The 57,671-nt window shown below is 33.2% G+C and carries 42 protein-coding genes (2 of these 42 cut by a window edge); 17 read left to right on the plus strand and 25 right to left on the minus strand.

All coding sequences use genetic code 11. The features are described from left to right. The 8 genes from EDB96_RS12025 to gcvT form a co-directional block, all read right to left on the minus strand. Nucleotides 1–193, minus strand: partial view of a hypothetical protein gene (locus EDB96_RS12025; RefSeq protein ID WP_134141007.1) — the start only. Its footprint begins 1,058 nt before the window's first position; the window shows 193 of its 1,251 coding nt (coding positions 1–193); its start codon is at nucleotides 191–193; the stop codon falls past the left edge of the window. 1 nt (nucleotide 194) lies between these two features. Further along, entirely contained in the window at nucleotides 195–1,358 is a 1,164-nt protein-coding gene (locus EDB96_RS12030) for a hypothetical protein (protein ID WP_134141009.1), read from the minus strand. An 83-nt stretch (nucleotides 1,359–1,441) separates the two neighbouring features. Further along, nucleotides 1,442–2,632, minus strand: coding sequence for a SprB repeat-containing protein (locus tag EDB96_RS12035; RefSeq protein WP_166669297.1), 1,191 nt, complete (start codon nucleotides 2,630–2,632; stop codon nucleotides 1,442–1,444). A gap of 161 nt (nucleotides 2,633–2,793) precedes the next feature. Then, on the minus strand, nucleotides 2,794–4,869 hold the full coding sequence (locus EDB96_RS12040) for a hypothetical protein (RefSeq protein WP_134141014.1): 2,076 nt from the start codon (nucleotides 4,867–4,869) through the stop codon (nucleotides 2,794–2,796). A gap of 2 nt (nucleotides 4,870–4,871) precedes the next feature. After that, complete coding sequence (locus EDB96_RS12045) at nucleotides 4,872–9,596, minus strand: hypothetical protein (protein WP_134141016.1); 4,725 nt, start codon at nucleotides 9,594–9,596, stop codon at nucleotides 4,872–4,874. Between the two features lie 291 nt (nucleotides 9,597–9,887). Beyond that, a complete protein-coding gene (locus EDB96_RS12050) occupies nucleotides 9,888–10,601 on the minus strand; it encodes a YebC/PmpR family DNA-binding transcriptional regulator (RefSeq protein WP_012024626.1) in 714 nt (237 codons plus the stop codon). Between the two features lie 797 nt (nucleotides 10,602–11,398). Further along, complete coding sequence (locus tag EDB96_RS12055) at nucleotides 11,399–13,435, minus strand: S41 family peptidase (protein ID WP_134141018.1); 2,037 nt, start codon at nucleotides 13,433–13,435, stop codon at nucleotides 11,399–11,401. 204 nt (nucleotides 13,436–13,639) lie between these two features. Next, a complete protein-coding gene (gcvT, locus tag EDB96_RS12060; protein WP_134141020.1) occupies nucleotides 13,640–14,722 on the minus strand; it encodes a glycine cleavage system aminomethyltransferase GcvT in 1,083 nt (360 codons plus the stop codon). 234 nt (nucleotides 14,723–14,956) lie between these two features. Here gcvT and EDB96_RS12065 point away from each other — a divergent pair, with 234 nt between their 5' ends. From EDB96_RS12065 to EDB96_RS12075, 3 genes are all read left to right on the plus strand, one after another. Further along, the gene (locus EDB96_RS12065) at nucleotides 14,957–15,814 is read left to right on the plus strand and encodes an NAD(P)H-hydrate dehydratase (protein WP_134141022.1); all 858 of its coding nucleotides are present in this window, start codon (nucleotides 14,957–14,959) and stop codon (nucleotides 15,812–15,814) included. Nucleotides 15,815–16,116: 302 nt separating this feature from the next. Then, nucleotides 16,117–16,899 (plus strand): HipA family kinase, encoded by a 783-nt coding sequence (locus EDB96_RS12070; protein ID WP_134141024.1) that lies wholly within the window; start codon nucleotides 16,117–16,119, stop codon nucleotides 16,897–16,899. Next, the gene (locus EDB96_RS12075; protein WP_134141026.1) at nucleotides 16,889–17,272 is read left to right on the plus strand and encodes a DUF3037 domain-containing protein; all 384 of its coding nucleotides are present in this window, start codon (nucleotides 16,889–16,891) and stop codon (nucleotides 17,270–17,272) included. The genes EDB96_RS12070 and EDB96_RS12075 overlap by 11 nt, the downstream gene beginning before the upstream one ends. A gap of 396 nt (nucleotides 17,273–17,668) precedes the next feature. On the opposite strand, the gene EDB96_RS12080 is transcribed toward EDB96_RS12075, so the two are convergent. Beyond that, nucleotides 17,669–18,778, minus strand: a complete 1,110-nt coding sequence (locus tag EDB96_RS12080; RefSeq protein WP_134141028.1) for a polysaccharide lyase family 1 protein — start codon at nucleotides 18,776–18,778, stop codon at nucleotides 17,669–17,671. A 240-nt stretch (nucleotides 18,779–19,018) separates the two neighbouring features. On the opposite strand from EDB96_RS12080, the gene EDB96_RS12085 reads away from it, so the two are divergent. Further along, entirely contained in the window at nucleotides 19,019–19,591 is a 573-nt protein-coding gene (locus EDB96_RS12085) for a Crp/Fnr family transcriptional regulator (protein WP_057118596.1), read from the plus strand. Nucleotides 19,592–19,793: 202 nt separating this feature from the next. Here EDB96_RS12085 and EDB96_RS12090 read toward each other — a convergent pair whose 3' ends face one another. The 3 genes from EDB96_RS12090 to EDB96_RS12100 form a co-directional block, all read right to left on the minus strand. After that, nucleotides 19,794–20,300: a GNAT family N-acetyltransferase gene (locus EDB96_RS12090; protein ID WP_134141030.1), complete on the minus strand. Its 507-nt coding sequence runs from the start codon at nucleotides 20,298–20,300 to the stop codon at nucleotides 19,794–19,796. Between the two features lie 224 nt (nucleotides 20,301–20,524). Then, nucleotides 20,525–21,112 carry a hypothetical protein gene (locus EDB96_RS12095; protein ID WP_134141032.1) on the minus strand — a complete coding sequence of 196 codons (588 nt, stop codon included), beginning with the start codon at nucleotides 21,110–21,112 and terminating at the stop codon, nucleotides 20,525–20,527. Between the two features lie 56 nt (nucleotides 21,113–21,168). Next, complete coding sequence (locus EDB96_RS12100) at nucleotides 21,169–21,636, minus strand: hypothetical protein (RefSeq protein WP_134141034.1); 468 nt, start codon at nucleotides 21,634–21,636, stop codon at nucleotides 21,169–21,171. 206 nt (nucleotides 21,637–21,842) lie between these two features. Between EDB96_RS12100 and EDB96_RS12105 the strand changes: the two genes are divergently transcribed. From EDB96_RS12105 to EDB96_RS12115, 3 genes are all read left to right on the plus strand, one after another. Beyond that, nucleotides 21,843–22,235: a helix-turn-helix domain-containing protein gene (locus EDB96_RS12105; RefSeq protein ID WP_134141036.1), complete on the plus strand. Its 393-nt coding sequence runs from the start codon at nucleotides 21,843–21,845 to the stop codon at nucleotides 22,233–22,235. Nucleotides 22,236–22,414: 179 nt separating this feature from the next. Next, entirely contained in the window at nucleotides 22,415–23,044 is a 630-nt protein-coding gene (locus EDB96_RS12110) for a DUF4433 domain-containing protein (RefSeq protein WP_134141038.1), read from the plus strand. Between the two features lie 28 nt (nucleotides 23,045–23,072). Beyond that, complete coding sequence (locus tag EDB96_RS12115) at nucleotides 23,073–24,077, plus strand: macro domain-containing protein (RefSeq protein WP_243839339.1); 1,005 nt, start codon at nucleotides 23,073–23,075, stop codon at nucleotides 24,075–24,077. A 47-nt stretch (nucleotides 24,078–24,124) separates the two neighbouring features. Here the strand turns inward: EDB96_RS12115 and thrC are convergent, their stop codons facing one another. From thrC to thrA, 3 genes are all read right to left on the minus strand, one after another. Then, a complete protein-coding gene (thrC, locus tag EDB96_RS12120; RefSeq protein WP_134141042.1) occupies nucleotides 24,125–25,414 on the minus strand; it encodes a threonine synthase in 1,290 nt (429 codons plus the stop codon). A 374-nt stretch (nucleotides 25,415–25,788) separates the two neighbouring features. After that, nucleotides 25,789–26,712, minus strand: a complete 924-nt coding sequence (locus tag EDB96_RS12125; RefSeq protein WP_134141044.1) for a homoserine kinase — start codon at nucleotides 26,710–26,712, stop codon at nucleotides 25,789–25,791. A 160-nt stretch (nucleotides 26,713–26,872) separates the two neighbouring features. After that, entirely contained in the window at nucleotides 26,873–29,320 is a 2,448-nt protein-coding gene (gene thrA, locus EDB96_RS12130) for a bifunctional aspartate kinase/homoserine dehydrogenase I (protein WP_134141046.1), read from the minus strand. A gap of 641 nt (nucleotides 29,321–29,961) precedes the next feature. On the opposite strand from thrA, the gene hutH reads away from it, so the two are divergent. The 8 genes from hutH (at nucleotide 29,962) to EDB96_RS12170 (ending at nucleotide 39,423) form a co-directional block, all read left to right on the plus strand. Continuing rightward, nucleotides 29,962–31,476, plus strand: coding sequence for a histidine ammonia-lyase (gene hutH, locus EDB96_RS12135; RefSeq protein ID WP_134141048.1), 1,515 nt, complete (start codon nucleotides 29,962–29,964; stop codon nucleotides 31,474–31,476). A gap of 48 nt (nucleotides 31,477–31,524) precedes the next feature. Continuing rightward, nucleotides 31,525–32,169, plus strand: a complete 645-nt coding sequence (locus EDB96_RS12140) for a DUF47 domain-containing protein (RefSeq protein WP_057118584.1) — start codon at nucleotides 31,525–31,527, stop codon at nucleotides 32,167–32,169. A 30-nt stretch (nucleotides 32,170–32,199) separates the two neighbouring features. Then, nucleotides 32,200–33,531, plus strand: a complete 1,332-nt coding sequence (locus tag EDB96_RS12145) for an inorganic phosphate transporter (protein WP_134141050.1) — start codon at nucleotides 32,200–32,202, stop codon at nucleotides 33,529–33,531. Between the two features lie 273 nt (nucleotides 33,532–33,804). Further along, complete coding sequence (locus tag EDB96_RS12150; RefSeq protein ID WP_134141052.1) at nucleotides 33,805–34,005, plus strand: hypothetical protein; 201 nt, start codon at nucleotides 33,805–33,807, stop codon at nucleotides 34,003–34,005. 190 nt (nucleotides 34,006–34,195) lie between these two features. Next, the gene (locus EDB96_RS12155) at nucleotides 34,196–34,828 is read left to right on the plus strand and encodes a hypothetical protein (RefSeq protein ID WP_134141055.1); all 633 of its coding nucleotides are present in this window, start codon (nucleotides 34,196–34,198) and stop codon (nucleotides 34,826–34,828) included. A gap of 88 nt (nucleotides 34,829–34,916) precedes the next feature. Continuing rightward, on the plus strand, nucleotides 34,917–36,050 hold the full coding sequence (locus tag EDB96_RS12160; protein ID WP_134141057.1) for a WG repeat-containing protein: 1,134 nt from the start codon (nucleotides 34,917–34,919) through the stop codon (nucleotides 36,048–36,050). Beyond that, nucleotides 36,047–37,831: a WG repeat-containing protein gene (locus EDB96_RS12165; protein ID WP_134141059.1), complete on the plus strand. Its 1,785-nt coding sequence runs from the start codon at nucleotides 36,047–36,049 to the stop codon at nucleotides 37,829–37,831. The genes EDB96_RS12160 and EDB96_RS12165 overlap by 4 nt, the downstream gene beginning before the upstream one ends. Nucleotides 37,832–37,833: 2 nt before the next feature. Beyond that, nucleotides 37,834–39,423 (plus strand): WG repeat-containing protein, encoded by a 1,590-nt coding sequence (locus EDB96_RS12170; protein ID WP_057118579.1) that lies wholly within the window; start codon nucleotides 37,834–37,836, stop codon nucleotides 39,421–39,423. A gap of 10 nt (nucleotides 39,424–39,433) precedes the next feature. On the opposite strand, the gene EDB96_RS12175 is transcribed toward EDB96_RS12170, so the two are convergent. The 3 genes from EDB96_RS12175 to EDB96_RS12185 all read right to left on the minus strand — a co-directional run bounded on the left by EDB96_RS12175 (nucleotide 39,434) and on the right by EDB96_RS12185 (nucleotide 44,099). Then, nucleotides 39,434–39,949: a DUF421 domain-containing protein gene (locus tag EDB96_RS12175; RefSeq protein WP_134141061.1), complete on the minus strand. Its 516-nt coding sequence runs from the start codon at nucleotides 39,947–39,949 to the stop codon at nucleotides 39,434–39,436. Nucleotides 39,950–40,044: 95 nt separating this feature from the next. Then, nucleotides 40,045–41,412, minus strand: a complete 1,368-nt coding sequence (gene rimK, locus EDB96_RS12180; RefSeq protein ID WP_057118577.1) for a 30S ribosomal protein S6--L-glutamate ligase — start codon at nucleotides 41,410–41,412, stop codon at nucleotides 40,045–40,047. 140 nt (nucleotides 41,413–41,552) lie between these two features. Continuing rightward, nucleotides 41,553–44,099 carry an ATP-dependent Clp protease ATP-binding subunit gene (locus EDB96_RS12185; protein WP_057118576.1) on the minus strand — a complete coding sequence of 849 codons (2,547 nt, stop codon included), beginning with the start codon at nucleotides 44,097–44,099 and terminating at the stop codon, nucleotides 41,553–41,555. Between the two features lie 257 nt (nucleotides 44,100–44,356). Here EDB96_RS12185 and gyrA point away from each other — a divergent pair, with 257 nt between their 5' ends. Then, entirely contained in the window at nucleotides 44,357–46,999 is a 2,643-nt protein-coding gene (gyrA, locus tag EDB96_RS12190) for a DNA gyrase subunit A (protein ID WP_057118575.1), read from the plus strand. 45 nt (nucleotides 47,000–47,044) lie between these two features. Further along, entirely contained in the window at nucleotides 47,045–48,313 is a 1,269-nt protein-coding gene (locus EDB96_RS12195; RefSeq protein ID WP_057118574.1) for a tetratricopeptide repeat protein, read from the plus strand. 72 nt (nucleotides 48,314–48,385) lie between these two features. On the opposite strand, the gene EDB96_RS12200 is transcribed toward EDB96_RS12195, so the two are convergent. The 7 genes from EDB96_RS12200 to EDB96_RS12230 form a co-directional block, all read right to left on the minus strand. Beyond that, on the minus strand, nucleotides 48,386–48,805 hold the full coding sequence (locus EDB96_RS12200) for an OsmC family protein (protein ID WP_134141064.1): 420 nt from the start codon (nucleotides 48,803–48,805) through the stop codon (nucleotides 48,386–48,388). Nucleotides 48,806–49,423: 618 nt separating this feature from the next. Beyond that, on the minus strand, nucleotides 49,424–51,403 hold the full coding sequence (locus tag EDB96_RS12205) for a DUF349 domain-containing protein (RefSeq protein ID WP_057118572.1): 1,980 nt from the start codon (nucleotides 51,401–51,403) through the stop codon (nucleotides 49,424–49,426). A gap of 247 nt (nucleotides 51,404–51,650) precedes the next feature. Beyond that, nucleotides 51,651–52,397, minus strand: coding sequence for a hypothetical protein (locus EDB96_RS12210; protein ID WP_057118571.1), 747 nt, complete (start codon nucleotides 52,395–52,397; stop codon nucleotides 51,651–51,653). A gap of 67 nt (nucleotides 52,398–52,464) precedes the next feature. Then, a complete protein-coding gene (locus tag EDB96_RS12215; RefSeq protein WP_057118570.1) occupies nucleotides 52,465–53,217 on the minus strand; it encodes a shikimate dehydrogenase family protein in 753 nt (250 codons plus the stop codon). A 2-nt stretch (nucleotides 53,218–53,219) separates the two neighbouring features. Then, entirely contained in the window at nucleotides 53,220–54,614 is a 1,395-nt protein-coding gene (locus EDB96_RS12220) for a tetratricopeptide repeat protein (RefSeq protein ID WP_057118569.1), read from the minus strand. A 261-nt stretch (nucleotides 54,615–54,875) separates the two neighbouring features. Further along, nucleotides 54,876–56,069 (minus strand): aspartate aminotransferase family protein, encoded by a 1,194-nt coding sequence (locus EDB96_RS12225; protein WP_134141066.1) that lies wholly within the window; start codon nucleotides 56,067–56,069, stop codon nucleotides 54,876–54,878. A gap of 311 nt (nucleotides 56,070–56,380) precedes the next feature. After that, nucleotides 56,381–57,671, minus strand: partial view of an OstA-like protein gene (locus EDB96_RS12230; RefSeq protein ID WP_082586835.1) — the 3' portion only. Its footprint extends 374 nt past the window's final position; only the last 1,291 of its 1,665 coding nucleotides appear in the window; its start codon lies off the right edge, out of view; its stop codon occupies nucleotides 56,381–56,383.

Here is a 57,671-nt window from a genome sequence, read left to right on the forward strand (position 1 = left end):
CTTCTTTTATAGGTATGAGTAAATTTCCATCAGCTCTTTTAATCCAATATTGATAAAAATATTGTCCGTTTGGAAAATATGATGTTCTATAGCTACCAGCACCTCCAGTATTGGTATTCATTATATAAGTCTGCGAACAGACTTTACCTACTGCAAACAAAATAATAAAAAATGTAAAGTAAAGTTTCTCCATATTATTGATCTGCTGTTAAATCTATGCAAGAATTTGTATCTCTTACTTTAATAGAATGTTCACCGTAAGTAACATCTATTTCATTAGTTGGAGATGTAAACTGAACCTCAGCATTTGAATCTATTTTATAATAATATGGAGCTATTCCTCCTGAGGCGGTTAATTTTATTTTTCCTTGTTGATTATTACACTGAGGTTGTAATTCAGTAATTTGAAAATAAAAAGGAGTCGCAGCAGGTATAGTAAATGCTGGATCAGGTGTTGGGTTTGTACTCGTTGGCTGAGCTCCTATAAAGGTTTGATATTTTATAGAATAGTCTCCTGCGGCCAAACCAGAAAAATTTAATTTTCTATTTACACTATCAATAGTTAAAGCTGGAGTTGCAATAAGTATATTATCAGGTTTTTTATAAAAGCTAAATTCAAAACGTTCATTACTTACTAAATCTCTGTCATAAGTAAAAACTACTTTCCCATCATTATTGTTTACACAAGTTGTGCTGCTAACTAAAGGAGCACCTACTAAACCTGGAGGGCAAGGAATAATATCGTAAATAATATAATCTGTAAAAGTTGTATCGTATCCAGCTCTTACATAAAATTTAGTTTTTCCGTCAGAACCTCCCAAGGCAGCCATAGTAAAAGAAATTGCACGCTTTGCCTGATATGAACTAGCAAAATTAGTCCAATTAACAGCATCGTAGCTATATTGCCAATTCCAGCCTCGCGTTAACGAGATTACATCATTTTTACAAACATTTGTGTTTACCGGCTGCGGCAGATAAATTCCCATCATTTCTGCATCTCCAATACATCCTCCAAAGTAACCAGAATCAAAAGTATCTTTATTGTAAGGGATGTTTCTGTCTAAATTACAATCACTCCCGTCTTTATTCCCAGCGGTACTGCTTGAACAAACAATTTGAGTTGGATTATCTGTTATATACAAGAATTTGTATGCTACTACAACATCATCAGTGGTATTACTACCTTTACTAATGGATTGTGAACCTATTGAAATTCGTAAATTTCCAGCATGACTCCCATTCCAGCCTTGAAATGGATCTAATGTTGTTTTTACCAGCATACCATATTTGGTTTGTGCATTTGTAAAGTGTATTAATCCAAAAAAGAGAAATAATACAGAGAGTAATTTTGTTTTCATCTTTTTATTCGTTTAGTTTCGTTTGTGTCTAAGAGTAATTTGTTTAATAAATTATTTTTCGATTTTTATAAACGAAGTATCATTTATAAACTGTCATCAGCATTTAAATCAATACAATTATTGGTATCTCTAACTTTAATATTATATGTGCCTCCTGAAATATTTATATTGTTTGTTGCAGATGTGAATTGTACTTCAGATCCTGAATTTATTGTGTAATAATACGGAGCTGTTCCTCCAGTTGCTTCAATTCTAATTATTCCATTTTGATTATTACATTGCGCATCAGTTTTTACAACTTGAAAGCTAAGTGGTAACTTGTCTGTTATGACTATATTATTTTTTTCAACTATGCTGGATGGAGTAGGATTACCGGTTTTAAAAGTTTGATATTTCAATTTATAAGTACCAGCCCTTAAATTTTCCCAAACGATCGTACGATTTATAAATTCACTTTTTACTACAGTTGTATTGTACGGAGACAATTCTACATTATTAACTAGGGGAGTCAGAGTTAGTAAAAAATATTCTGTGTTTGCTAAATCATTATCAAAGTACATGATAATTTTTCCATTATCACTATTATAGCATAAAGGAGATTCTGGAATTGGTTCACCAATCATAGCTGGAGGACAAGGAATAAATTTGTAGGTTAGAATATCTGAATAATCATTTGCAAATGCGCCTGTTCTAGAATATCGAACTCTCAGTTGGAAGTTCTGATCTAATTGTAAGTTTGGAATCTGTGACAATAAAATTGGTATTACATCTGCATTTCTTCTTTCATAAGGCAATAATTCTTTCCAACTCCCACTGGTGCTATGAAAATATTCCACAGCAAATGTCATGTTTCCACCTTCACCAACAGTTCCAGCCTTAAAAGGAAAAGGTTTACAAGCTTGTAATTCTGTTTGTGAGGCATTATAATTATTTAACTGTACTAATGGGTATAAATAGTAAAACTCAAAAGGAGTATTATTAGTTACCATATTACTGCCTAATGGAGAACCAAAGGTATTTTGCCAATATCCAGATTCAGGGCCAGTAACATAAATACCACTTCTTTGAGTAAAACTGCCTGAAGGTTCTTTAAGAGCTTGGGTCAGACGCAGAGGAGTGTTAGAAACGACAACACCATCTAATGTTGTTACACTATTATTACTTAGAATATATGAAAAAGTTCCCCAAGAAGTAGTAGCTGCATTTGCATAATTTCCATTGTAAGGATATGAATCACCAGTATTTAAATAGAAAAATAATTCGCTTGTACCCATTAATCTCTTGAAATCCCATTTTACCTTATACTTATAATTCTGACCGTAACTTTTTGAGAAAAAAATTAGGAGTAGTAATAGTGGTATCTTATATTTATTTAAAATGTTCATTGCAGGTATTAATCTTTTTTGGGTTTGAGGGCTTTCTATTTTTTTCTTAATTAAAATTTAACGGTGTAAAAATCCATTTTAGACATTCTTCCATCTTTAAAAAGGGCTCGTATTCCGTATTTATAAGTGGTATTAATCGTAAGCGTTGGATCAGATAACTTTCTAGTTTCAGGCTTTACCATTTGAATCAACTGCATTGGTTCTGCATTGGTTGCTTTATAAATTTCAAAGCTTTCTATACCGGTTTCATCATAGTTCCAAGATAAGTCGATACTTTTTGTATTAGTATTGGCTTGTGCGTAGAAACCTTTTACAGCTGGTTTTACAGTATATTTTGGAACAAAGAATGCAACTTCTGGTGAAGGAATCGAAACTAATCCGCTTTCATCTTTAGCAAAAATGGCATATCTGTAAGTTGCACCTTCAATCGTTTTTTTATCTTGATAAGACTCAGATTTATCAATACCGCTCCATATTAATTCCCATTTTTCCTGATCATTTTCTTTTCTATAAAGCTGATGAGATTTTACATCCTCACTTTGGCTGTTTGCCCATTCTAAAAACACGGCGCCGTCTTTAATTTCATATTTGGTAAAAACAGGCGAAGCAGGAGGTATAATATCTGGCTTTTTCACAATTAATGTTTCAGAGAAAGGAGACATATTATAGCGGTAATCGACAGCGATAATTCTATAATATACTTTGCTATTTAAACTTTTAAGAATTACTTTATCTTCAAAGGTATTTTTCTCATGCGGACTCACTGTCAGCTGACTAAATTCTTCTTCAGCAGTATTTCCTTTATAAATACGATATCCTAAAAGATCTTTTTCTTTGTTTGGAGTCCAAGATATTTTTACAACTCCTAAGGAATCAATAGTTGCTTTTAAACCAATTGGTTTTGCTGGCGGAATTGAATCGACAGGCTGAACCAGCATAGGAAAGGAGGTACGGCTGTTTCCATTTTTTCCAACAGCTGTTATCGTAAAATAATTTGTAGCAAGCAGTTTATTATAAGTTACAGTACGATCCTTAGCAGGAATGTTTTTGACTACCTTGGTGTATTTGTCATCGTCATAATCGGAACGATTAAGCTCAAATCCAGAGATTTCATTATTGCCTTCTTCTGGAAATTCCCAAGTTAAAGTGACTGTCGAATCGTCTTTAAAGTCTTTTACCGTCAAATGTGGGACATATTTCAATAAAGCTTTTCCTTTACCAGAAACTACATCAGAATAAGGGCCTAATTCCCCAAACGGAGAAATACCTTGAATACGATAATGGTAAGACGTATTATTAGCAATAGAATCAACATAAAAGATTCTGTTATTATTTGCGTTTTCTTGACTTAAACTGGTGTACGGTTTATCTGTAAGTCGCTTATAATTGATTTTATCAGTTGAACGTTCTATGTAATAACTACCATAAACATGGGCTAAGATTTTAAAATTCCAGCTTAACATAGTGCTGTTGTCTGTAAAGTGAGCACTAAGATCCATTGGTTTTGGCAATGGCTCATATTCTTTTAAACTGACAAATACACCACCATAAACGATGCTCAATTCTTGTTCAGGAACATTCGAAGAGATTCGGTAAGCATATTTTTCGTTTTGTTTTACATCTTTATCTTCAAAACCTAAACCTGCTTTTTTAGCAACTTCAAAATCTTTATCAGCTGTATACAAAGCAAAAGTAAAACGTTGTTCTGCTTCTTCAGACAGATTTACTATCGATTCTAAATTGTCTGTCCCAGTTACACTGAAACTTTCTCCATAAATAGCTTGTGCTAAAATTGCAGCATTATCATTTTCATCAATTAATTTTTCCCAGGTTTCTACAGGTTGAGGTTTATAAGCTTGTGCTAAAACAACACGTTCTGGTTTTGCCAGCGTTTTATTATCTCTTGTAACTGTAAATCGTTCTATTAAATAACCGTATGTGTTTAATTTTTTCCAAGCAATCGGAGTATTTACAGCCCAGCGTAATAAAATGCGGTCTTTTTGAACTCTAGCTATTACTTGGATTTCGTTCTTTTTTTCTATGTCGTTGTTTTCCTTAGAATTGTTTTGAGCAATTCCAGAAAAAGTGAAAATTAAAAAAAGGATAAAGAAAAATTTGAACTTCATTATTAAATTGATTTATTGAATGTGAATATAGAACTGCTTCCTAATTGTCCTCCTGGAAGAGTGTAATTCAGTTTTATGTTATATTGACCCTGTTTGATGTACGGGAACTTACCATTTATGATATAATCATACTTCGAAATCATTTGCTGGTTTAAACTGTTTAAGTACTTATTTACTACTTTATATCTTAAATTGACAAAATCTGTTTTATAGTAAAATGGCAGATTATATCGATAAGGCAGATACTCTTTTAGCATATAACTTGTCGGATTATTAATGATATAATCTTGATACCATGCCAATGTTTCTACACCTTTTGTAGGCGGAACTCCAAGAGCTGTCGTACTTCTATCAAATTGTAAATCTGTCTCTAATGGATATCCTTGATATACTAATGGGAAAATCTCATTTTTGTAATAACTGTCATCTAATATTGCTTCAACATTTATCAAAGGAACATTCATCGTTTTAGCATTACCAATAATTTCGATTTCATCAAAAGGCTCAGTAGAGCTGTTTAATGATTGTAAAGCATGAACATCAGAATAAATAATTTCTGTCAACGTTTGTTTAGGTTTTTTAGCAGCCATTTTTTCTGAGAAACTGTTGTACTGACTTGTATTGAAATTATATTGTAATAATTCTACACCTTGTCCGCCGGTAACAACTTCTCCCAGTTTGTTGTCTTTTACAGTAAGACTGGCGTCTTCACCTAAATCCTGTGTCGTATAACTTTCTTTTAAATTACTGTTTGCATCAGTTTTTGTTTCAAGTGTCATTAATGAAATATTATACGGCTTAGATGTCTGTAAAACAGGTAAATCTATACTCACTTTCTTAAGCGCTGTATTGTATGTAATTGCTCCAGTATTTGAGTTTGTTCCCGTTTTATAAAATGCTTTTTGCGATTGTCCATCTTTTAATTCAAACAAATAAGTCTGACCTTGTTTTAAAACAACATAAGCCTGTTTCGATTCGTTTTGATAAACATATTTCTGATCCATTACCGGATAACAATAAGCAATATTCGTCAACGGAATATAGTTTGGAGCAAGTCCTGTAGTGAAATTTCTAACTTCAGTTTCAGTAGCTATTTGTCCATCATCATAAACCGTTTTCCAAGTTCCATTTACATATTCTTGAAAACTTATTTTTACTGTAGAGGTAAGGTTTGAATTTTGAGGCAATACTTCAGAAGGCGTAAAACTTAACAAATCTTTTGTTGGATTCCATGTTATGTCTCCAACAATGGCAACACCATCTTTTTTAATACTGTATTCTTCTAATTTCAGTTTATATGTTTTTACACCAGAATCTTCTTCCAATGTGAAACTTTTTTCAATAGGCATATTAAATCCAACCTGTGGCACAGCAAATACGCTGACATCTTTTGCACCTTCGGCAGGAGTGATATCTGCAATTGTTTTTAGACCGCCTAATGGAGCATCATTAACAAATTCACATTGTTTTCCAAACTCTAGTTTAAATCTGAAACTTCCTTTAACGGCTCCTCCTAATAAACTAAAATTTCCTGCTAAATAACCTCGAATCCAGACGGGGTTAGGTAATTTGGCCTGCAATAGAACGGCTCCACCTCCTTTTATAATGGATATTTTCTTTTTAATCATGAATAATTTAATCTTGATTCCGAGCTCACCCTGCAGATAAGCATAAGACTGCCCATTAGCATACCAGCCATTTAAACCAATTTGTCCAGAACCCTTACATTGTGCTTCGCCATAATCTTTTACCATGATATCAAATCCAAAACCACATTGGAAGTTTGCATAAAAGATTAAGAAAGTGATGTCTCCAGTTTTTAAACTAAAATCAGAACCAAAAGCAAAACCTTTACCAGAAGCTACACTGTTTTCATCTCGCATATAATCAAGAGAATCTGCGCTGACTCCAAGAATTTGAGCAACAATAGCGGGTGGAGGAGGACTGCCAGGAATATCATCACCAATCATGAAATATCCTCCAGCTTCAACCTCAAGAGAAGCTATGGCTAATTTTATCCCCAATCGGTCTGTTGGTGTACCCATTCTGATATACCATTTATCTGGCGCAAAATGCAGTACAGCCCAGCCGGCTCGGTTTCCAGAAGCACGACCTTTAATAAAGCCTCCAGGAGTATCTATGTATAAATCAAATGTTCCGTGTAATGTTTTGGATCTAAAATCATATTCGATTGCAGCAAAGGCATTAATTCCCATTCGCTGTTTAACATCAGTAGGGTATAAATCTTCTGCTGCTTTTGATAGATTTGAAGTTTTTAGAGCTTCCAATGCAACTTTAGACATTAATGACTCGTTTTCAGTTACTGCTTTTAAAGCATCTTTAAGTTCGTCAACTCCAGGTATTTCAAAAGTCTGCATTACGTGGCCTTCTCCATAAATACTGATTCGGTTAATACCACCGTGAGTGTTGAAAGCGATTTCAAATCCAGCACCACCCCAAAAAGCATCGGCAGTTGCGGTTCCGGCAAACTTAAGCATGGCTTTAACACCAAGGCCAGAATCTTCATCAGGAACATAATTAGATCCAGAAGCAACAAAACTGCTGCTGAATCCGTCCTTTTTCATTTTGTAGTAAGCACCTCCGCCAAAACCTTTAAAGGTAATGGCGCCAGCAGGAATATTTAGGTTGTCGACCATTGCATCAACATACCAATATCTAAAGCTTTTAGAACCAAAAATAGCATTTGCTTCAACAGAAATACCGCCTGTAAAATCAGCTCCCAGCATTCCTTTAAAGCCGTCCCCATAAATAGGATCATTGTCTAATATGGTAATACTTCCTTTAAATTTAACACCTCCAAGATCGGCGGCGACTTTTATTTCTTCAAATTTAAGACGGTCGAATTTCCACTTTTGAATTCCTTCTTCTGGAGCAAATTTTCCAATTACATAGAATTTGGTTTCTCCATTAAATTGGTCCTTCATTAAATTAATGGCTAAATCGACTTTTAAACTGGCAGATTGCGTATCTGCGGTTAAGGCAATTTCATTAATTGTTACAGGGAAATTACTAACTGATGCGTCTTTTTCCGGATTATTTTTATATCCAAAATAGTCGGCTGTTATGTAAGGAACCACTGTTTGTAAAGTTAAATTTTGAAAAATAATACCTTTAAAAGCAACTGTCTCTTTCTTTGTTGGAACAATAACATTCCCTTTGTCGTCATAAACAGTTACATATTTTTCACCATCTATTGCATCAACGGCTGTAGCAGGTTTGTTACTGGCGTTAAGTGATAAAGTTCCGTATAAAACAGCCTTTGGTAAAAATTTGCCTTCTTTGACTTTTAGCTCAACATAAGAGTTTTTTTCTAAAGAGGCATTTCCTTTAAATACTTGAAAACAGATATCATTTTTGATCTCAGCTTTTAAAAGATATTCATTATCAATAGTATTAAAAACTGCAGTATAGCCAAGTTCACCTCTTCCTTCTGCTGTGCATTGTCCAGAAGAAACTGGTAAAACAATTCCTCCGCTAAACCCTGCAGCAACAAGAGAATTGGCTCTAAAACCTAATTCAATACGATCTACAGAAAACTGCCATCCAGAAGCATTTCCTTCTCCAATATTTAAGATATTTTCTCCAGAAAAAGTTCCAGAAACTCCCATTCTGTCAATTAACAAATTGGTTGCCTTGAAAGTAATTCGTTCGTTAGTACCTTTCTTTTTAAATTGAGAAGGCAGAACTAACTTAAGAGATTGGACAAAAAATCCTCTCCATAATTTTTCATTGCCAGGAACTAAATAATCCTTTTCATAGTCTTTTGGCCATATGACATTAGATGAGTTTCGTAAGTCACTCATGTCAATAACAGCATTGTTTAATTCAAAACAATAACCAGGATGTTTAGTGAGTTGAAAAGTAGGTATATTGATATCTATTAAAATATCATTCCAGTTACCAACAACAGCTTTAAAACTGGACTTGACTTGACTGGTGCCGGGAATGACGTTGTAAGTAGCATCAACAGGCTCAAGCATTGTTCTGGAGAAAATGACATCTGCCTCAACACCTAATTCTTTAAAACCATTACAATCAATGGTTACATAGGTTTTGTTTTTAACCTCTCCAGTGGCCATTTCCATGCCGCCTTTTAGTACTAATAGCGTTTTGTCTCCAAACATTTTAATAGGCACATCACCTAGTAAAACAAGATTGGTGTCGCCAACTAGACCTCCTTTGTGAGAAAGTTTAATGTTATTTGCCCCAAAAAAAAGTTCCTTTCTGTTTCCTAAAGAATCAGTCTGCGGAAGTATAATTTTTACAAATGCAGTTAATTCGGTATATTGAGGAGTAAATTTTGCATTACTGATACCTAAAGAATATTGAATTCCTCCAATAGTTTTTTTAATACCCAGCGGAAGCTGCGCTAAGTTTTTAGGCTCTAAAAAATCGGTAACGTTTTCGGTTTTATCAATTTCCTTAAAAACTTCCTTAGCCTTATCTAAAAATCCGTTTGTAGGATCGCCAATTGGATAGTTTTTTTGAATATATGAATTGGTGAATTCACTTTCAGTATTCAACTCATATTTGGAAGAACTACTTGATTGTTTGGCAGCATTATTTAAAATAATGCTTTTTGCAGGTACAGGTTTTCTTTTATTACTTATTGTATCAAGATAAGTATGAGAAAAACTATTAAAACTTACGAGAAATAAAACTATACTTAATACAAAAGAGGAAAACTTTGAAGTAATTTTTTTCAATTTTTAGTAGGTTTGGTTGTGGTATTATTTTTGGATATATGTAAATCTTTTTAACAAATAAGAATTGCATTTACAGGCAATTGGGACTCTAATTTGTTTAAAATGAATCAGTTTGGTTTTTTAATTTTTTAATCCATACAATTTATAGAATTGGTTTAAAACGTAATAGACTGTTAAATTTTTGCCAAATGTAAACATTTTGTAATACAAATCTTTACGGTTTTCCACATTCTGGTAAAAAAAAAGCTCCAGATAATTCTGGAGCCTTTTAATATCAAGTATTGTAGAAGATTATTCTTCTTTCATTGTATGATAAACGTTCATAACGTCATCATCTTCTTCGATTTTCTCAATTAATTTTTCAACATCAGCGATTTGAGCTTCAGTTAATTCTTTAGTTATTTGAGGAATACGTTCAAAACCAGAAGATAGAATTTCAAGACCTCTATTTTCTAATTCTTTTTGTAACGCTCCAAAACTACCAAAAGGCGCATAGATTAAGATTCCGTCTTCATCTTCAAAAACTTCTTCGGCACCAAAATCAATCAATTCTAATTCTAATTCCTCAGCGTCGATACCATCTTTTGCAATTCTAAAGTTGCAAGTGTGGTCAAACATAAACTCAACAGAACCTTGAGTTCCCATAGTTCCGTTACATTTATTAAAATAACTTCTAATGTTTGCTACAGTTCTATTATTGTTGTCAGATGCAGTTTCAATTAAAATTGCAATTCCGTGAGGAGCATATCCTTCAAACAAAATTTCTTTATAGTTGGCAGTATCTTTATTACTTGCATTTTTAATCGCGCGCTCCACATTGTCTTTAGGCATGTTGGCAGCTTTCGCGTTTTGTATAACAGCTCTTAATCTAGAATTGGCGTCTGGATTCGGACCGCCTTCTTTAACAGCCATTACGATATCTTTACCAATTCTGGTAAATGTTTTGGCCATTGCAGACCAACGTTTCATTTTTCTTCCTTTTCTAAATTCGAATGCTCTTCCCATTTCTAATTTTTAGTTTTGAGATGCAAAAATACGGTTATTCCTTATTTTTCCAAAAACAAAACAACTCTTTTTTATTGAATGTTTTGGTTGATGTTTCAAGTTTCAGGTTTCAGGTTCCAAGTCCTATGTTTTGTGTTGAATTTAACCGCAAAGTTCGCAAAGTTTTTTTTCTCAAAAGTTATGTTTATAAAAATAAAGTTCGCAAAGCTTTATAGCCATAGCTTTGCGAACTTTTTTTATTTTATAAAATTAACTTAAAAATTTCTTTGTGTACTTTGCGTAAATCTTTGCGGACTCTGCGGTTAAAAAAATATTCCGTAGCGGTTAAAACTGAATTTTGTGATGTAAAATCAAAAAACAGAATTGCGTTGCGTTGAATTTAACCGCAAAGTTCGCAAAGTTTTTTTCTTTAAAGTTATGTTTATAAACACAAAGTTCGCAAAGCTTTATACATATAGCATTGCGAACTTTTTTTATTTTATAAAATTAACTTAAAAATTTCTTTGTGTACTTTGCGTAAATCTTTGCGAACTTTGCGGTTAAAAAAAATATTCCGTAGCGGTTAAAACTGAATTGTGTTGAATTTAACCACAAAGTTCGCAAAGATTTTTTCTTTAAAGTTATGTTTATAAACACAAAGTTCGCAAAGCTTTGTCCCCATAGCTTTGCGAACTCTTTTATTTTATAAATTAACTTAAAAAATTCTTTGTGGACTTTGCGTAAATCTTTGTGGACTCTGCGGTTAAAAAAAAGATTCTTTAGCGGTTAAACCTAAAACCTGAAACCTGAAACAAAAACTACTTACTCCCGCCATTAAATTCATTAATAATATTTACCGCTTCGTTCAGATAAGGATTAGTCTTAAGATTGTCCATCTGATCTTGATTTATGGTTTTATCCGTTGGATAAGCACCTAGTAAAAGCTGATTAATACTGGAATTATAAACATCCAGCGGATTATTTTCATCATTAAAAGTATTGATCTCATTCCAAAGAGCATCAAAAGTCTTTTTTTGTTTAAAAACCGCATCCAAAGTCATCGGGATTTCTGCTTTTGGAGTATTTACAAGTTTGTCAATTTTAAGGTTAATCTTCTTTATGTTGTTAAAGAAATAGTTATCAGCAAGCCTAGCAGAACTATTTTTAGCGATTTTATCAATTAAGTTTCGTTTTACATAGGTTTTGTATTTCAAAAAAGGCTCAATGCTGTCATTTTTGATCGCAGTCGGAAAATCACTTTCTTTCTGATAAATATCTTCGTAAAATTCCGGCAGTACAACATCTGGTTTTACACCAATATATTGATGACTTCTTCCGGTAATTCTGTAAAATTTATTAATAGTAATTTTTAAGAAATCAGTATTTTTTTCCTCGTCAAGCGAAAGAATCGTCTGCATTGTCGCTTTTCCTAATGTACTGCTTCCTAATAATAATGCACGATTGTAATCTTGCATAATAGAAGAGAAAAATTCACTTGCAGAAGCCGTGTTGCTGTTTACCAAAACCACAATTGGTCCTCTGTAGATAACACCTTTGAAAGGATCTGTAATTACCGTTTTTTCTTTTTTATTATCAATTACAACCGAAAGCGGACCGTAATCCACGAACATACCAGCCAATTTTATAGCCTCTTCCATCGAGCCGCCGCCGTTGTCAATTAGATCAATAACAAGTCCTTTTATCCCATCTCTTTCGAGTTTTACAACTTCTCTTGCCACATCATCAGCGCAGCCTTTTCGGCTGTTCCCATCCAAATCAGCATAAAAACTCGGAATTTTAATATAACCAATTTTACTGTCTTTACCGATTATAAAACTAAAGACAGAGTTTTCCTCGTCTTTCATGACTTGTTTCTCAATATAAACATCAAAACTTTTGCCCGAATTGCGTTTTAAAGTAAGTGTAATATGTCTATTATTTTCAGACAAAATCATGGTTGAAATAGATTCTAACGAGGCACACGAAACCTGCAGAGTTTCTTTTTGATTTGAAATAGAAATAATCTGATCCCCTTTTTTAACCTGTCCCGTTTGATAGGCTGGCCCATTTGGATCTACCTCATCAATAATAATTTCATTTTTTTCATTCAAATTAACAGTCATTCCGAGAGATAAATGTTCCTTAGATAAAGAAGCTACAAAACTCGTTTTCGAATCATCACTAAAGTAAGCCGTATGCGGATCAAAATAAGTGCAGAAGAAATTATATAATTTCTCTTCCTGCTTTGTATTAGTGTCTAGTAGAGTGTTAAAACGGCAGATTTCATTGGTAAGGATCTTATTTTTTGACACCAATTCAATTGACTTAAAATTGGCTTTTATAGAATCTAGATTATTGCTGGTTTCGGCAATATCATCTAATATTTGATAGCGTAGTTTTTTGTTCCAGACCTTTTCTATATCTTCTTTCTTTAAATAAAAAGCAAAAGACTTTTTGTAAAAACGAATCGTATCTTTTTTAGCGTAATCTATTGGTGTAGTCTGAATCTTTTCTAATACTTTTTTAGTTCGAACAAGGCCATTTACATATTTAGCTTTTATATCAGTAAGAAAACTGCAGTCATTTTTTAGAATTAGATCATCTAAATTGTATCTGTATTTGGCAGCCATTTCGTCGTATTCACTTTTAAAAAAGATATTACGAGAAGGATCCAGCTCGTTAATGAGGTTGTCAAAAACGAACACAGATAAACTATCATCAACAGGCTTAGGTCTAAGATGTTCAGCTTGAATAAGCGCATTTATTTTGTTTAATATTTCACAAGTTTCTGCGCTGTTCTGACCAAAAAATCCAGTTGATGTCAGCAAAAAAAGGAGTAGTGAAATTTTTTTCATAAATGGGAATTCATCGTTCAGATTAAAGTTACACTTATTTTTTCACAAATAGTAGTCTTTTTACTAAAATATCGACGACAAAAAGTTTTTATCTACAAAATGTACAAATTGATATTTTTGACAAATACATTTCAGTTTAAAGCAAAAAAAGAATGCATTACTTAGTAAAAGTAATGCATTCTCAAATTATATATTTTAAAAAAACTATTTCTTGTAAAACGGAAGTTTAACCACTTTAGCAGGAACATCATTTTTTCTAATTCTAATAAATATATCACTGTCAACAGCGCTGTTAGGTACTGTAACGTATCCTAAACCAATTCCTTTATTCATAGAAGGCGACATAGTTCCAGAAGTTACAATTCCAATTACAGCTCCAGAACCATCTACGATTTCGTAATCGTGTCTTGGCACCGCACGTTCCTGCATTTCAAAAGCAACTAATTTTCTAGAAACACCTTCTTCTTTTTGCTTTTTCAAGTTCTCAGAATTTGTAAAGTCTTTTGTGAATTTAGTAATCCATCCTAAACCAGCTTCAAGTGGAGAAGTTGTATCATTAATATCATTTCCGTACAAACAGAATCCCATTTCTAGACGTAAAGTATCACGCGCTGCAAGACCAATTGGTTTAATTCCGAAAGAGGCACCAGCTTCAAAAACTTTATTCCAAATTGCTTCTGCATCAGCATTTTTGCAGTAAATTTCAAAACCTCCAGAACCAGTATATCCTGTAGCAGAAATAATTACATCATTAAAACCAGCAAAATCACCCACTTCAAAATGGTAGTACGTAATCGCAGACAAATCTACAGAAGTCAAAGACTGCATAGCTTCAACCGCTTTCGGGCCTTGAATTGCCAATAACGAATAATCGTCAGAAACATTTTTCATATCAACTCCCAAATCATTGTGAGAAGAAATCCAGTTCCAGTCTTTTTCAATGTTCGAAGCATTTACAACCAGTAAATACTCTTCCTCTTTCATTTTATAAATAATCAAATCGTCAACAATTCCGCCTTCATTATTAGGAAGACAAGAATATTGCGCTCGTCCAATTGTCAAAGTCGAAGCATCATTTGAAGTCACTTTTTGAATCAAAGTCAAAGCATTTGGACCCGTTAACAAAAATTCACCCATATGCGAAACGTCAAAAACGCCCACACCATTACGAACCGTTTCATGTTCAGCATTAACCCCTTCATAAGTAATAGGCATATTATAACCCGCAAAAGGAAGCATTTTTGCTCCTAAACCTTCATGTATGTGCGTAAGCGCAGTATTTTTCATTGTGTTGTTTTATAAAATTCAGTCGCAAATTTATTCAAAAAATATCGAAAAAAGATACTCTAAATTATAAATTTCGCAATGATTAGGAGCTATTTCCTGCTATCCGCTATATCTTTTGTTTTTTAAAGAAAAAAACAAAAGGATACCGCTTCTATCAGGGCTAGGGCTGACAGTTTCAAAAGAACAATCATGATTTCGATTTTTTCCGTAATTTTATTATATAAAAGTATTCAAATGAAATCATCGTATTTAATTACAAAAGAAGAAATTCTGAAGTTATACAAACCAATAGATTCCAAAGCGCATAAAGGAACACAAGGTCATGCGGTGATTATTGCCGGAAGTTATGGCAAAATAGGAGCCGCGGTTTTAGCCTCAAAATCCTGTCTAAAAACAGGCTGCGGACTCGTAACAACTTTTATACCCAAATGCGGTTATCAAATTTTGCAGATTTCAATTCCAGAAGTAATGACCGTTACTGATGAAAACACCAATTTTATTACCAATATTCATTTACCCATAATCCCGCAGGCAATCGGAATTGGTCCAGGAATAGGACAGGAGCTGGCAACTCAAAAAGCTTTATTTGAATTTTTAAGGTCTAATAAAGTGCCTTTAGTTCTCGATGCCGATGCTTTGAATATTATTGCGCAGAATTTATCTTGGCTCGAATTAGTTCCAGAAGATACAATTCTAACACCTCATCCAAAAGAATTAGAACGCTTGATAGGAAAATGGAATTCAGAATCGGAAAAATTTCAAAAAACGATTGCTTTTTCAGAAAAATATAAAGTCATTATCGTCATGAAAGGCGCACCGACATTCATTATCAATAGAAATTCGGTTTACGAAAATACAACTGGAAACGCAGCCTTGGCAACAGCAGGAAGCGGTGACACACTTACCGGAATCCTCACAAGTCTTCTCGCCCAAGGTTACGAACCAAAATACGCCTCAAAATTTGGCGTCTACCTTCACGGATTAACAGCCGATTTAGCCTTGCCAAAAACGGGCTATGAATCTTTTACAGCTTCTACAATTATTAAATATTTAGGAAAAGCTTTTTTGGAATTAGCTAATGTGCCAATTTGAAAATTAGTCAATTAGTCAATTGATATTATATCGAACTACTTGTCACCCTGAGCGAAGTCGAGGGGTACTCAAGTAACTCAACAAGGAATAAATTTTGAGGAATATCTTTACGCTCCTTCGACTTCGCTCAGGATGACAAAAATGAATAAATCTGCAGAACCTGCGAGAGTAAAATTAAGAATAGAGAATCAGCAAAATCAGCTTAAATCTATTTGAAATCTACGTAAAACAATTTTACAATCTGAAAAAAATCTAAAATCTACACTCTGCAATCTAAAATCAAAATCCGTAAGTTTGTATTTATGAAAAACAATTTCGATCTCAGAACGGTTAATGTCATGCGATATATAACGCCACTGCGCGAAGGCGGTTCTTTACCCGCTTTAGCAGAAGCCGATGACGATTTTAAATACGTATTAAAATTCAGGGGTGCCGGACACGGCGTAAAAGCCCTTATAGCCGAATTAGTAGGTGGACAAATAGCAAAAGCTTTAAAACTGCAGCTTCCCGAATTAGTATTCGCAAATCTCGATGAAGCATTTGGAAGAACAGAAGCCGATGAAGAAATTCAGGATTTACTGCAAGGAAGTCAGGGATTAAATCTGGCACTTCACTTTTTATCTGGAGCCATAACTTTTGATCCTGTTGTAACAACTGTCGATGCTAAATTAGCTTCGCAGATTGTGTGGCTGGATGCCTATATCACGAATGTTGACAGAACTTTCAAAAATACCAATATGCTGATCTGGCATAAAGAGTTATGGCTGATCGATCATGGAGCATGTTTGTATTTTCATCATTCTTGGAACAATTGGGAACAACATGCCAAAAGTCCGTTTGCGTTGATCAAAGATCACGTTTTGCTGCCTCAGGCTTCACTTCTAAAAGAAGTCGATGCCGAGTTTAAAGCAATTCTAACACCAGAAATTTTAGAAGAAATTGTCAATACAATTCCAGTTGACTGGCTGCAATGGGAAGATACAGATGAAACACCAGAAGGACTGCGAAATGTATATTTACAGTTTTTAAAGACGAGATTAGAGAATTCAGAAATATTTGTAAATCAGGCTCAAAATGCAAGATAATCATCTATACGAATATGCTGTAATTCGTGTTGTGCCAAGGGTAGAGCGCGAAGAATTCCTGAATATCGGAATCATTTTGTTTTGCAAAAAAGCCAAATTTATAAAAGTACTTTTCCATCTCAATAAAGAAAAAATCCAAGCACTGTCAGCCGATTTTGATGTTGAACAATTAGAATGCAACCTGACCTCATTAGAAAAAATAACAAACGGAGCCAAAGACGGCGGTCCAATTGCCGAGTTTGAAATCCCAGAACGGTTTAGATGGTTAACCGCAATTAGGAGTTCTGCTATACAAACGTCAAGACCTCATCCGGGTTTGAGTCAGGATTTGGAGAAAACGATTCAGAGATTGTTTCAGGAACTTGTGCTTTAACCATATAAGTTATATAAGATAATTTAAGATTTAGCTTAAAAAGGAATCTCGCAAAGTCGCAAAGTTTTATTTTTCATGCATTATCCCCAATCTTGTCATTTCGAGGAACGAGAAATCTCCACAAGTAACTCCGTAAAGAGAATCCAATCTTTGTAGAGCTTCTCGCGGAGATTTCTCGTTCCTCGAAATGACAAACTATATGGTTGCGTTATGATAAACTTCGTGACTTTGCGAGATTAAAAAAACTTAGCGTTTTTATGCCTTCGTGGGAAACAAAAAAGCAAAACCATATAAACATATAATATAATTTAGATTAAAACTTAAATTATCTTATATCACTTATATGGTTTAAAAAAATAAAAACTAAACTAACTCAATTTTGTTATCCAGAGTCATTTAAAATGAACCGCAGACATTACCGCCCAAAGTTGCTCCTGCATTCGCTGAAATATCAGCCTTAACAGCAGTTTTGTCCAATTTTAAAATAGAATATGGAGGTGTAAACGCAGTACCGCTTCCGGCTTGATTTCCTGTTGTGTTAGTAAAAACATTGTCAGTTGCAGTTACGGCAGTAAAGCCAGTCATTAAATCGATAGGAGTTTTTACACCTTCAAAAACGTTGCTTTCTACACGAATATCAGCTTCAAAACCTGCAGCAACACATTTATTGCTTACAGTACTGTTAAAGAAGTTGTTTACCAAATGTACTTTTCCAAAACGAACTCTTGGCATTCTTTCTTTACAGCCTGGAGCCCACCAGCATCTTGCAAAAGTTATTCTCAATTTTCCACGGTCGCCAGTTGCACCGTCGCTGGAACCAATCAAGTTAGAATATCTATGATCGTCTGATCCTCCAGAACCTCCCGCTTTTGGTGGTTTTAAATAATGGAATTTAGAATAGGTAACCGAGATATAATCTGATTTGTTTTTGATATCGAAGTTTCCGTCAACACCATCTCTAAATTCGCAGTGATCTACCCAAACATTAGTACATTCGTCTAGAATGGCATTATCCCATCCGTCAGTATCGTAAGCGCCAGGACCTTCAAAAATTAGATTTCTAATAATGATGTTCTTGCACCTTTTAATGTTGATAATTCCAGAAGCATCTTTAGTTTGATTAGTCGAAACCAATTTAGCACCATTTGCTCCGTAAATCGTTTTTCCAGTCTGGTCTTGGAAAGACAATCTTGTTGTAATTGTGATAGTTCCAGAAACTTTGATCACTTTTACCGAAGTATTTTCAATAGCCGATTTCAACTGTGCGTAAGTCGTTACAGTTGTTTCAGCAGATGATCCTCCGCCGGTTGTGCCTCCGTTTTGTGAAGCCCATCCAGGAACTTCAGCACAGTTTCCAATTTTAGCTGTTGGATTAGTGGTTACAGCTTCAATTGTTGTTTCAGTACTTGCTTCTGTGGTTGTTGAAGCAATTTCTTCAGAATTACATGCTGTAAATCCGAAAATCAATGTTAGTAAAAACATTGAGAGTGTTGATTGTAGTTTCATAATTAAAGTTTGGTTATTTATAAAAGTTTAACAACACAAATCTGATTATAATTTGAGCGAAAAAAGTTGAACAAGTTCAAACTTTTGTAAAAAAATCTAATAAATATGTTTTTTTAACAGTTCAAAATTTACAAAAGTGTATAAATAACCTATTTTTACGTAATCGATTACATTTTTTAAGCCCCTAATAAAGAGTGAATTGAAAAACAAATTTATTCCTAAACAAAAAACCACAAAAGAATGTACAACCTACTACGAAAAAACATTGAGAGAAAAGTTCCGCTCACAGATGAAGAATGGAACATTATTGTTTCAAAAGCAGAGCTTATTAAACTCAAAAAAAACCAGTTTTTGCAGACACAAGATTCCAACAACAGTTATGAAGGATTTATTCTAAAAGGCTCCTTTAAAACCTACATCTTAAATGAAAATGGAACAGAAACCGTAATTTTCTTTTCTTTTGAAAACGAATGGATGTGTGATCTCGAAAGTTTTTACCATCAAAAACCAACGACTTACAACATTAAAGCTATTGAAGACAGCGAAATTTTAGTTATCAGTAAAGTCAAGAAAGCACAATTGTTTGAAGAAGTTCCAAAACTCATGCAATTCCATGTGCTAATGATCGAACGCGCCAATGTAGCAATTCAACAAAGACTTTTGGATGTTCTCAATAAAACCTCAAAACAACGCTACTTAGATTTTAAAGACCGTTATCCGCAAAAAGTACAAAGTATTAATAATAAGAATTTGTCATCTTATTTGGGAGTTTCGCATGAATTTCTCTCAAAGATTAAAAGAAGGGTTTCTTAGTTTAAAAGGGACAAAGGGACAGAGCTGCAAAGTTTTTTGTAGAGACGCACTGCTGTGCGTCTAACGTTATGTGAAAATTGCGCAATTTGATAGCTCTTTTTATGTATGGAAACTGCATAAAAAAAACTTTGCGACTCTGCGTCTTTGCGAGATTAAAATAAAAAAAAACTTAGTGCCGTAGCGCCTTCGCGGCAAAAAAAACTTAAATGCTTTTCTCCAAATAAATAAACTCCAAAGGCACATCAGAAACCGTAACGTGAATATCACTTTCTGGAAAAGCTTCTCTTTTGCCAGTGTCAGCATAACCGTGACGTTTGTACCAAGCTACAAGTTCTTCACGAACCGAAATAACGGTCATAATAATACTCGACAAACCTAAAGTTTTAGCCTGATTTTCGGCTTCAGCCAAAAGCTTTTTTCCGATGCCGCTGTTCTGAAGTTCTGGCGAAACCGTAAGCATTCCTAAATACAATTGATGTCCTTTTTCAACCAATAAAACCGAACCAATAATCTTGTCATCCTCCGTAAATTTCAGAATCGTATTTTTTGGATCCAGAAAGATTTTAGTCATTTCGGGTTCGTCGGTTCTTTTTCCTTCTAATAAATGGGCTTCGGTTGTCCAGCCTTTTTTAGAAGTTTCGCCTCTGTAAGCTGAATTGATTAAGGTTGTTAATGCGGGAATATCTTGGATTAATGCTTTTGTAATCATATTAAGCTGACTGTATTATAAATATAAATGTTTTCCAGATTTAACTGGAGAAAATTTGAATTGCCTCCAGCTTTAGCTGGAGGAACAAAGTTAGAGCAGAAAATGGCTTTAGCCTAATCTTTTGTGTTTTTTGGCTAAAGCCGATTTAGTTTGCAAAAACAAAACCTCCAGCTAAAGCTGGAGGCAATTGATTTTTTGCTTTATGTAAATATCTTTAGCCTCAATTAATACTTTGGAGTATTTTCTTTAACTTTTTCTAGTAATTGATTTTCTTTTTCAATCACCTTTTCAAAAGGAGATTTTTTAGGTAAATGATCGTTTTGATATTTTTCTATAAGAGGAAGAGTTAAAACAATTTTCAAAGCAGTATGATAATTGGTTATTTCAGTTCTTTTCTTGTTAATAGTAGTTACCAGACTCTCGATTTCAGCTTTTTTAGAATCATATCTATCTGAACTTTTACTAATTAAATTTAGAATTTTCTTTTTCAATATACTATCTCTGATACCTTCAGTGTTACCTTTGGCAGAGCCATAGTAACTATAAGATTTATCGTCGTAATTATTAAAAATCTCAGTAGTATCTCTAGGATTTATTTCATTTAATTCATCTTCTAAAGTTTTTAGTTCAGGAGATTTATTTACAAGTTCCTGATATAAATCATCTACTAAATCATTTCTACTTTTAAATCTTCCTATGTCAATACTCTTCTCTTGTAAGGCGCTTGGTTCTTCTTTACTCCCGTCGTTACTTTCACTTTTTTGGCAAGAGATTAAGAGAAGTAATGAAGATAATAGTAATGGTTTTTTCATGGTTTAATTTTTACATTAGATAAAAACGAATCTACAAAAACTTCCTGATTTCTTAATCATTCAAATATTCCCCAAATATATCTGTTGTCTACAATCGCATTTGGATTTTCCCTTACTTTATCTAAGAAAAGACTAAAGTTTTTATAAGCTCTCAGTTTATAAATTAATTGCTGGCCTGCATTGTCAATAATTATTTTCCAGACTCTTCTATTATTAATAGTAATCATAGTTCTTCTGGCTTCAATAATTGTTGAAAGAGGATATTTAAATAAAGGTTCATTCGGTTTTATTCGATATAAATTATTTTCATCAAAGTAGAAAACAGCAGGTTTTAATATCAAATTTTCTAAATAAGGTTTTGGAGCTGATAATCTGTACAGAGACGACAAATCAAGACCTGTTTTTTGTTTAAATTCTATTGCTCTTTGTTCTTTATAGTAATCAATCCAGGATTGAATTTTTGGATAACAGAGAAGAGAAATAATAATTAATACTAAAAAGATCAGAACAATGTTTGTACCCATATTGAATTTAGTTGTTTTTTGAATCAAACATACTAAACTTATTCAAAACTTAAAAAGAAAGCCATTGAGAAAGTATTTTTACATTTCTAGAATTGTAAGCTTGATTGACGATAATTTGTAAAAATTATGAAAAGCGTATCTTACAAAAAAATCTTGTTTTTTACCGAAATCTATTTTCGTTTCAGAATTTTAAATATCTTTGAATTATGAGTACAGCAATAAAACCAAAACATATCGGCAGAAATATAAGCCGTATCAGAGAGCTTAAAGATATGAAACAGGAAGCACTGGCACAGGCTTTAGGAACAAATCAGCAGACCATTTCGGCTATTGAAAACAGCGAAACTGTAGACGAACAAAAACTAATTGAGATTGCAAAAGCTCTGGAAGTTTCTGTTGACGCCATTAAAAACTTTTCGGAAGAAGGAGTTATTAATTACTTTAATAGTTTTCATGATAATATTGTTACCACAGGAAGTATTTTTGCAACAAATTGTACTTTTAGTCCTTTAGATAAAGTTGTTGAACTTTACGAACGTTTGGTGCAGGCTGAAAAAGATAAAGTTGAATATTTAGAGAAATTATTGAATGGGAAATAACGTTTTAATTTTTAATTTGTCAACCTTTGCGTGCGCAACTGAGACGCTCGTGCGTGGTTGTAAATATTTTTATATTACTAGATTTCTCTGCTGTTGAATATTTTTTGCAATATTTTAAATCCATTGTAAAGTTTCTTTGAAAAGTAAACTGAATTAAGTACGTTTGATGAAATTCTAATATGGTGACTGATTTAAATAAAATTTATCTTTTTCGGATGTTACATATTGATAATATGGAACATGTGTTGGAATATGGAATCACTAAAATAAATTCGATTAACGCTAATAAAAATTACAAAGCGATTGGAGATGGGAGTTTAATTAGTAACCGTAATTCATTTCCTATCCATATTAATGGGAAAACATTAAAGGACTATATACCTTTTTATTTTTGGTGTAGGATGCCAATGCTATATGTTATACAAAATGGATTTAATGGAGTTCAAGCGACTTCAGCAGAAAACATAATTTATTGTATAACATCTGTTGCTCAAATAATAAGCTTTAAATTAGATTATATTTTTACAGATGGTCATGCAGTAAATTGTTTGAGTAGTTTTCATCTTCCAAATGAAATTTCAACTATTGATGAAATTATTGATTTAAAGGTTATAAAAGATCCATATTGGAATGATCCTAAGGATTTAGATAAAAAAAGAAGAAAAGAAGCGGAATTTCTTGTTGAAAATGATATTCCTTATGAGGCGATCGGATTATATGCAGTTTATAATCAAAATGCAAAAAATAGACTTTTGCAATTAGGAATACCAAATGATAAAATTTTAATAAAAAGCGAATACTATTTTTAATATGCTCAAGTTTATAAAAGGGAACCTATTGGATAGCGATGCTCAAGCGTTAGTAAATACTGTGAACACAGTTGGCGTTATGGGTAAAGGAATTGCATTGCAATTTAAAAATCAATTTCCAAATAATTATAAAATCTACGCAAAGGCGTGTAAGAACAATGAGTTTCATATAGGAGAACTATTAGTAACTGAGGAAGAATCATTACTTGGAGGAAAAAAAATAATTATAAATTTTCCAACCAAGACTGATTGGAGAAAGCCTTCGGAGTATAGCTACATAGAAAAAGGTATGATAGAACTTGTGAATGTTATAAAGGATAGAAATATTAAATCTATTGCGATTCCGCCATTAGGAGCAGGAAATGGCGGTTTAGATTGGGATAAAGTCAGTCGATTAATGAAATATTATTTAAAGGATGTAGATTCTGAAATAACAATTTTTCAACCGAATGATGCCATAGAAGAAGTTTTAAAAAAAGAAAGGGTTAAGTTAACTCCCGCAAGGGCAATGCTATTGTCTGTTCTTTTTGAATTGGTTAGAAATGGGGAATTTGTCTCAGAATTTGCTGCTGAGAAAATAGCCTACTTTTTGCAAAAATTTGGAGCAAAAGACAATTTTAAATTAGAATTTTCAGCAAATTTTTATGGTCCATATTCTGGGAAAGTAAAACATGTATTGTATTATTTGAATGGAAGTTATATAACGGGATATAGTTCTAAAGATAAAAAGCCATTTGAAGAAATAGCACTTAGAGCTAATACTGAAAATGAAATTATAGATTTTTTAAATTTACCTGAGAATAAAAAATACAAAGAAATTGCAGAGAATACTAAAAGCTTTTTAAATGGATTTTACTCTTCTTTCGGATTAGAATTATTATCAACGATTGATTTTATTATTGAAAATAAAAAAACAAAATCAGAAGAAACAATAATACAGCATCTAGAACAATGGAGTGAAAGAAAAAAAACGTTTTCCAAATTTATAAATATTGCAATGAAAAATTTTGAAAAACATAATATTCATTGTTAAAATAGAAAAAGGCTAAGAAATTTATTTTTAGCCTTTTTCTATTTTTTTTACCCCAAGAAACTCTTCAACTCCTCATAAGTTCCAATCTTCACACTAACTTTCTCTTCATTCATAACACTCTCAATCTGTGTCGGAATCGGAAGCGTAATTCCTAACGCCGGTTCAACAACATCTAAAAATTTAATAGGATGTGCCGTTTCTAAGAAAATACCAATGGCGTTAGGGTATTTTTCAAGCTCTTTTTTGAGTCCTAAATAACCCACAGCGCCGTGAGGTTCTGCAATGTAACCGTCTGTGTTATAAATTTTCTTTAGAGCTTCAAGCGTTTCTTCGTCAGTATAACTGTAAGAAGAGAAATCTTTTTCGAAAGCTTTTAAATCGTTATTGTACAATTCCTGAATTCTAATAAAGTTACTTGGGTTTCCAACGTCCATGGCGTTAGAGATTGTGGCTTTAGAAGGTTTCGGATCGTATTTTCCGTTTTCTAAAAATCTTGGCACCGTGTCGTTTACATTTGTAGATGCAACGAAATGTTCAATTGGCAAACCTAATTTCTTTGCCATAATTCCAGCGCAGATATTCCCGAAGTTTCCGCTTGGGCAAGAGAAAACTAAAGGTTTGTTTTGGCTTTTCAACGCTTTGTAAGCAAAGAAGAAATAAAACATTTGCGGTAACCAGCGTGCAATATTAATCGAGTTTGCCGAAGTCAGGTTTTTGTGCGCCAAAGTTTCATCTAAAAACGCTTTTTTCACCATATCCTGGCAATCGTCAAAAACGCCATCCACTTCAAGTGCTTTAATATTTTGTCCTAAAGTCGTCAATTGTTTTTCCTGAATATCGCTCACTTTTCCAGACGGATATAAAATGACAACATCAACGCCGTCAACGCCAAGAAATCCGCTTGCAACGGCTCCACCTGTATCTCCAGAAGTCGCTACTAAAACGGTGTTTTTAGCATCTTTTTTATCTTTATTGAAATAGCCCAAACAACGAGACATAAAACGTGCTCCAACGTCTTTAAACGCCATTGTTGGCCCGTGAAATAATTCTAACGAATAGATTCCGTCTTCGACTTTCACAACAGGAAAATCAAAAACTAAAGTTTCCACAATAATTTCTTTTAGTTTTTCTGCTGGGATTTCATCGCCTACAAATTGTTTAATCGCTTCATAAGCAATTTCTTCGTGGCTTAAACTTTCAATTTTATCAAAAAATGAAGGATCTAAAGCCGTGATGCTTTCTGGGAAATATAATCCTTTGTCACTCGCTAATCCTTGTATAACAGCTTCTTGAAAAGAAACTTTTGGGGCATTGTGGTTTAAACTGTAGTATTTCATTTTGATATTTTAGATTTTAGATTTTAGATTTTAGAAATGGGAAGCAAATTCCAAATTTTTAAAATTCCAAATTCCAATAATTTATATTTTCAATTATGTTTTGCTTTTGTCAGGCTGAGCGAAGTCGAAGCCCCGCAAAGTGTAGACATAAATTTTGTCATTTCGACTGAAAGGAGAAATCGCACTCGAAACTCCGAATTGAAATTCGCCAATCTTTGTCGACAAACTAGTGCGATTTCTCGTTCCTCGAAATGACAAACTGGATTGTTATGCTTTGTGTTTATACCTTGCGTTGGCTTCGACTTCGCTCAGCCTGACAAACGCTACGTATTTATTTTTAATTCTAAATTCTAAATTTTTAATTTTTAATTGAATTAAAGAATTCTTACTCCATCAGGGTTTATTTTCGAAACGTGAATTTCATAAGGTAAACTCATTTTTTCGTACACTTCGCTCATGGCTTTTGCGATTTGGTCTGCGGTTTCTTTTCCTCTGCTTAGTGCGAAAATTGATGGGCCAGAACCTGAAATTCCAGAACCTAAAGCGCCGTTTTCATAAGCCGTTTGTTTGATTAAATCGAAACCTGGAATTAAAACACTTCTTAAAGGTTCAACGATTTCGTCATGAAGCGATCTTCCGATCAAATCGTAATCTTTGGTGTAAAGACCTGCAACCAGTCCGCCTAAATTTCCCCATTGCATAATGGCGCTTTTTAGGGAAACATTTTGTTTTAAAACCGAACGAGCATCAGACGTTTTCAATTCAATCTGCGGGTGAACCACCGTTGCGTATAATTCCTCTGGACTATCAATTCTAATAATATCTAGCGGAGCATAACTTCTCACCAAAGTAAATCCGCCTAAAAGGGCAGGAGCAACGTTGTCGGCATGTGCGTTGCCGCTGGCTAATTTTTCGCCCTGCATGGCAAACTGAACCAAATCTTTACGAGAATAAGGTCTTCCTAATAATTCATTAATTCCGAAAACCGCTCCGGCAGAACTTGCAGCACTGCTTCCGATTCCGCTTCCGGCTTTGATATTTTTGTAAATTTCAATTTCGAATCCAAAATCTAGTTCGTCTAGAGTTTCAAGCATTGCCAAAGCTGCAACTCCAGAAACGTTTTTCTCGGTTTCTAAAGGCAAATCGGCACCCACAATTTTTGTGATTCGAACTCCTTTTTGATCTACTTTTCGAACAATCATTTCATCGCCCGCATTGTCTAAGCAAAGTCCAAGTACGTCAAATCCGCATGAGAGGTTTGCAATTGTAGCGGGACAGAATAATTTTATTTCTTTCATTTTTGGTTGGTTTTGCCACGAAGGCACAAAGTCACAAAGTTTTTATTTTTTTTTGCCACGAAGGCACTAAGGCGCTAAGTTTTTTTATTATTAAGAATTAGTTTCTGAGCTTAAAAAACTTAAAAACTTAGCGCCTTTGCGTCTTAGCGGCTAATAAATATTACACATTTCCGATACGGATTACGTCAGCAAAAATTCCTGATGCTGTTACTGCTGCTCCAGCTCCGGCTCCTTTGATTAATAAAGGCTGATCTACGTAACGATCGGTGTAGAAAAGAACGATATTATCTTTTCCTTCCAAATTGTAGAAAGGATGATCTTTTGGGATGAATTGCAGGCCAACACTTGCTTTTCCGTTTTCGAATTGTGCTACGTATTTCAATCTTGAATCTTTGGCTAGAGCTTCGTTGTAAATACCTTCAAAATGAGCAGCGTGTTTGATTAACGATGCAAAGAAATCTTCGTTGTTTGTTGTTGCTAAACATTCTGCTGGCAAAAACGATTCGTTTGCGATGGCGTCAATATCCATTTCGTAACCGCTTTCGCGAATAAGAATCAAGATTTTACGCGCTACGTCGATTCCGCTTAAGTCAATTTTTGGATCTGGTTCTGTGAAACCTTGAACTCCAGCTTCTTTTACCACATCGTGGAAAGAATTGTCTTTATCAAAATTGTTGAAAATGAAGTTCAAACTTCCCGATAAAACCGCTTGAATTTTATGCACTTTATCGCCAGAAGCAATTAAGTTTTTTACGGTGTCTATAATTGGCAGTCCCGCACCAACATTCGTTTCAAACAAAAACGGAGCGTTGTACTGGCGTGATAAGCTTTTTAGTTTTTTATAATTGTCGTAAGCAGATGAACACGCAATTTTGTTGCAGGTTACAACCGCCATACTTTGTTTTAAGAATTGCTCGTATGTTTCAGAAACACTTGCATTTGCTGTAATATCCACAAAAATACTGTTACGTAAATTTAGTTCTTTCGCACGAGCGATAAAATCTGCTGCGTTTGCAGTTTCGCCGTTATCTAAAGCCGACTGCCATTCTTTTAATGAAATTCCGTCTTCATCAAAAAGCATTTTTCTTGAATTTGATAACGCAATTACGCGGACATTAATTTTCAAATTGTCTTTTAAGAATTTCTTCTGGCTGTGAATTTGTTCGATGAATTTTTCACCCACATTTCCAACTCCCATTACAAATAGGTTCAGCTGTTTTGTGTTTTCTTCAAAGAAATTTTCATGCAGTGTATTCAATGCTTTTTTAACGTCTCTTTCGTTAATTACAGTCGAGATATTTCTCTCAGAAGCACCTTGCGCAATCGCACGGATATTTACGTTGTTTTTTCCTAAAGTGCTGAACATTCTGCCGCTCAATCCTTGGTGGTTTTTCATGTTTTCGCCCACCAAAGCAATAATGCAAAGATCTTTTTCTACATAACAAGGATCGATTTTATTCTGAGAAATTTCGATTTCAAAAGCTCTGTTAATCGCAGCTTCGGCATTATCAGCATCCGAATTTAAAATTCCGATACAAATAGAGTGTTCAGAAGAAGCCTGAGTAATAAAAATAACGTTGATTTTTTCCTGAGACAATACTTCAAACAAACGTCGTGACGAACCCGCAACTCCAATCATTCCAGGACCTTCAAGAGTCAGAAGTGAAATATGATCAATATGGCTGATTCCTTTTACAACTGTGTCTTTTGTTAAAACACGATCTGAAATTAAAGTTCCTTCTGCTTCTGGTTCAAATGTATTTTTGATCAGAATCGGAATGTTTTTTCTTAAAACCGGCTGAATTGTTGGCGGATACAAAACTTTAGCACCAAAATGCGATAATTCCATCGCTTCCTGATACGAGATGTTTGCAATTGGCTGTGCCTGCTTTACAATTTTTGGATTTGCAGTAAACATTCCGTTTACATCAGTCCAGATTTCCAATTGGTCCGCGTCTAATGCTCCCGCGATAATTGCGGCAGTATAATCAGATCCGCCGCGCCCTAAAGTCGAAGTAATTCCATCTAAAGTCTGCGCAATAAAACCAGGTAAAATATTGATATTTGATTCATTCGATGCAAAATATTCCTGAATCAATTTGTTTGAAACTTCGAAGTTAACAACTGCTTTTCCGAAATCGGCATTTGTTTTTATTAATTCACGGCTGTCTTTGTAAGCTGCATTTTTGTCAATTTGCTGATAAGCCTGCGCGATAATATAAGATGAAAGTAATTCACCAAAACTTAAAATAGTATCGGCAGTTCTTGGAGATAATTCGCCTAATAAAAAACAACCGTCTAAAAGCGTTTCTAAGTGATTGATAATTCTTTTTACGTGGCTTAGCAAACTGCTTTGTTCGCTTACTGGAATAAGTTCTTTAAGAGTGTCAAGATGTTTTTTCTCGATTTCGGCAACAATATTTCTAAAATCTTCATCATTTGCAGCGGCTTTTGCGGCAGCCAACTGCAGTAAATCAGTTACTTTACTAAGGGCAGAAACTACGACAACTAGTCTTTCATTTTTAGCTTTTTGATTAATAATTTCGAGAACGAGTTTTATATTTTGAGCATTGGCAACCGAAGTTCCGCCAAATTTTAATACTTTCATTTTTGATATTTTTTAATAAGGTGCAAAGATTTTAAGTAACAAAGGTTCAAAGATTATAACTGTGAACTGAAACTGAAAACTGCGACTTTTTTTTCTTTTTGTAAATGTTTTTTATGTATCCAATAACTCTCTTCTTTCAAGAAAAAAGTATAGGTAACCTAGGATTATATGTAAAAATGTATACCCCTAAGGGGTAGTAGTTGTTGTAGTAGAAATAATGGTAGCAGCAATTGCAACTCGAGTTGGAGTTGTCATTGTAGATTGATATTTTACGCTGTTACTTTTCATTTTTGATTTTTCAAAAGTACAGTTTTTTAGGGCTATTAAAAACTCTTAAAGCTTTTTTGCGAATATTTTAATAATTCAAATCTCAATAATTCAATATTGAGTATTTGTTAAAATTAAATATGCTAAATTGAGGTTTTGACATATTTCAAGAGGCAGTTTTCTACAATAACGCCTTTACAATGAATTGATTTTTAATGAAAAGATGATTAAAAAGCAGTGAAAAGCCAGATTTTTAAAATTGAATAAAAGTTAAAAGCATCTCATCGCATTTGTTCAAATTTTAATTATTGTGATAAAATGTTGCTTTTTAATATTGATTTGTTGAATTTTGACATCTTAAATTTAAAACCGTCATGAGAGAAATCCACTATATAAGTACTGAAACTATCACTTTAGAAACCTTACAAGAAATTTTATCTTATAATAAAACACTTGAATTATCTGAAGAAGCTAAAGTAAACGTTCAAAAATGTCGTGATTATCTTGATAAGAAAATGGCATCACATTCTGAGCCAATTTACGGAATCAATACAGGTTTTGGATCACTTTGTAATGTAAAGATTTCTAATGAAAACTTATCTAAGCTTCAGGAAAACTTAGTAAAATCTCATGCGTGCGGAACAGGAGAAGAAGTGCCGTCTGAAATTGTGAAGATGATGCTTTTGCTAAAAATCCAATCTTTAAGTTATGGACATTCTGGTGTTCAATTGAAAACTTTGGCGCGTTTAGTAGATTTCTACAACAATGATATTTTACCTATAATTTATACTCAAGGTTCGCTGGGAGCTTCTGGAGATTTAGCACCTTTAGCACATTTATCTTTACCTTTAATAGGAGAAGGAGTGGTGCTTTTTGAAGGGAAAAAAACAGCTTCAGCAGAAGTTTTGAAACATTTTAATTGGGAACCAATTGTTCTGCAGTCAAAAGAAGGCTTGGCTTTATTAAACGGAACCCAGTTTATGAGTGCATACGGAGCTCATATTTTAATTAAAGCCTACAAATATTCGTATCTGGCAGATTTAATTGGAACTATTTCTTTGGAAGGTTTTGATGGAAGAATTGAGCCATTCAACGAATTGATACATTATATACGTCCGCATAAAGGACAAATTGTAACCGCACAGCGTATTAATGAGTTTTTAGAAGGAAGTGAAATTATCGCTCAAGAAAAGAAACACGTTCAGGATCCGTATTCTTTCCGTTGTATGCCTCAGGTTCACGGCGCTTCGAAAGATGCGATTGATTATGTTAGAAAGGTTTTCAAGACCGAAATCAACTCGGTTACAGACAATCCTAATATATTTATAGAAGCGGATCAGATTATTTCCGGCGGAAATTTCCACGGTCAGCCTTTAGCTTTAGCTCTTGATTTTATGGCAATTGCTTTAGCAGAATTAGGAAGTATTTCTGAAAGAAGAACTTACCAATTAATTTCTGGACAGCGTAATCTTCCTGCATTTTTGGTAGATAATCCAGGATTAAATTCAGGTTTCATGATTCCACAATATACTGCTGCAAGTATTGCAAGTCAAAACAAGCAATTGGCAACTCCATCAAGCGTTGACAGCATTGTTTCGAGCAACGGACAGGAAGATCATGTGAGCATGGGAGCCAACGGAGCAACAAAAGCCTTACGTGTTTTAGATAATTTAGAGCGTATTTTGGCAATCGAATTATTGAATGCTTCGCAGGCAATTGCGTATAGAGAGCCTCTAAAATCAAGTGATTTTATCGAAATGTTTTTGAATAGCTATAGAGAAGTTGTGCCTTTGGTCAAAGAAGATAGAATCTTACATAATGACATAGAAAACACGGTTTTATTCTTGGAGAGTTTCCAAATAGAAAACGATTTGTTAACAATGGCTTAACATTGCAAAATATTATTGAAGTAATTTTGCACTATCAAAAATAAAACAATGTCAATAAACAGTATTTTCCAATTTTTAGTGCCGAAAGACAAAAAATTCTTTCCACTTTTTGAAGAGGCTTCAAGCAATTTAATTGAATTAGCTTCTAACTTACACGAAGCTGTAAATTTACCATTAAAAGAAAGAGAAGTTCTTTTTCAAAAAATTGACGAACTAGAGCAAAGAGGTGAAGACATTACTCGTCAAACCAATTTGGAATTGAGTAGAAACTTTATTACACCATTTGATAGAGAAGATATTCACACCTTAATTACTTCTATTGACAACGTTGCAGATTACCTACACGGTGCTGCAAGCCGTATGAGACTGTATCAAGTTGATAAGATTACAAAATCTATCAGAAAGATGACAGAAATTAATCTTGAAGCTTGTCAAAACATTGACAGCGCGGTAAAAGAATTGAGAAATTTACAGAATTTCAAAGTCATTAAAGATGCTTGTACTAGAATCAACAAACTAGAAAACAAGTCTGATAACGTTTATAACAAAGCAGTTTTTGAAATTTTTGAAAACGAAACAGACGCTAAAAATATTATTAAATATAAAGAGGTGTTATCTGTTTTAGAATCAGCAACAGACAAATGTAAGAGTGTTGCGAATATACTAGAATCTATTTCTGTAAAACATTCTTAATTCAATTTTTCATTCTGAAGTTATAACTTTATGACGCTACTTATATTAATTATAGTATTAGCTTTAATTTTTGATTACATCAATGGTTTTCATGATGCAGCAAATGCTATAGCGACTGTTGTTGCTACAAAGGTCTTGACGCCTTTTCAGGCCGTTCTTTGGGCAGCATTTTTTAACTTTCTAGCTTATTGGGTTTTCGGATTTGGTGTTGCAGATACTGTTGCTAAAACAGCGCACACAATGGAAATTAACCTGGTTGTAATTCTAGCCGGTGTAATTGCAGCAATTTGCTGGAATTTATTGACTTGGTGGCTTGGAATTCCTTCAAGTTCTTCACATACATTAATTGGAGGTTTTGCTGGAGCAGCTGTAGCACATGCTATTGCAGTTCATGGTTTCTCAGGTTATGTTGGTGAAGATGGAACAACACATTATTGGTATGAAATTGTAAGCTGGTACAAAGCTGGAAAAGACGGAGCAATGCCTTCGGGTGTTCTTATTATTATTGCCTTTATTGTTCTTGCACCATTATTAGGAGCTTTAGCTTCATATTTAATTTCGATTTGGTTGTTAAATGCTTCTCGTAAAAGTATTGGTCCTAAAATTTTCACTGTAGTTTTAATGATTGCTACTATTTGGTTTGTTTACAGTCAAATGGTACCATATTCTGAAATAGAAAAACCAAGATTTGATTCTCATTTTTGGAGTGTAGCTTTTGAGGCTCATAACATTAAATGGTTTTTGGTTGCTTTTATCATCCTAACTGTTAGTGCTTTTTGTTTAATATTTAGCAGCTTAAATCTACATCAAGCAGATGCAGCTTTGAAAAAAATGCAATTATTATCTTCTGCTGCATTTAGTTTAGGACACGGGGGAAATGATTCTCAAAAAGTAATGGGTATTATCGCTGCTGCGGTTGCGGTATATATCAATACAAATCCAGGAGTGCATATGGACGCTTGGTTAGATGTTGTGCTTCCAAACGATGATGCAGGCATTAAAGGTGTAATGCCAAGCTGGATTCCGTTAGCCTGTTATTCTGCAATTGCAGCGGGAACTTTGAGTGGTGGATGGAAAATTGTGAAAACAATGGGTTCTAAAATCACAAAAGTAAGTTCATTTGAAGGAGTTGCTGCTGAAACTGCTGGTGCTTTAACGCTTTATTTTACAGAGCATTTAAAAATCCCGGTAAGTACAACGCATACCATTACAGGTTCAATCATTGGTGTTGGATTAACAAAACGTGTATCTGCAGTTCGCTGGGGAGTTACCGTAAGTTTAATCTGGGCTTGGATATTAACGATTCCGATTTCAGCTATTTTGGCAGGGTTGGTTTATTTTATATTAAGCGTGTTTATTTAATAAAATGTTTTTTGTAAAATGTGAGATGTAAATCATATTTGAACAATATATATGAAAGCTAGTTCTTTATTGAACTAGCTTTTTTTATTTGAAAAATATTATTTTTATAAAACAAAACTTACTTAACGCTATTATAAAGTGAAACTACTTAAACTCATAACAATTGTAGCCGTTATATCTTTGTTCTCCTTTTGGCTTTTCTCAATCGCAAAATGTGAATATTTGACTTGGCAACATGAAAAAGAATTTCTACTACCAAAAGAAGTAAGCTCAATGATAAATGGAAAAGCTTCAAAAAAAGTTTTGACATATTCACGTTACCAGGCACGCGTATATTATGTCAGTGCGGGAAATACTTCTGGCGATATCATTACTTATGTGTTAATAGATGGTAAATGGATTTTCTCGGGTTGGAAAACGGCTTGGTCCAAAACAGGAAGTGCCGATGATTTTGTCTGGCCTTATTTTAGATAAAATGTTGATTTTTTTATATAGAGAAACCGATTTCAATTTGAAATCGGTTTTTTTTGTCAAAAGGAATGCTGAAAAATGTCTTAAAGTGAAATTTTAAAAACTTTTAGAGGCTGTTAGTGCAATTGAATAAAAAGATCTTCGCAAAATTATTTAGTAGTGATTTTTCGTAATAACAGTTAAAAAAGATAAAATGGAAAAGATTTTTGATAAACCAATCATCCTTAATGGTCTAGATGGAAATGTGGTTTTAATTTATGGAGAATATATAATTGGAAATATTACTAAAGAAAATGCTGATTTAAACATTGAAAGAATAGATAAAGAGGTGTTTAAACCTTCTGAATTTGAATCAATTATAAATGTGAAAGATGTAGTAGAATACGAATTTGAAGTAGGAAATGATTCTCATATTATGTTTGGTGTATCAAAGGAAGGAAGTACATCTTATGAAACCATCGATTTTCAAAATGTTGATATAGCTAAAGAAGCCGAAAAATCGATTAAAGAACAATTCAAAGCATTAGGTTTTAAAAGAGAAGAAAAACAACTTACCGCAATGCAGGCTGCCGTTTCACCTGGATTAGTAACTTTATTTGTAGCAGTGGTAGGAGGTTTGTTTACCTGGCTTGCTTATGGTGTTCAAGATTACGAATCAAAGCGTACAAGAATTGTGAAATGGTATGTTTATTTGTTTGAAAAAATAGCAAAAACGGTAGGGTATTATCCATTTTTGATTATAACAATTGTTTTAACTATAATTTGTTTGTTTTGGATGGTAAAGAGAATGGCGAATCCACCTTATCAAATCAAAGCAAAAAAATAGTTTCAGAATATTTAATTATATAAAACTCAAATTAATAAAAGTGCTTATTAGTTTGAGTTTTTTTGTTAGATAAAAATTAAATATAAGAATGAAAAAAATAATAACCATAGTTTTTGCAATAATTGTATGTACTTCTTATTCGCAAGAAAATGCAGTAAACTATAAATGGGGATTCATAGATGATGCAGGAAAAGAAATAACTGCCCTAAAATATGATGAAGTGAAAAGTTTTAATTATGGAATAGCAGCTGTAAGAATAAACAGCAAATGGGGAGGAATTAATTCTTCTGGTCAAGAAATTATACCATTTAAATACCAAGATCTAGGAGATGCACTCGAAATGAATGATTCACTTCGAATTCCTGTAAAATTGAATGATAAATGGGGGTTAATTAATAAAAAAGACAAAGAGATAGTTGCTTTTAAGTATGAGGATATGGATGTGTTATATTTTGATTCTAATTTAATTGGTATAGCTGTTAGGTTGTCCAACAAATGGGGAGTTATTAATGAAATTGGTAATATGATTATTCCAGCAAATTTTGAAGAGATAGACAAGAGTCGAGATTACGAATATTTATTGGTCAAAATAAACAAAAAATGTGGAATTATAGATTTTAAAGGACATGAAACTCTTGCGGTAATATATGATGATGTAAAACCAATTGGTAATGATTTATTTGCTGTAAAAACTAAAACTAAATGGGGTGTAATAAAGCAAAATGGGGAAAAGCTTCTTCCCTCAAAATTTAGTGGTATATATGAAATAGTAAAGGATGAAAATCCAAATATTAAGTTTGAAGCTTATTTTAAAAGAAATATAATATTTTATGATGCTGCATTTAACATTGTTGCAAAAGAAAAAACGAAATATGGTTTTGGGCATTTTTGTATTCCTTTTGATGATCAATTATATTATCAATGTGAAAGAATGGAAAAAGATATTTGTATTAAAAAAAAGTTTGATAATGGTATGGGTGCTGTTATAAAAGATAAAAAATGGCTAATACTTGATGTAAACGGAACACCAATAAGTGAGGCAATATACGATGAGATTCAGGAATCCATTTGGGTTTTTCCGGCATACTTAAAAGTTAAAATACAAAATAAATGGGGCATTATATATAATGATGGAAAAGTGATACCTAATAAATATGATGAAATAGGAGATTTTATTGACGGCTTCGCTCCAGTAAAAATGTTCATTGATAATAGAAAATGAAATATAAAAAAATAGGTTCGGTATTAATAATAATGATAGTCGTAGTTTTTGTCGCACTACGCTATATTAAAACTAATAAGTTTTTCGAAAAAGAGAATAATTACTCCAAAACAAGAAAACATGGATATTCAAGATTTGGAGTCATTAATGAAGATGGCAAGGAAATAGTTCCTCCTATTTATTACTCTATCTGCGACTTTTATAACGGATATATAAAAGTCAAAATGAAAAATAGATATGGTATTATTGATTCTACAGGAAGAATTATAGCACCAGTAAGATATTATGATGTTGGAAGATTTAATGCAAATTTGGCACCCGTACGAATTAAAAATAAATGGGCATTTATAGATAAAACAGGAAAACAGGTTACAGACTTTAGATATGATTATTGTGAGTATGCAGAAGAAGGTTTTTATTCTGTAAAATTAAATGGTAAATGGGGATATATTAATTCAAGTGGTAAAGAAATAACTTCAATCAAATACATGAATTCTAGATCAAGTTTTCGCGATGGAATTTTAGCAGTTTGTTTAAATCATAAATGGGGTTATATTAATTCCAGAGGACAAGAAATTACCAGAATAAAATATGATTATGCTGATGAATTTAAAAATGGAAGAGCACAAGTATCTATACATTTTAAGGAAGGTTTAATTGATAAAAACGGAAAAGAAATTGTTCCACTTATTTATGATGAAATGGAACGATTAGATGGTGGATTTGTCTATGTTGGAAAAAATACTACCTCTATTAATTACATCTGGGGTGTCATAAATGAGAAAACAGGAACATTCATAGCTCCATTACAATATCATCAAACATTTAATATGGATCATCCTGGTTTTTCTTTCACTAAAAAAATAGCAAGAATATCATTGAATAATAAAGTTGGAGTTATAAATGAAAAAGGAAAGATTATAATTCCTTTGATTTACGATGCAATTGATGCATTAGGAGATATTTGTGCAGTTTATAAAAATAATAAATATGGTTATATAAACAGTAACGGAAAAGTCATTGTTCCTGTAGAAAACGACTACGTCGATAAAAGATATTCTTATATAAATAGTAATGGAAAAATTGGTCCTGCAGAAAATGAATACATAGATAAACCAGATTTTTTTAATGATGTTTGCGGTCTGAATGTTTACGAGAGCTCATTATTGTTATTGTGTCGGAATGGTAAATTTGGTTTTGCTAATAAAAAAGGAAGGGTTGTAACATCAATAAAATATGATGATGTAGAACGACGGTACTTAGGAGGAGCATTTGTATCAATCAATAAAAAATGCGGATATGTAAATGAAAAGGGTAAAGAAGTGATACCTGCAAGATTTGATATTCCAATTTCAAAAATGAGTGATTATTTTGATGAAGGACTCTTTGTGTATAAAGAAAACAATAAATGGGGAGCAATTGATACTACAGGAGTTAACATAATTGAGCCAAAGTATGATAGTATGACAAGTTTTACTTGGGGTTTTTCTATTGCAACTATTGGTCGTGATTCCTATATAATCGATAAAAAAGGTAAAGCTTCTAAAACTTTAAAATACGATAAAATTATCCATTGTAGAGCCAGGATTGCTTTAGTTTCTATTAATGGAAAATGGGGTGTGCTTAGTAAGAACAATAAACTTACAACTCCAATCAAGTATGATGAAATAGAAGAATTTCGTAATGGTTTTGCCATTACAGAAATGAAATTTAATAAATATGGTTTTCCGATTACGAATTTTTGGGCATTGGCAGGAGTACCAAATTTTAGAAGATATTAAACATGAAGAGAATAATCTTAATTATAAACGTCATTGCTGCTATCAGCATTTCTCAAGCGCAGAATAACAATAATCAGAAAAAAAACAATATAACAGAATTTATAAAAGTGAAATTGAATGAGCGTTATGGTTTGTTCGATAATACAGGAAAAGAAATTCTACAACCCATTTATGATGGTATTTCTATAACCGATGATGATGAAATTGGACTGTATTTAAATAATAAGGCAGGTTATATTAATAAAAAAACGAGAAAAGTTATTCCTCTAATATATGATTGGGTTGATAGTTTTGATGAAGACTTGGCAAGAGTAAAAATCAAGGATAAATTTGGTTATATAAACAGAGAAGGTAAATTAGTAATCGGGGCTATATATTCTAATGCAGAAAGTTTTTCAGAAGGATTAGCAATGGTTTCATTTAGTAATAAAAAAAGCGGTTTTATTGATAAAACAGCAAGAATAGTGATTCCTTTTGAGTATGATAATTATTGGGAGAGATTCAAATTAGGCATAGCAAAAGTAAATAAGAATGATAAAGAAGCTATAATCGATAAAACGGGTAAAGTGCTTACAGGTTTTAAGTATGATGACGTTTTTACTTCTGCAAGTGGTTATTCAGAAGTGAGAATAGGAAAAAAATGTGGTTTTATTGATAAGACAGGTGTTAATATAACTGCTGTTAAATATGATGATGTTGCTGCTTTTCAGAATGGTATTGCTGAAGTTGTTTTAAACAAAAAACATGGCTGTATAGACGAAGTGGGCAGGGAAATTATTCCTCTTGTATATAGTGAAATCTTTCCTTTTTTTAACGGTATTGCAAAGGTTGAGTTAAATCACAAATACGGTGTTATTAATAAAGCGGGAAAAGAAATAATTCCTGTAAAATATGATGCTATTAAAACATTTACAGAAAATCTGGCGCCTGCAAAATTAAATGGAAAGTGGGGGATAATTGATAGTAATGATAATAAAGTTATCGATTTTAAATATGATAAGATCATATATTGCGCTAAAGATATATTTGCAGTTGGAAAATATAAGGATGAAGATACATGGAGACCAGAACTTGTATGGGGACTTATAAATATAAAAGGACAAGAGATTTTAGATTTTAAATATACGAGTATTGGCAAGTTGTCTGAAGGAATGTTACGAGTACAATTTGGAGAAGGAGGTTTTAAAAAATACGGTTCAGATGACGCGCCAATAATATTACAAAATATGGGGAAAGCTGGATTTATAATTGTAAATGGGAAAGAAGTAATTAAACCAATATATGATAACGTAAAAGATTTTTCTGAGGGATTAGCAGCAGTTCTTATTATCAAAGATAAAGACATGCGATGGGGTTTTATTGATAAAGAAGGCAAAACAGTAATCAATTTAAAGTATGAGAATGTAGAAAGCTTTAAAAATGGAATTACACGCGTTCAATTAAATGGTAAATGGGGAATAATTGATAGAACAGGTAAAGAAATAGTTCCAATTAAATACGATTGGATTGATGGTATTTCAAACAAAAATCAATATGAAAATGAAAATGTTTCTGATAAAGAATTCGAAGAATTATATGAAAGCGCTTTCTAAAAGTACTCTTTTACTTCCTCAAATTCTTATGATTGTGCTTGCGCTTAAAGTGCGTTTGCTTAAGCTCTTTTTTGTCGCCAGAAATAACACTAATAGTTCCGTCAATTTCAAGCATGGCTAATTTTATATCTGTTAGATGTTCTAAACCGTGTTCGCGGGCGGCTTCTTTTAATTCTTCATGCGAAATATCTAATCTGCTGAGGGTTTTGAAATCTAATATTCCGTCGTGAATTAGGACTTCGGGTTTGTCCATTAAAAAATCGTTCAGGCCTTTATATCTGTGCGTCAGTTTTTTGATGATAAAATTAATGATAAATAACGCTAGAGCTGCTACCAAGCCTCCCCACAGACTTGTATCTGGACCAACCATTGCATTTTGAACGGAGTTACTAATCAATAAAATCAAGATTATGTCTGCAGTATTTAATTGCGAAAGTTCTTTTTTACCAAAAATTCGCAAGGCAATAGTCATGAAAAAATATACGGCAACGCTTCTTGTAATAATATCTAAATATTGAGAATACATGTTTTTATTTTAAAGTTAAATAAAAAAGCTTTGCCAGAGTTCTAAACTTTGGCAAAGCTGCAAAAATATTTATATAGTATTAAGTTGAAATGAACTTATAACTTGAAATTCTTTTCAATAGCTTTAATCATTTCGCCTGCAACATCTTTATTAGTTGCACCTTCAATTCCTTCAAGACCTGGAGAAGAGTTTACTTCAAGCAATAGCGGACCTTTAGAAGAACGAATAATATCAACTCCAGCTACTTTTAAATCCATTGCTTTTGCGGCTTTTATAGCGATTTTTTTCTCTTCGGCAGTTACTTTAATTACAGATGCAGTTCCGCCAAGGTGAATATTGGCTCTGAATTCTCCCGGCATAGCTTCACGCTGGATAGCTGCAACCACCTTGCCATCAATTACAAAACAACGAATATCTTTTCCGTTGGCTTCTTTAATAAATTCTTGAACTAAGATATTAGCATTTAAACTTTTAAAAGCGTTGATAACACTTTCTGCAGCTTTTTTGGTTTCGGCCAAAACAACACCTTTTCCCTGCGTTCCTTCCAGTAATTTTACAATTAAAGGTGAACCTCCGACCATTTTAATCAAATTGTCTGTATCCAATGGAGAATTGGCAAATCCAGTTGTTGGAATGTCTATACCGCTGTTTAAAAGCAATTGCAGTGAATATAATTTATCGCGAGACTGTGTTATAGCTGTAGCAGAATTTAAAACGAAAACCTTCAAAGCTTCAAACTGACGTGTTAAAGCGCATCCGTAAAAAGTAATGCTTGGTCGAATACGCGGAATAATAGCATCAAACTGATTTAAAATTTTTCCGCCTCTATAATGAATCTCTGGAGTTTTGGCATCGAGTTTCATGTAGCATTCTTTAATGTTCAAGAAATGCATTTCGTGACCACGCATTTCACCTGCTTCCATGATTCTTTTATTGCTGTATAATTCAGGATTACTGGCTAGAAGACCAATTCGTAAACCAGAACTAGCTTTTTCAGAATTTTGGTATAATTCTTTTAAAGATTCTGCTGTTGGCTGTCCTAGAAGATATTTTTGTTCTGGATCAACCAAAACCCTTCCGCTCATGGCTTCGCGTCCCAAAAGCATTCTAAATCCCATAGAATCTCGATTGGTCAAAGTCATTTCGATTGGCCATTTCGCATCACCAATTTTTAGGCTGGTTTGAATAACGTAACGATGTTCTCTAAAGCCGCTTGAACTTTTAACAATTCTTTTATCTACTAAAGGTGCTTCGCAATGGATAATCGTTTTAATATTATTCTGAATTGGATTAATATCAAATTTTACCCAATTGGCATCATTTTTTATAAAAGGAGCTATGTTTAAAGCGTGCATTGCAGAAGTTTTAGCACCAGAATCAACGCGAGCCTTGATTGTCGGGATTCCAAGTTCTGGAAATGAGCACCATTCTTCGCTGCCTAAAATGACTTTGTTTTGAAGCATATTTTGTTTTTTTGTTATAGAATTTAAATTCAAAAATAGCTATTTGCTTTTACTAAAGATACTAAATTATCCAAAAAAAATACCCGTTATGTTATGAAAACGTAACGGGTAGATTATTTTTGTTATAAATTTAAACTAATTTATTGATTAGTCGGCTCTTCGGCTTTATGGATTTCTACTGAAAGTTCTTGCGAATCATCTTTTAGATCCATCATGATTTCGTCACCTGAATGTATTTTCGAAGTGATGATTTCTTCGGCTAACAAATCTTCAACATATTTCTGAATTGCTCTTTTTAGCGGTCTAGCTCCAAACTGCTTGTCAAAACCTTTTTCAGCAATAAATGCTTTGGCTTTGTCTGTTAAGCTTAATTTGTAACCAAGTTCAGCAATACGAGAATACAGTTTTTTCAATTCGATTTCAATAATCAAATCAATATCAGCTTTTTCTAAACTGTTGAATACAATTACGTCATCAATTCTGTTTAAGAATTCAGGAGCAAAAGTTTTCTTCAATGCATTTTCGATAATGCTTTTTGAATTTTCATCGGCTTGAGCCACTTTTGCAGCAGTTCCGAATCCAACGCCTTGTCCGAAATCTTTCAATTGGCGTGCACCAACATTAGATGTCATGATAATAATAGTGTTTTTAAAGTCAATTTTACGACCTAAACTATCTGTTAAATATCCGTCATCTAAAACTTGAAGCATCATATTAAACACATCTGGATGCGCTTTTTCGATCTCATCTAAAAGTACTACGCAATATGGTTTTCTACGAACTTTTTCTGTCAATTGACCGCCTTCTTCGTAACCCACGTATCCTGGAGGCGCTCCAACTAAACGAGAGATCGCAAATTTCTCCATGTATTCACTCATGTCGATACGAACTAAAGCATCTTCAGAATCAAATAATTCTTTTGCTAGTACTTTAGCCAACTGTGTTTTACCAACACCAGTCTGACCTAAGAAGATGAATGAACCAATTGGTTTATTAGGATCTTTAAGTCCAGCTCTGTTACGTTGAATAGAACGTGCAATTTTAAGAACAGCCTCATTTTGACCAATTACTTTATTTTGAATTAATTCAGGTAATTGAGCTAATTTATTGCTTTCTGTCTGTGCAATTCTATTAACAGGAATTCCAGTCATCATCGAAACAACATCGGCTACATTATCTTCTGTAACTTCAATTCTGTTGTTTTTAGAATCTTCTTCCCATTGTTCTTGTGCTGTGGCAAGGTCTTTTTCTATACGTTTTTCATCATCGCGAAGTTTAGCAGCTTCTTCATATTTTTGTTTTTTAACAACCATATTTTTAAGCTCGCGAACTTCTTCTAACTGACGCTCTAAATCCAAAATTTGTTTCGGAACGTCGATATTCGTAATGTGCACACGTGATCCAGCCTCATCCATAGCATCGATCGCTTTGTCTGGTAAGAAACGCTCAGACATATATCTGTTTGTCAGCTTCACACAAGCTTCAATTGCTTCTTGAGTATAGGTAACGTTGTGGTGATCTTCATATTTATCTTTTACGTTATTCAAAATTGCAATTGTTTCTTCAACAGAAGTTGGTTCAACGATTACTTTTTGGAAACGTCTTTCTAAAGCACCATCTTTTTCAATATATTGTCTGTACTCATCAAGAGTAGTAGCACCAATACATTGAATTTCTCCTCTTGCTAAAGCAGGTTTGAACATGTTTGAAGCATCAAGCGAACCTGTTGCTCCTCCAGCACCTACAATAGTATGGATTTCATCAATAAAAAGAATAATATCATCGTTTTTCTCAAGCTCGTTCATTACGGCTTTCATTCTTTCTTCAAACTGTCCTCTATATTTTGTTCCAGCAACTAAACTTGCTAAATCAAGAGTTACAACACGTTTGTGGAAAAGAATACGTGATACTTTCTTTTGAATAATACGTAAAGCCAGTCCTTCTGCTATAGCAGATTTACCAACCCCAGGTTCTCCAATAAGAAGCGGATTGTTTTTCTTTCTACGGCTTAGAATTTGCGAAACACGCTCAATTTCTTTTTCGCGTCCTACAACTGGGTCTAATTTCCCTTCTTCGGCCATTTCTGTTAAATCTCTCCCAAAATTATCTAAAACCGGAGTCTTAGATTTTTTGTTTGACTTATTGGCGGGATTATTAAAACTACTTTCTTTAAGACTGTCATCTTGTCCTGAATCGTCGTTATACGATTCGTTTCTTGGCAAGTTTTCTAAGAATTCTTCTTCGTTTGGAGTCATATTTAAATACTGTTCTTTAGCTACGTCATAATCTATTTTAAGTTTATTCAATAGCTTGGTTGTTGGATCGTTTTCGTTTCTCAAGATACATAACAGCAGGTGGGCCGTGCTAATTGATGAACTTTGAAATACTTTTGCTTCTAGAAAAGTGGTCTTCAGGGCTCTTTCTGCCTGTCGGGTAAGATGAAGGTTTTTCTTTTCTGCATTTACTTCAACGCTCAGGTTGGCAGGGCTTAGTATTTCTACTTTTCTGCGTAAATGATCTAAATCGACTGCTAGGTTATTAAGTATATGAATAGCTTTTCCGTTACCATCTCTTAAAATGCCCAGCATTAGATGTTCTGTACCAATAAAGTCGTGGCCTAAACGTAAAGCCTCTTCTTTGCTGTATGTAATAACATCTTTTACTCTTGGTGAAAAATTATCATCCATAATATATAATTGGTATTGTAAATTTAGTGAATTACAGTTTCAAAAACAAAAACCGTACCCTTCAAGATCTCCTGACAGCTAATAGACGAAAAAAAAGAGAATAAAAGCGTTAAAAAACGCTTAATTTATTAACTAAAAGGTAAAATAAAGTTGTTAATAAATCATTGAAATAAGTGTAAGGAAATAGCTGAAAAAATTTCAAAAAAACGTATCTTGGCACGCTTTGAAACTAATATAATTATTTAATATAACAACTTATGTCTGAAGGAGAAAAGTTAATTCCTATTAACATAGAAGATGAAATGAAATCAGCTTACATCGATTATTCGATGTCAGTAATCGTATCGAGAGCACTTCCTGATGTTAGAGATGGCTTGAAACCAGTGCATCGAAGAGTTCTTTATGGAATGTATGATTTAGGTGTAACTTCAAGATCTGCCCATAAAAAATCTGCAAGAATCGTAGGGGAGGTTCTGGGTAAGTACCACCCGCATGGAGATACTTCTGTTTATGACGCAATGGTACGTATGGCTCAGGAGTGGAGTATGCGATATTTATTAGTTGATGGTCAGGGTAACTTTGGTTCTGTCGATGGAGATAGTCCTGCAGCAATGCGTTATACTGAGGCCAGAATGCGCAAAATTTCTGAAGAAATTATGGCAGATATCGAAAAAGAGACAGTTGATTTTCAATTAAACTTTGACGATACTATATATGAGCCAAAAGTAATGCCTACTAGAGTTCCTACTTTGTTAGTAAATGGAGCAACAGGTATTGCAGTTGGTATGGCAACCAACATGCCACCACACAATTTAACTGAGGTTATCAATGGTACTTTAGCTTACCTTGATAATAACGATATTGAAGTAGACGAATTAATGTCTCATATTAAAGCTCCTGATTTTCCAACAGGTGGTATAATATATGGATACGAAGGTGTTCGCGAAGCTTTTAAAACGGGTAGAGGACGTATTGTAATGCGTGCAAAAGTTGGTTTTGAAGAAGTTGACGGAAGAGAATGTATTATTGTTACTGAAATTCCATACCAAGTTAACAAAGCCGAAATGATCAAACGTACGGCTGATTTAGTTAACGACAAAAAAATCGAAGGTATTGCCAACATCCGTGATGAGTCTGATAGAAATGGTATGCGTATCGTTTATATCTTAAAACGTGATGCTACGCCAAACGTAGTTTTAAATACCTTATATAAGTATACGCAATTACAATCTTCATTCAGTGTAAATAATATTGCATTAGTAAAAGGACGTCCTCAATTGTTGAATCTAAAAGATATGATTCACTATTTTATTGAGCACCGTCATGATGTAGTAGTAAGAAGAACTCAGTTTGAATTACGTAAAGCAGAAGAAAGAGCGCATATTTTAGAAGGATTAATCATTGCTTCTGATAATATCGACGAGGTTATTGCGTTAATAAGAGGTTCTAAAAATACAGACGAAGCAAGAGAAAAATTAATCGAAAGATTTAAATTATCTGAAATTCAAGCTCGTGCGATTGTTGAGATGCGTTTACGTCAGTTAACAGGTCTGGAGCAGGATAAATTAAGAGCTGAGTTTGAGGAATTAATGAAGTTAATTGAGCATTTGAAAGCTTTACTAGCAGATGTTAATTTAAGAACAGATTTAATTAAAGAAGAACTTATCGAAATTCGTGACAAATATGGTGACGAAAGACGTTCTCAAATAGAATACTCTGGTGGAGATGTAAGTATCGAAGATTTAATTGCCGATGAAAATGTAGTAATTACAATTTCGCATGCAGGTTATATCAAACGTACGAATCTGACAGAATATAAAACTCAAAATAGAGGTGGAGTTGGTCAAAAAAGCGCAGGAACAAGAGATCAGGATTTCTTGGAGCACATGTTCGTGGCAACAAACCACCAATATATGATGTTCTTTACACAAAAAGGAAAATGTTTCTGGATGCGTGTTTATGAAATTCCAGAAGGAAGTAAAACAGCAAAAGGCCGTGCAATTCAGAATCTTGTAAATATTGAAAGCGATGATAAAGTAAAAGCTTTCATTTGTACACAAGACTTAAAAGATAAAGATTATATCAATACTCACAACCTTGTAATGGTTACCAAACAAGGTCAGGTAAAGAAAACTTCTTTAGAGAAATATTCTAAACCTCGTGTAAATGGTGTTGCTGCTATTACCATTAAAGAAGGAGATGAATTACTTGGAGCACAATTAACAGATGGAGAAAGCCAAATTATCTTGGCAGTTAAATCTGGTAAATTGGTTCGTTTTGAAGAAACGAAAACGCGTCCGATGGGAAGAACAGCTTCTGGAGTTCGTGGAATTACTTTAAAAGATGAAACGGATGAAGTAATAGGCATGGTTACTGTTGGTAAAAATGATGTTAACGATTCGCAAATTTTGGTTGTAACTGAAAATGGATACGGTAAACGTACTAAATTAGTTGACGAAGATGGTGAAGATGTTTACAGAATTACGAACCGTGGAGGTAAAGGGGTTAAAACTCTTAATATCACAGAAAAAACAGGAAAATTAATCTCAATTAGCGCTGTAACTGATGCAGATGATTTAATGATTATTAATAAATCTGGATTAACAATCAGAATGGCAATTGAGGATTTACGTGTAATGGGACGTGCAACTCAAGGTGTTAGATTGATTAACTTGAAAGGAAAAGATTCTATCGCTGCTGTAACAAAAGTAATGAAAGATGACGTAGAAGAAGTTGTCGTTGATGAAGACGGTAATGTTATCGAATCTGGAATTGAAAGAGTTAAACCTGACTTGGAAGTTCTAGAAGATGAAGGACCTGTAGAAGATGATGACGATTCTGATGATGAAGTAATTGATGACGAAGGCGAAGATGCTGACGAAGAAGAGTCTGAAGAATAATTAAAATAGATTAAAAAAGAAAATTAAATACAAATAAATATCACTATGAAAAGTAAATATGTAATACTTGCTTCAGCGTTATTGATCTCTGTAGCTTCTTTTGCTCAAAAAGATCAAATTAAAAGTGCTGAAAAGGCTTTAAAAGGAGGAGATGCTCAAGGAGCTGTTACCATCTTAAACGATGCTGAAAATATGGTTGCTAATGCTAAAGATACAGAGCAGGCTCAATTCTATTTTGTAAAAGGAAATGCTTATTTGGAACTTGCTGATAAAAATATTGAAACAAGCAAAAATCTATCACTTTCTGCAGAGAGCTACAAAAAGTTAATTGAAATTGAAAAAACTTCTGGAAAACAGAAATATTCTACTCAGGCAGCGACTTCAATCAGCAGTATCAAAGCAAAATTAATTAATTCTGCTATTGCTGATACTCAGGCTAACAAAAATGTAGAAGGTGCAAAAAAATTATATGATGCTTATGCATTAGACAAAAACGATACAATTAACTTGTATTATGCAGCTTCAACTGCAGTAAATGCACAAGATTTTGACCTTGCTTTACCAATGTATGAAGAGTTGAAAAAACTGAATTACTCTGGAAAAGGAACAATGTATACAGCTGTAAACAAAGCATCTGGAAATGATGATAGTTTTGCAAATGCAAAAGAAAGAGATATGGCTGTAAAATTAGGAACTCACGAAAAACCAAAAACTGAAGCTATTCCTTCAAAAAGAGGTGAGATCTACAAAAATTTGGCTTTGATCTTAGTTCAAAAAGGACGTACAGAAGAAGCTAAGAAAGCTATCGCAGATGCTAGAAAAGCAAATCCAGATGATTCTTCATTAATTTTAACTGAAGCTAATTTGTATCTTGAAACTAAGGATTTTGAAATGTATAAAAAATTAGTTAACGAGGCTTTAGAAAAAGATCCAAAAAATGCTGATTTAGTATTCAACTTAGGTGTAATTAGTGCAGGTGCAAAAAACAATGCAGATGCTGAGAAATATTACTTAAAAGCAATAGAAATCAATCCTAATTATACAAACGCTTACTTAAATCTTGCAGCATTGAAATTAGAAGCTGAAAAACCAATCATTGATGAAATGAATAAATTGGGAACTTCTGCTAAAGACATGAAACGTTACGATGTTTTAAAAGCTCAAAGAGAAAGTGTTTTCAAAGGCGTGATTCCTTACCTTAAAAAAGCTAACGAGTTAGATCCTAAAAATGAAGACGTTTCTAAAACATTATTAGGAGTTTACAGTGCTCTTGAAATGACTGCTGAAGCTAAAGCATTAAAAGCTAAAATGTAATAAATAAACTCAGTAGAGTACATAAAAAAAACCATTCGCATGCGAATGGTTTTTTTTATAGCTATAATTTTTCTAGCTGATTAATTCCGCAGATAAAGTAATAGTGGTATTTAATAATTTAGAAATCGGACAGATTTCTTTTGCTTTTGCTGCTGTAGCCTGAAACTCTTCTGCAGAGATTGAAGGAACTTTTCCTTTTAAATCTAAATGAATTAAAGTTATAGAGCCATCTTCAAAAGTTACTGTAGCTTCTGTATTTAAATCATCTGCCGTAAAGCCAGCTTCGTTCAATAAAAAACTTAATTGCATCGTGAAGCATCCAGAATGCGCTGCAGCAACTAATTCTTCAGGATTTGTTCCAACTCCGTCAGCAAATCTAGTTTTAAAAGATAATTGTGCGTTATCTAATGTTGTACTTTGTGTGCTGATTTTCCCAGTTCCCTCCATACCGGTTCCTTTCCAGTTGGCATTTGCTTTTCTTGTAAATTTCATTTCTGTAGTTATTAAAATTAATATTGTAAAGGTTATTTTGTTGATTATCAATTAATGATGTGTCTATCAAATATAAACAATATTTTTCAGAATAGTTTTATGAATTTGTTATGGGAAGGTGAAAAGTTAAAAGCTAAAAGTAAAAAGTTAAAAGTAAAAAGTAAAAAGTAAAAAGTTAAAAGTTAAAAGTGAAAAGTGAAAAGGTTCTAAGTTTTCAAGTTTTCAAGTTTCAAGTTCAGATTTCAAGTCTGGATGTTAGCCGCGTTTGTCAGGCTGCGCGAAGTCGAAGCCCGTGCTATTGAAAATATTAAAAATTTTACCGCAAAGAACGCTGAGATCTTTAATTAGGAAGTTTTTATAAAATACAGAGATCGCAAAGCTTTGTCCTTAATAGTAATTATCGACAATGTTGTCGTTTATCCGATAACAAAGTTTTAAATTTTGACAAAGATCTACATCACAATGCTGACACAAAGCTTTGCGAACTTAATGTTTTACAAAAACCAATAGATACAAAAGCTTAGCGAACTTTGCGGTAAAACTCTCTCCAGCATAACCACAAAAAAAGGAGCAATGAAAATATCATTACTCCTTTATAAAATTAATATAAACTAAAGTCTATTCCTGACCTAAGTTTCTTAATTGTTTCAATTTATCTTTCCAAACTTCAAGGCTCTCTTTGTGAATCGCAATGTTTTTGCGGACTTCAAGAACAATTGAATTCTCTTTTTTAGCATTTTTAGTATTTGCAAAAAATTGGATGTTATTTTCTAATTGGAAAATTTCATTTTGAACTTCTTCAATTTTACGCATTAAGAATATTTTTTCGTTGTCTAACTTACGTGTGTCGTTGCTGTCAGATAAAGAATCAATTCTATTAGAAAAGCGCATCATTTCGGTTTCTTTTTTACTCAAACTTAATTTTTCAAAAAGGGCATCTAAAATTTTATTGAATTTTCCTTCTATATGGCGTCTTGAAAACGGAACCTTTCCAAAACCTTTCCAAGTTTCAATATGTGCTTTTATAGCATCTAAATCTGTTTTGTGATCTCCAGTTAACTGGAAAGCTCTTAGGGTTTCTAAATATGCTTTTTTATTGTCAAAAGCAGCTACTTCTTCACCGTTTTCTTCAGATTTATGTTCTTTTAACTTATCAAAATAGTGGTTGCAGGCATCTTTAAATTCTTTCCAGATTTTATCTGAATATTTTTTAGGAACATGACCAATTTGTTTCCATTCTTCTTGAATCTGTTTCATTACAGGAGTTGTAGCTTGAAAATCGGTGCTTTCCTGTAATTCTTTAGCCTTAGCAACAAGTGCTAATTTTTTATTTAAATTGTCGTTTTGGTCTTTTTTAATATCCTTATAAAAAGAATTTTTAAAAGCATTGAAATTTCTAACGGCTGTTTTAAATGCAGCCCAAGTTTCTTCATTTACTTCTGACGGAACTTTTCCTGCTGCAAAAAACTCATTTCTTAAATCTTCTACTTTTTGAATCTGTACCAGCCATTGTGAATGAGAATTTACTTTCTCAGTTCCCAAAACTTCAATTTTGGCAATGATCTCTTTTTTAGCTTCAAGATTTTGTTGTTCGTTAGCTCTTTGGCTTTCAAACAATACTTCTCTCTTGTCGTGTATTTTTTTAGTTAATTCACTGAATTTGTTCCAAATAGCATCACGATGTTCTTTAGAAACTGGTCCAATTTCTTCTTTCCAAATTCGGTGTAAATCCTGTAGTTCGCGGAAAGCTTTATTAACATCAGCATTTTCTACTAATTCTTCAACTCTAGCGATTATTTTTTGTTTTAATTCTAAGTTGTGTTTGAAATCTAAATCTCGAGCTTCACGATCTAAGTGAAGGTAGTCGTAGAAATTTTCAACGTGGAAATGGTAGTTATTCCAAACGTGATTGTATTTATCTTTTGGAATTGCACCGGCATTTTTCCATCTTTCTCTTAATTCATTAAAATGTTTAAGAGTATCTTTAATGTTTTCCTGCGGATTGATTAACTCTTTTAATTCTTCTACAATTGCCAGACGATTCTCTAAATTGCTTTTTAGATTAGTTTGTAAGTGTTTAAAGTGTACATTTCTTTTCTCTCTAAAAATATTATAATATTCATCAAATTTTGATTTTAGAGGTAAATGGTATTCAAATTCTTCACTTGGATCTGGATTAGAAGCATTAAATTCTTCTCTCTTTTCCTCTAGAAGATGGTGATATTGTAATAAAAAAGCTTTTTTAATTTCTTCAATATGATCTTTTACAGACATTACTTTATCTGTATTAACCAGTTTTTTAAGTTCATCAACAAGAGCATCCAAAGAAAAGGTGTTGTAATCCTGCATAGGAATATCGTGACGCTCTTTTAAAGTTTCGTCTTCACTTTCTGCTGCGTTTGAATTTGTAATTTCATCCAGCGCTTCTTGATGTGCGTTTTCATTAGTATCTAATGAATCTTCAGTTTCTGAAGTTGAATCTTCGACTAAAGTTTCAGGATTAGATATTTCAGCTGCATCATTTGTTGTAGAATCGTTTATTTCGATTCCTGATTTTCCGTCTGCTTCTTGCAGGTTGTCATTCTTTTCTTCTAACATCTTTAAAATGTGTAAGGTTTTTGTTTTTAACAGTGCGAAAGATAGTAAAGGTGTTTCTAAATACAAAATAAATCACTTGTTTATGCTGTATTTTACGATGAAATTCTTATTCTTTAGACTTATTCGCTATAATGTTGAATATATTTTTGTTGAATTATTGAAGTATCTATAAATTCTAAATTTATATTGTTTTTAGGTTTTTCTTTTATAAATACAAATATATAAAGTATCTGCTCTCTTTTTGATATTAAAAAAGGATTAATACTCCCATTTCAATACCAAAATTATAGGTTCGATTAACGCCAAATCCAGCGCTTGGATGTATGTAAACTAAATTTGTCGGAGTGATCTTTCTGCCGAATTCAACAAAAGCATTATTTTGAAACCCTTCTAGAATAGCATTGTATCTAAAAGCAGCATCGGCAGCAACCCAGTTTTTTCCAAAAAAGTAAAGTAATACATTTTCAAAAAGTGTGACGCTGATATCATCTCGCTCATTTTGTCCAGCAAAACTACCTTGATATTCTAAAGTCGAAATCCAGAGAAATTTCTTTTGATTGAAATATTTTCCAAAAATAACAGCCGGCATAGCCACCCATTTTCCAGTTCCAAAATTCGGGTCTGCTGCGGTATTGGCATAAACTCTTGTACGCAGGGCTATTCCGTTATTATTTTTAAGATATGGAATATAACTTACGCCCATACCTACATCTCCAATGGCTGTCTTGTTGATTGAATTGGTATTTGCAGAAATTAGCGGAAGATCAAAACGCAAATTCCAAGCTTTGTTTCCAATTGGCAGTAAAACTCGAACTTGTGTGGTATTATATGATCCGTTATCAGTATCTAAATATTCGTCAAATAAAATAATTGTTTTGAGAAAATAATGATAACGAGGCTCAGAAAAAGGACTTTGTAAAGTATCGATTTCTTGAGCGGAAAGGAGATTGTTAAATAAAAAAAATAAAATGCTAAGTAATTGTATTTTATTCATAACCACCTGTTAATAAGTGGTTTAAAATTACAAATAATACGTTAACATTTTATTTTTATCCTATGTTTTATTTGTTCCAGATTTTCCAGGCTTTCTCAGCTTGAAATATCAGCATGTCGTGGCCATTTTTTATAACAGCTCCTTGTTCTTTTGCTTTTTTCAAAAAAGTTGTTTCGGCAGGATTGTAAATCAGATCGTATGCAATATGTTTTTCTGTAAAGAATTCATAAGGCAGATTTGGACAAGCTTCAATATTTGGGCTTGTACCCACTGGAGTACAATTGATTATAATTTGAAAATTGTCAAATGTTGTGGCATTGATCAAATCGTAATCTATAATGTTTTCTTTGGCTTCTCTTGAAACGAAAGTATAGGGAATGTCAAGTTCGTCAAGAGCAAACGCCACACCTTTAGAAGCCCCGCCAGTTCCCAAAATCAAAGCTTTTTTGTGATGTGGTTCTAATAATGGTTTAAGCGATTTTTTAAAACCATAATAATCTGTATTGTATCCTTTTAGTTTACCGTTTTTGGTAAATTTTATAGTATTTACTGCACCAATTAAAGATGCTTTTTTTGATAGTTTATCTAAGAAAGGAATAACTTGTTCTTTATATGGAATAGTGACATTTAAGCCCTTTAAATCTGGATTGTTTTTGATCAATTCAGTAAAGTAATTAATTTCAGAAATGTCAAAATTTTCGTAGCTGTTGCCGGCAAAAACTTCATTATTAAATTTTTCTGTAAAGTAACCTTTTGAAAAAGAGTAGCTGATGTTACGGCCCAATAATCCAAAACGTCTTCTTAATAAAATATCAACCATTATTATTTACGATGTTTTTCTATATAATTTTTTACTGTTTTCTTTGCCCATACCACTGGAAACAAGTCTTCAATTAAGATATAGTTGTCAAAATTTAGACGTAAACCATTGCTTAAATGAAATTTAGCTTTTGTGTTATCCTGAATCATAAAGTATAATCCGGCTAAACGATATTCGATTTCATTTTCTTCAGGGAAATATTCTGAAGCTTGTAATAAAGTCTGAATAGCGCTTTCAAATTCTCCTAAAAACTGAAGAATATCAACCCAATACAACCAAGTGTCTAATGCGTAATCTCCAAACTCAACTGCTTTTCTAAAACCAAATTCGGCTTCTTCAAAGAAATTCATGTGTTTATTGATAGTCGCATATCTTTTCCAGTACAAACGATTTTGATTGTCAATTGCCAAAGCTTTATTCACAAAAAACAATGCTTTTTGATAGTTTTTCTGGCGGAGATGAAAATCAGTAATCGCAATCCATCCTTTATCCAATAACGGATCTTCGTGAACCGTTTGGTTATAGTATTGAATCGCTTTCGCTAAATTTCCAAGTTTTTCATAACATTTACCAATTCGAAGCAGGGCATAAGATGTTGCATCGTCCAGCTCGATAGTTCTGTTATAACTCTCAATTGCATCATTGTATTTTTTCAGACGTTCGTAAGCTTTTGCTTTTTCCATGAAAGCGCCCAAAAACTCATCATCAATCAGCGTTGCATAATCAAATGCACGAATGGCATTTTCATACTCTTTAACGCCATAATGAAGACGCCCAAGCTGATGCCAGGCAATTTCGCTGTAAGGATTTTTGTTAATGTAATCATTTAAATAAGCAATAGCTTCTTGATTTTGATCTAAAAATTCAAAACAATATACCACGTTATAAAGAGCAGATTGGTCTTCTAAGTCTTCTTCAAGACATTTGATAAAACTCTCTTTTGCCATTTCAAGGTTATCCATAAAGAGATACTCCATTCCAATCAAGTTATACACATCCGCATAGTCATCAGTGTACTGCAGTGCGATTTTTAACAGTTCAACCGCTTTTTCGTGCTGATCTCTTTTAGAACAGATATTGGCTTTTTGGATATAGATTTCCTCGTTGTTGGGTTCAATTGCATACAACTCATTCAAAAGCTTTTCAGCAATGTCGAGTTTATCATCATAAACCAGCATTTCTACTTGTACTAATTTTAAGCCTGTAGATTTAGGATGTTGGTCTAATGCAAGTTTCAAGGCCTTTTTTGCTAAATTAGCCTTGCCTATATCTAAATAATGAAGAATTATTTCTTCAAATTCTTCAGAATCAAAAAAGAGTACTTTGTTAGTTTTTAACATCGACTCAAATTTGGATAGGGATAGGTTATAATCTTCTTCTTCGTTGCTTAATTGCATACTTCGTATTTTTGAAATTAGCCTGTTATAAATTTAGGCAACCATATAATTGTTGTAAGGAAAGAGAATTAATTGTTTTGAACAATTTAATTAACAATATATAGCGTTTTTTATTTTATTTTGGGAAGAAATCTCCTTTTATATTAAGGGATTAACTTCGGTTTTATTCTTTTTTTAATTAATGCTGGAAAGTTTTTACTTTAATCTAATTGAATTAAATATAACTTAATGTTTCTTAAGTAGTTAAAAGAAGTGCGTTTTTTATTTGTTATTCTTTTTCATTACTTCATCCATAACTTCTAAAATAATTGCACAGCCTTCTTTAATTTCATCTTCTGAGATGGTCAAAGGAGGTGTAATTCTTATAGCACATCCTTCAAACAAAAGCCAGAATAATATAAGACCTTTGTCTTGACAGCTTAAAATGACTTCGTTGGTAATTTCTGCCGATTCTGTCATTGCAGCCAGCATTAATCCTTTTCCTCTAACTTCTGTTATCAAAGGATGTACCAAAAGCGATCTGAAGAGTTTTTCCTTCTCCAGTGTTTCTGCCATTAAATTTGTTTCAGTTAATTCCTGCAAAGTAGCCAAACAAGCTGACGCAATGACAGGGTGGCCTCCAAAAGTGGTTATATGCCCTAATTTTGGATTTTCGGTAAGAAGATCCATTCTTTCTGCAGAAGCAGTAAAAGCACCAACCGGCATTCCGCCGCCCATACCTTTACCCATGACAACAATATCAGGAACAACGTCATAATTCTGAAAACCAAATAGTTTACCAGTTCTCCCAAAACCTGGCTGGATTTCATCTACTATCATCAAAGCTCCAACCTCATCGCAGCGATTTCGGACTTTTTGCAGAAAATTGTTTTCCGGCTGAATAAATCCTGCGCCTCCTTGAATGGTTTCTAAAAGAATTGCTGCAGTTCGGGTTGTTATTTTTTGTAAATCTTCTTCGTTATTAAAAGTGATAAAATCAACATCTGGAAGCAGAGGTCTGAAGGCCTGTTTGCGTTCTTCAAATCCCATAACACTCATAGAACCCATTGTGTTACCATGATAAGCATTATGACAAGAAATAAGCTGACTGCGTCCTGTGGTTCTTTTGGCTAATTTTAAAGCGCCTTCTATTGCTTCTGTACCCGAATTGACTAAATAGGTTTTATTTAAAGATTCTGGTAGGAGAGAAGCTATTAGTTTGCAATATTGAACTGCAGGGCTTTGCGAATATTCTCCATAAACCATTACATGCGAATATTTATCCAATTGATCTTTGATAGCTTGATTAACTCTCGGATGTTGATGTCCTAAAGTACAAGCCGAAACGCCGGCTACAAAATCTAAATATTTTTTATCGTTGGTGTCGTATATGTAAGATCCGATGGCGTGCGAAACTTCCATTCCTAATGGGTAAGGAGAAGTTTGTGCCTGGTATTTTATAAAATCTGGATTCATTTTTTTTAAGGTTCAAAGTTGCAAAGGTTTTCTAAGGTTCAAAGTAGCAAAGGTACTGAGGTTCTAAGGTTTTCTAACTTTACGCTTAGGTTAACTTTTGTGAGTTCATAATTCGCAAAAGACTGTAAACTGCGACTGCGACTGAAAACTTTTTTAAGGTTCAGAGTTGCAAAGTTTTTTTACTTTACGCTTAGGTTAACTTTTAGAAAATAATAATTCGTAAAGTACTGCATACTCTTACTCCGACTAAAAAATCGCAAAGAACTCTAAACAGTGACTGATACTGAAAACTGCGACTGAATACTGACCGCTTACTTACTGCTCTTAACCGCAGGCTTCTTCTTATCGTAATTCAAAGTTTCTTTTCGCACTTTCATTGGAGTATCTTTTCCTTTCTCTTCTTCGTCTTTTCCTTCTTTAATTAGTTTATCGTTCATTTCATTATCTTCTGCGGTAAAAATATCATCCTTAGATTTTATTCTTTCATCGCCGCGCCAAACCATTCCTCGCAGCTTTCGGGCGTTTTCAGGAAGTTCGTCTTCAGGGAAAATATCGCCGTCAACTTTATTGTAAAAAGTAATAGTTTCAACAGCATTATTCTCTAAAATCAAATTGATTTTACTGCTGACATTTTTATTAATTCCAATCAATTCATTGGCATCATTCCGCATAAAATAAATAACTTCGGTATTCTTGACGACATCTACATCATGCAGTTTTCCATCCCTGAATTTTCCAAATAAATTGAGTCCTTTTACTTGGTTATAGCCCGTTCCGAGCGTATCCTTGGAGATTAGAAAAGTATTATTGAGAACTTTTAACGAATCTATTTTTCGTGTTTTATTATCGCCGATCAAATGCATCACATCTCCTGTGATTTGGCTTTCTCCGTTCCATAAAATCGGATTTCCAATTAACTTCGTCAGAGCACTTTTAGAGTCAGAATGTATAGAATCACATTTTCCGCTCATATCTATTTTATAGAAACGAACATTTTTAAAAGCTCTTAAAATTCTTTCGCCTTCCTTTCCTGTAACCAGCAGCTTTTGTCCGTGAATATAAACGGAATCATTTTCAACCAAATTGATTGCAACGGCTCTTTTCGTAACAAACATGGAATCTTTCAGTTTGTAAAGTTCGGCATAATGTCCTTTTACAATTCCTTTATTTATAGAATCTGTGATTTTTACATTTCGAGTTGCCGATGCAAATTCGGTATTTCGATTATAAAATAAACTATCGCCTTCAATACGCCTATCGTCATATTTAATATAGGATTTCCTCAGAAAATGAGCTAGGTTTTTCTTCGTATCGTAAAATCCTTTTTCGGTATAAATGTAATTAGCTTTACTCGTAATTGTTGAGGGGCCAAAAAGATAAGTATGGCCAGAATTACTGTAATAATCCAAATGATTCGATTTGATTACATATTTTGGATTCGTAATAGTAACTTCCGTTAAAAACTGAAATTTCTTTTGTTCCACATAATATCTTCCAGATTTACTGACCAAAGTATTGTCTTTGTTTACAATTGTTCCTTTAGTATTATAAAAAACCTCTTGAATATTTCTGTCAAAATTAATGGTATCCGTCTGCAAAGTC

Source organism: Flavobacterium sp. S87F.05.LMB.W.Kidney.N (genome assembly GCF_004366435.1).
Classification (GTDB): Bacteria; Bacteroidota; Bacteroidia; order Flavobacteriales; family Flavobacteriaceae; genus Flavobacterium.

Bases quoted from the DNA above. Each gene is read 5' to 3' on its own strand.
- EDB96_RS12220 (WP_057118569.1), bottom strand. From the start codon at position 54,614: ATGCAATTAAGCAACGAAGAAGAAGATTATAACCTATCCCTATCCAAA.
- gcvT (WP_134141020.1), bottom strand. From the start codon at position 14,722: ATGAAAAATACTGCGCTTACGCACATACATGAAGGTTTAGGAGCAAAA.
- EDB96_RS12170 (WP_057118579.1), top strand. From the start codon at position 37,834: ATGAAGAGAATAATCTTAATTATAAACGTCATTGCTGCTATCAGCATT.
- EDB96_RS12040 (WP_134141014.1), bottom strand. From the start codon at position 4,869: ATGAAGTTCAAATTTTTCTTTATCCTTTTTTTAATTTTCACTTTTTCT.
- EDB96_RS12100 (WP_134141034.1), bottom strand. From the start codon at position 21,636: ATGGGTACAAACATTGTTCTGATCTTTTTAGTATTAATTATTATTTCT.
- EDB96_RS12055 (WP_134141018.1), bottom strand. From the start codon at position 13,435: ATGAAAAAAATTTCACTACTCCTTTTTTTGCTGACATCAACTGGATTT.
- EDB96_RS12205 (WP_057118572.1), bottom strand. From the start codon at position 51,403: ATGTTAGAAGAAAAGAATGACAACCTGCAAGAAGCAGACGGAAAATCA.
- EDB96_RS12165 (WP_134141059.1), top strand. From the start codon at position 36,047: ATGAAATATAAAAAAATAGGTTCGGTATTAATAATAATGATAGTCGTA.
- EDB96_RS12210 (WP_057118571.1), bottom strand. From the start codon at position 52,397: ATGAATAAAATACAATTACTTAGCATTTTATTTTTTTTATTTAACAAT.
- gyrA (WP_057118575.1), top strand. From the start codon at position 44,357: ATGTCTGAAGGAGAAAAGTTAATTCCTATTAACATAGAAGATGAAATG.
- hutH (WP_134141048.1), top strand. From the start codon at position 29,962: ATGAGAGAAATCCACTATATAAGTACTGAAACTATCACTTTAGAAACC.
- EDB96_RS12150 (WP_134141052.1), top strand. From the start codon at position 33,805: ATGATAAATGGAAAAGCTTCAAAAAAAGTTTTGACATATTCACGTTAC.
- EDB96_RS12095 (WP_134141032.1), bottom strand. From the start codon at position 21,112: ATGAAAAAACCATTACTATTATCTTCATTACTTCTCTTAATCTCTTGC.
- thrA (WP_134141046.1), bottom strand. From the start codon at position 29,320: ATGAAAGTATTAAAATTTGGCGGAACTTCGGTTGCCAATGCTCAAAAT.
- EDB96_RS12175 (WP_134141061.1), bottom strand. From the start codon at position 39,949: ATGTATTCTCAATATTTAGATATTATTACAAGAAGCGTTGCCGTATAT.
- thrC (WP_134141042.1), bottom strand. From the start codon at position 25,414: ATGAAATACTACAGTTTAAACCACAATGCCCCAAAAGTTTCTTTTCAA.
- EDB96_RS12145 (WP_134141050.1), top strand. From the start codon at position 32,200: ATGACGCTACTTATATTAATTATAGTATTAGCTTTAATTTTTGATTAC.
- EDB96_RS12080 (WP_134141028.1), bottom strand. From the start codon at position 18,778: ATGAAACTACAATCAACACTCTCAATGTTTTTACTAACATTGATTTTC.
- EDB96_RS12140 (WP_057118584.1), top strand. From the start codon at position 31,525: ATGTCAATAAACAGTATTTTCCAATTTTTAGTGCCGAAAGACAAAAAA.
- EDB96_RS12035 (WP_166669297.1), bottom strand. From the start codon at position 2,632: ATGGGTACAAGCGAATTATTTTTCTATTTAAATACTGGTGATTCATAT.
- EDB96_RS12070 (WP_134141024.1), top strand. From the start codon at position 16,117: ATGAAAAACAATTTCGATCTCAGAACGGTTAATGTCATGCGATATATA.
- EDB96_RS12200 (WP_134141064.1), bottom strand. From the start codon at position 48,805: ATGAAATTTACAAGAAAAGCAAATGCCAACTGGAAAGGAACCGGTATG.
- EDB96_RS12155 (WP_134141055.1), top strand. From the start codon at position 34,196: ATGGAAAAGATTTTTGATAAACCAATCATCCTTAATGGTCTAGATGGA.
- EDB96_RS12215 (WP_057118570.1), bottom strand. From the start codon at position 53,217: ATGGTTGATATTTTATTAAGAAGACGTTTTGGATTATTGGGCCGTAAC.
- EDB96_RS12050 (WP_012024626.1), bottom strand. From the start codon at position 10,601: ATGGGAAGAGCATTCGAATTTAGAAAAGGAAGAAAAATGAAACGTTGG.
- EDB96_RS12195 (WP_057118574.1), top strand. From the start codon at position 47,045: ATGAAAAGTAAATATGTAATACTTGCTTCAGCGTTATTGATCTCTGTA.
- EDB96_RS12065 (WP_134141022.1), top strand. From the start codon at position 14,957: ATGAAATCATCGTATTTAATTACAAAAGAAGAAATTCTGAAGTTATAC.
- EDB96_RS12225 (WP_134141066.1), bottom strand. From the start codon at position 56,069: ATGAATCCAGATTTTATAAAATACCAGGCACAAACTTCTCCTTACCCA.
- EDB96_RS12160 (WP_134141057.1), top strand. From the start codon at position 34,917: ATGAAAAAAATAATAACCATAGTTTTTGCAATAATTGTATGTACTTCT.
- EDB96_RS12085 (WP_057118596.1), top strand. From the start codon at position 19,019: ATGTACAACCTACTACGAAAAAACATTGAGAGAAAAGTTCCGCTCACA.
- EDB96_RS12030 (WP_134141009.1), bottom strand. From the start codon at position 1,358: ATGAAAACAAAATTACTCTCTGTATTATTTCTCTTTTTTGGATTAATA.
- EDB96_RS12110 (WP_134141038.1), top strand. From the start codon at position 22,415: ATGGTGACTGATTTAAATAAAATTTATCTTTTTCGGATGTTACATATT.
- EDB96_RS12075 (WP_134141026.1), top strand. From the start codon at position 16,889: ATGCAAGATAATCATCTATACGAATATGCTGTAATTCGTGTTGTGCCA.
- EDB96_RS12105 (WP_134141036.1), top strand. From the start codon at position 21,843: ATGAGTACAGCAATAAAACCAAAACATATCGGCAGAAATATAAGCCGT.
- EDB96_RS12090 (WP_134141030.1), bottom strand. From the start codon at position 20,300: ATGATTACAAAAGCATTAATCCAAGATATTCCCGCATTAACAACCTTA.
- EDB96_RS12185 (WP_057118576.1), bottom strand. From the start codon at position 44,099: ATGGATGATAATTTTTCACCAAGAGTAAAAGATGTTATTACATACAGC.
- rimK (WP_057118577.1), bottom strand. From the start codon at position 41,412: ATGCTTCAAAACAAAGTCATTTTAGGCAGCGAAGAATGGTGCTCATTT.
- EDB96_RS12125 (WP_134141044.1), bottom strand. From the start codon at position 26,712: ATGAAAGAAATAAAATTATTCTGTCCCGCTACAATTGCAAACCTCTCA.